Raw genomic sequence first — 57,671 nt, 5'->3', positions numbered from 1 at the left:
GGGCCGCGGTCGGCGCGGTGCCCGCGCGCGGCTTGACGTAGGAGACCAGCGCGGTGGCGCCCGCCTCGGTTCGGTGCCCGATGGTGAGCGAGTACTCGACCTCGCCCTGGCTCGCCAGCGCGGCGTCGATCTCGCCGAGCTCGATCCGGAAGCCGCGGATCTTGACCTGGTGGTCGGAGCGGCCGACGTACTCGATCTCCCTGGCCGAGCGGCGGCCGGGCAGCTCGGGGGCCCCGGTGTCGCGCCAGCGCACCAGGTCGCCGGTGCGGTACATGCGCTCGCCGGGCTTGCCGTACGGGTTGGCGACGAAGCGCTGCGCGGTGAGGCCGGGGCGGTTCAGGTAGCCGCGGGCCAGCGCGGTGCCCGCCAGCTGCAGCTCGCCGGTGACACCGACCGGGGCCGGGTGCAGCCGCGCGTCGAGGACGGTGGCCGCGACGCCGCGGATCGGGCCGCCGATGGTGATCGGCGCGCCCGGCGCCATCGGCGGCGAGATCACGGTGACGATGGTGGTCTCGGTCGGGCCGTAGACGTTGTAGAGGTTGCGCCCCGGCGCCCAGCGGTTCACCAGGTCCGGCGGCAGCGCCTCGCCGCCGACCAGGATGTGCGCCAGGTCGACCACCCCGCCGGGGTCGACGGTGCCGAGCGCGGCGGTGGTGATGAAGGCGTGCGTGATGCGCTCGCCGACGAACACCTCGCGCAGCCCGTCGCCGCCGACCACCTCCGGCGGCGATATGACGAGGGTGGCGCCGCCGCCGAGCGCGAAGAGCAGGTCGAGCATGGCGGCGTCGAAGCTCGGGGTGGCGAAGTGCAGCACCCGGGAGCCGGGCCGGACGTCGAAGCGCTCGGCCAGCTCGGCGGCGAAGTTGGAGAGTCCGCCGTGCGTGACCACGACGCCCTTCGGGGTGCCGGTGGAGCCCGAGGTGTAGATGACGTAGGCCGGGTTCTCCAGCCGCAGCGGCGCCGGCCGCTCGGCCTCGGCCAGCGGGCTGTCCTCCGAGGCCAGCACCCCGGCCCTGGTGTCCGGGTCGTCGAGCACCAGCCAGTCGACGGTGTTCGGCAGGGTGTCGCGGTGCGCGGCCAGGGTCAGGCCGAGCGCGACGCCGGAGTCGGCGAGCATGTGCGCGATCCGGGCGGCCGGGTAGCGCGGGTCCACCGGGACGAAGGCGGCGCCGGTCTTGACCACGGCGAGCACCGTCGCCACCGACTCCACCGAGCGCGCGATGCCGAGCGCGACCAGCGTCTCCGGGCCGACCCCGCGGCGGATGAGCAGCCGGGCCAGCCTGCTGCTCCAGCGGTCGAGCGCCTCGTAGGTGACGTCGGTGCCGTCCGCGCGCAGCGCGATGGCGTCCGGCTCGGCGGCGACCGCGGTGGCGAAGACCTCGGGGAAGGTGAGCGGGCGGTCGGGCTCGGCGCCGTGCACCGGGGCCAGCCCGGACCACTCCGCCGGGTGCAGCAGATCCAGGTCGCCGACGGCGCTCGCCGGGTTGGCGGCGACCGCGGTGAGCAGCCGGACCAGCCGCTCGCCGAGGCCGAGCGCGCTGTTGTGGTCGAACAGGTCGGCGGCGTAGTTGACGCCGACGGTGATGCCGTCGGGGTCGGCGCCGCCGTGCTCGGTGAGGGTGAACTGCAGGTCGAACTTGGCGATGCCCGCGTCCAGGTCGAGCGGCTCGATCTGCAGCCCGGGCAGCTCCAGCGGGCCGACCGGCTCGGTGCGCACCGAGAGCATGACCTGGAAGAGCGGGTGGTGCGAGCGCGAGCGGGCCGGGTTGAGCACCTCGACCAGCCGCTCGAACGGCAGGTCGGCGTGGTCGAAGGCGTCCAGGTCGGTCTCCCTGACCCGGGCGAGCAGGTCGTCGAAGCGCAGCCCTGGCTCGACCGCGGTGCGCAGCACGAGGGTGTTGACGAACATGCCGATCAGCCCGTCCAGCTCGCGGTCGCCGCGGCCGGCGTGCGGGGTGCCGACGGCGACGTCGCCGGTGCCGGACATCCGGTGCAGCAGCACCGCGAGCGCGGCGTGCAGCAGCATGAACATGCTGACGTTGCCGCGGTCGGCGATCCGCTTCAGCTCGCGGTGGGTGAAGGCGTCGACGGTGACCTCGGCGGTGCCGCCGCGGTGGCTCGGCACCGGCGGGCGCGGCCGGTCGGCCGGCAGCGCGAGCAGTTCGGGCAGCTCGGCCAGGGTCTCCCGCCAGTACCCGAGCTGGCGGTGCGCGGGCGCGGCCGGGTCGTCCTCGGCGCCGAGCGCGTCGCGCTGCCACAGCGTGTAGTCGGCGTACTGCAGCGGCAGCGGCTCCCACTCCGGCGCGATGTCGAGCCGGGCCGCCCGGTAGGCGATCGCGATGTCGGCGGCGAGCGGGCCGAGCGACCAGCCGTCCACCGCGATGTGGTGCACGACGACGGCGAGCGCGTAGTCGTCGATCGGCCCGCCGGAGGCGACGTGCAGCAGCGCGGCCCGCACCGGGACCTCGGTGGCGAGGTCGAAACCCGGTGCGGTGAACCGGGAGATCGACTCGACGACCTCGGACGGCCGCACCGAGTCGAAGGCGACCGGGACCGTGGTCGTGGCGGCGTCGAGGATGCGCTGCACCGGCTCGCCCTCGTGCTCGGGGAAGACCGTGCGCAGCGTCTCGTGCCGCTCCTGCACCGTGACCAGCGCGGAGGCGAGCGCCTCCAGGTCGAGGGTGCCGCGCAGCCGGAGCACCAGCGGGACGTTGTAGGCGCCGCGCGAGCCGCTCTCCTCGAACCGGTCGAGGAACCAGAGCCTGCGCTGGGCGGCGGAGAGCGGGATGTGCGCCGGGCGCCGCACCGCGACCGGGCGGGACACCCGGGTGGCGGGCTCGGCGCGGTCGATGCGGGCGGCGAGCGCGGCGACCGTCGGCTCGGCGAAGACCGCGCGCACCTCCAGCCGCACCCCGGTCTGCTCGGCCAGCCGGGCGACCAGCCTGGTGGCGAGCAGCGAGTTGCCGCCGATGTCGAAGAAGCCGTCGTCGGCCTGCACCGTCCGCACTCCGAGCAGCTCGGCCATGGTGGCGGCGACCACCCGCTCGGACGAGGTCTCGGCGGCACGGCCGCTGCCGGTGCCCGGCAGGGGCTGCGGCTCGGGCAGCCGCGCGATGTCGAGCTTGCCGACCGGGGTCAGCGGGATCTCGTCGAGCACGGTGAGCGCGGAGGGGACCATGTGCGTCGGCAGGATGCGGGCGACGTGGGCGCGCAGCGACTCCACGTCCACGCCCGCGGCCGGGTCGGCCGGGTGCACGAAGGCGGCGATCCGGTCGGCGCCCGCGATCCGGCGCACCTCGGTGTGCGCGAACCGCACCGATGGATGCGCGCTGAGCGCGCCGGTGATCTCGCCGAGCTCGATCCGGAAGCCGCGCATCTTGACCTGGTGGTCGCTGCGGCCCAGGTAGCGCAGCGCGCCGTCGGCGGTCCAGCGCACCACGTCGCCGGTGCGGTAGAGCCGCGCGCCCGGCTCGGTCGGGTCGGCGACGAAGCGCGCCGCGGTGAGGCCGTGCCGGTCGAGATAGCCGCGGGCGACGCCGTAGCCGCCCAGGTACAGCTCGCCGGGGACGCCGACCGGCACCGGGCGCAGCCGGTCGTCGAGGACCAGCGCGCGGGCTCCGCGGACCGGGGTGCCGATGTCGATCGGGCCGCCGACGGTGAGCGGCCGCGAGATGGTCGCCACCACGGTGGTCTCGGTCGGGCCGTACACGTCGAACATGCGCCTGCCCGGAGCCCAGCGGGCGACCAGCTCGGCGCCGACCGCCTCGCCGCCGACCAGGAGCGAGCGCAGCTCCGGCAGCGGCCAGCGCTCGTGGTCGACGGTGGCCAGCGCGGCCGGGGTGAGGAACAGGTGGGTGACCCGCTCCGCCGCGAGCAGCGCGCCGAGCTCGTCGCCACCGAAGACGTCGGTCGGGCAGAGCACCATGGCCGCGCCCGCGTTGATGGTGAGCAGCAGGTCGAGCATGGCGGCGTCGAAGCTGGGGGTGGAGAAGTGCAGCGTGCGCGAGTCCGGGGTGACCTCGGCGCGCGCGCCGAACTCCGCCGCCAGCCCGGCCAGGCCGGTGTGCGTGACCGCGACGCCCTTGGGGGTGCCGGTCGAGCCCGACGTGTAGATGACGTAGGCGAGGTCGTCCGGGCGGGCCGGGCGGGCCCGCTCGGCGGCGGCGAGCGGGCGGGCGGAGTGGGCGGCGAGCTCGGCCTCGAGCTCCGGGTCGTCGAGCAGCAGCCAGCTCGTGCCGCCGTCGTCCGCGGCGGCCAGTGCGGCCGCGTGCGCGGAGCGGGTGAGCCCGACCCGGCAGCCGGAGTCGGCGAGCATGTGCCGCAGCCGGTCCGCCGGGTAGGCGGGGTCGAGCGGCACGTAGGCCGCGCCCGCGGTGACGACGGCGAGCGCGGCCGCCACCGAGTCGATCGAGCGGGTGAGCCCGAGCGCGACCCGGTCGCCCGCGCCGATGCCGCGGGCGCGCAGCATGCGGGCCAGCCGGTTCACCCGCTCGGCGAGCTCGAAGTAGTCGAGGACGTTGCCCGCGGACCGCACCGCGATCCGGTGCGGGTGCTCGTACGCGGTGCGCTCGAAGTACTCGGCCAGGGTGACCGGGGCCGCGGCCGGGCCGCCGCGCGCGGGGCTCAGCGCGGCCCGCTCCCAGTCGGTGCGCAGGTCGATCCGGTGCACCGGGCGCTCCGGGTCGGCGGCGACCGCGGCGAGCACGGTGAGCAGCCGGTGCCCGACCGTCTCGACCGTGCCTGCGTCGAAGAGCTCGGCGGCGTAGACGAGTTCGAGCTCGTCGCCGAGCCCGGCCGGGGCGCGCAGCTCCAGGTCGAACTTGGCGCGGGCGATGTCGAGCGCCCGCGCGGTGACGGTGAGGCCGGGCAGCGCGAGGTCGGGGTGCGGCTCGTCCTGCACGGTCAGCGCGACCTGGAAGAGCGGGTGTCGCCCGGTGCCGCGCACCTCGGCGCCGAGCTCGGCGACCAGGAGGTCGAAGGGCAGGTCGGCGTGCTCCATCGCGGCCAGCTCGGAGTCGAGGTCGGCGGCGAGCAGCGCGGTGAAGGCGGCGTCCGGGTCGACGTCGGAGCGCAGCACGACGGTGTTCACGAACATGCCGACCAGGTCGTGCAGCTCCGGCGCGGAGCGGCCGGCGACCGGGGTGCCGATCACGACGTCGCGGCCGCCGGTGAGGCCGCGCAGCAGCACCGCCAGCGCCGAGCGCAGCACCATGAACGGGCTGACGCCGCGGTCCCGTGCCAGCCGCTCCAGCGCGGCGCGCAGCCCGGCGGGGAGCGGAATCCGCACCGTGCCCGCGCGCTGGGTCGGCTCGGCCGGGCGCGGCCGGTCGTAGGGCAGCGGCAGCTCGTCCGGCAGGTCGGCCAGCGCGGCGCGCCAGTGCGCGAGCTGGGCGGCGGCCGGGGACGCCGGGTCGCCGGTGGCGCCGAAGCGCGCGCGCTGCCACAGCCCGAAGTCGGCGTACTGCACCGGAAGCGGTGCCCGGTCCGGCGCGGTCCCGGCCGCGCGGGCCAGGTAGGCGGCGCCGAGATCGCGGGTGAGCGGGGCGAGCGAGGCGCCGTCGGCGGCGATGTGGTGCAGCACGACGGCGAGCACGTGCTCGTCCGGTGCGGTGCGGACCAGCGCGACCCGCAGCGGCGGCTCGGTGGCGAGGTCGAAGCCGCGCTGCGCGAGCGCGGTCAGCGCCTGGGTGGCGTGCTCGGCGTCGACCGCGTTCGCAGGCACCGGCAGCGCGGGGGTGGCCGCGACCGTCGGCAGGATGCGCTGCACCGGGCCGTGCTCGTCCTCCGGGAAGACGGTGCGCAGCACCTCGTGCCGCTCCACCAGGTCACCGAGCGCGGAGCGCAGCGCGGCGACGTCGAGCTCGCCGGTGATGCGCAGCTCCACCGCGATGTTGTAGGCGCTGTTCGCCGGGTCGAGCCGGTTCAGGAACCAGAGCCGCTGCTGCGGCAGGGCGAGCGGGATCCGCTCCGGGCGCGGGCCCGCGGTCACCCGGACCCGCTCGCTGCGCGGCGAGACCGCGAGCGCGGCGGCGATGTCGGCGACGGTCGGCGCCTCGAAGATCGCCCGCACCGGCAGCTCGACCCCGAACTCGTCGTGCAGCGCGGCGACCAGCCTGGTGGCGAGCAGCGAGGTGCCGCCGATCTCGAAGAAGCCGTCCTCGGCGCCGGTGACCGGCTGCCCGAGCACCTCGCCGAAGAGCGCGGCGACCCGGCGCTCGGTCTCGGTGCGCGGGGCGCGGGAGCCTGCGGCGGCGTCGAAGACCGGGTTCGGCAGCGCGCGCCGGTCGAGTTTGCCCGCGCCGGTGACCGGCATCCGGTCCAGGACGAGCAGCGAGGCGGGCACCATGTAGCCGGGCAGCCTGCCGCGCACGCCGGAGAGCACGTCGGCGGGGGTGAGGTGCGCGGCGCCGGTGACGTAGGCGGCGAGCCTGGTGTGCCCGGCGGAGTCGGTGTGCGGAACGGTGACCGCGGCGGTGACGCCGGGCTGGGCGCGCAGCGCGTGGTCGATCTCGCTGAGCTCGACCCGGAAGCCGCGGATCTTGATCTGGTCGTCGGCGCGGCCGAGGAAGCGCAGCGCGCCGGTGCGGTCGGCGACCACGAGGTCGCCGGTGCGGTACATCCGCTCGCCGCGGCGGCCGTACGGGTTGGCCGGGAAGCGGGCCGCGGTGAGGCCGTGCCTGCCCAGGTAGCCGCGGGCGACGCCGGGGCCGGTGAGGTAGAGCTCGCCGGGGGTGCCGGGCGGCACCGGGCGGAGCCTGCCGTCCAGCACGAAGAGCCGCATGCCGCGCACCGGCGCGCCGAGCGGCACCGGCGCGCCGGGCACCATCGGCGCCGAGGCGGTGGCGGCGACGGTGGCCTCGGACGGGCCATACATGTTGTGCATGCGGTAGCGCGCGCCCCAGGTGCGCACCAGGTCGGCGGAGACCGCCTCGCCGCCGACGATCACGGTGCCGAGCTCGGTGAAGGGCTCGGCGGCGGGCACGGTGGCGAGCGCGGCCGGGGTGACGAAGGCGTGCGTGACCCGCTCGTCGCGCAGCAGCCTGGCCAGCTCGGCGCCGCCGTAGACGTCGTCGGGGGCGATCGCGATGGTGGCGCCCGCGGCGAAGCCGAGCAGCAGCTCCAGCACCGAGGCGTCGAAGCTGGGCGAGGAGAAGTGCAGCGTGCGGGAGCGGTCGGTGACGCCGAAGAGGTAGCGCTGCTCGGCGGCGAGCGAGGCGATCCCGGCGTGCGTCACCACGACGGCCTTGGGCTTGCCGGTGGAGCCGGAGGTGTAGATGAGGTAGGCGGGGTGCGCGCCGCGCAGCGGGCGCTCCCGCTCGGCGTCGGTGAGCGGGAGCGGGGAGGAGGCGGCGCAGGCGCGGTCCAGCTCCGCGGAGTCGAGGACCAGCCATTCCATCTCGGCCCTGTGGTGCCTGCCCTGCACCGCGAGCATGCGGCGCGGCAGCCCGTCGACGCTGCGCGCGACGGTCAGCCCGAGCGCGGCCGCGGAGTCGGTGAGCATGTGCTCGATCCGGTCGCTCGGGTAGCGCGGGTCGACCGGGACGTAGGCGGCGCCGGTCTTGGCCACCGCCCAGATCGCGACGATCGCCTCCGGGCTGCGCGGGATCGCGACCGCGACCACCATCTCCGGGCCCGCGCCGTGGCCGGCCAGCACCCGGGCCAGCCGGTTGGCCCTCGCCTCCAGCTCGCCGTAGCTCAGGCCGGTGCCCCGGTAGCGCAGCGCGATCGATTCCGGGGCGCGCTCGGCGACCGCGCCGAACAGCCCGGCGAGGGTGACCGTCGGCTCGGCCGGGCCGCCGGCCAGCGGCAGGAAGCGGCCGGTCTCCCTGAGGTCGAGCAGGTCGATGTCGCCGACCGGGCGGGCCGGGTCGGCCACCGCCGCGGTCAGCACGGCGACGAAGCGGCGGGCCACCGCCGCGACCGTCGCGTGGTCGAAAACGTCGGCGGCGTAGCCGAATTCGCCGGTGAGCGGGGCGTTCTCGCCGCCGTCGTGCACCTCCAGCCTGAGGTCGAACTTGGCCACGTCGGCGTCGAGGTCGATGCGCTCGGTACGCACGCCGGGCAGCTGGACGGTGAGCTCGGGGCCGTTGTCGTAGGCCAGCATCACCTGGAACAGCGGGTGCCGCGCGGTGCTGCGCTCCGGGTTGACCAGCTCGACCAGCCGCTCGAACGGGACGTCGGCATTGGCGAAGGCGTTGAGGTCGGTGTCGCGGGCGTGGTCGAGCACCCGGTCGAAGCCTGCCGCCGGGTCGACCGCCGTGCGCAGGACAAGGGTGTTGACGAACATGCCGACCAGCTCGTCCAGCTGCGGGTCGGAGCGGCCCGCGATCGGGGTGCCGACGGCGATGTCGCGGGTGGCGCAGATCCGGGCGAGCAGGGTGGCGAGCGCCGCGTGCAGCACCATGAACATGCTGACGCCGCGCTCGGCCGCGAGTGCCGCCGCGGCGGCGCGGGTCTCGGTGCGGACGGTGAACGGCACCCGGCCGCCCTCGGTGCCGCGGCGCCGGGGGCGCGGGCGGTCGAGCGGGAGGTCGAGCTGGTCCGGCAGCCCGTCCAGCGCGCCGCGCCAGTGGGTGAGCTGCCTGCTCAGCGCGCTGCCGGAGTCGGATTCGTCGCCGAGCAGGGCGCGCTGCCAGAGCGCGAAGTCGGCGTACTGCACCGGCAGCGGGGTCCAGGCGGGCGCCCGGCCCGCGGCCCGCGCGGAGACCGCGACGGTGAGATCGCGGGTCAGCGGCGCCAGCGACCAGCCGTCGCCGCAGATGTGGTGCAGCACCGCGACGAAGATGTGCGTGTCCGGCCCGGTGCGCCACAGCGCGACCCGGATCGGGGCCTGCTCGCGCAGGTCGAAGCCGTAGCCGGTGAACTCCGCGACCAGCGCGGGCACCTGCGCGGCCGGGGCGGGCACCGGGTCGAGGGTCAGCGGGATGTCGGCGGCGGGGTGCACCCGCTGGGCCGGGCCCGCCGGGGTCTCCGGGAAGGTGGTGCGCAGGCTCTCGTGCCGTTCCAGCACGTCGCGCAGGCCGGCGCGCAGCGCGGTGACGTCGAGCGGGCCGTCGATCCGGAGCGCGAGCGGCATGTTGTAGGCGGCGGCCTGCTCGTCGATCCGGTTCAGGATCCACAGCCGCTGCTGGGCCGGGGAGAGCGGCACGTACTCCGGGCGCGGGCCGGCGGCGAGCACCGGCGCGGTCCGCTCGTCGGCGTGCTCGCCGCAGCGCTCGGCCAGCGCGGCGACGGTGTCGGCCTCGAACAGGTCGCGGATGGTGAGCACGGTGCCGAGCAGCGCGTTGATCCTGGCGATGGCGCGGGCGGCGACGAGCGAGTTGCCGCCGAGCGCGAAGAAGCTCTCGGTGACCGCGATGTCGTCCAGCTCGAGCAGCTCGGCGATGATCTTCGCCACCGCGCGCTCGACCTCGGTGCGCGGCCGGGTGCCGCCCGCGGGGCGCTCCGGGGCGGCGGGCGCCGGCAGTGCCTTGCGGTCGATCTTGCCGTTGGCGCTGAGCGGCAGCTCGTCCAGCTCGACCAGCTGCGCGGGCACCATGTAGCCGGGCAGCACGGCGCTCACCCCGGCCAGCACGGCATCCCGATCCAGTGGACGAGCCGCGCCCGGCGCGGCCACCACGTAGCCGACCAGCTCGGCGCCGACCCGCCCCGAGTGCGCCACGCAGACCGCGCGCGCCACCCGCTCGTCGGCCAGCAGCGCGGCCTCGATCTCGCCCAGCTCGATCCGCTGGCCGCGGATCTTCACCTGGAAGTCGCTGCGGCCCAGGTACTCCAGCGCGCCGTCGGCGCGCCAGCGGGCCAGGTCGCCGGTGCGGTAGAGCCGCTGCCCCGCGGTGAACGGGTCGGCCACGAAGCGGTCGGCGGTCAGCTGCGGGCGGCCGAGGTAGCCGCGGGCCAGCTGCACGCCGGCCAGGTACAGCTCCCCCGAGACACCGGGCGGCACCGGCCGCAGCCGCGCGTCGAGCACGTAGGTGCGGGTGTTCCAGACCGGCGAGCCGATCGGCACGCTCGCCGGGTTCGGCGGGCAGGTCCAGGCGGTGACGTCCACCGCGGCCTCGGTCGGGCCGTAGAGGTTGTGCAGCCGCACCCGCGGCAGCGCCGCCTGGAAGGCGCGCACGGTGGCGGCGGGCAGCGCCTCGCCGCTGCAGAACACCCGGCGCAGCCCGGCACAGCCGCGCACGTCGGTGTCGGTGACGAAGACCGAGAGCATGGACGGGACGAAGTGCGCCGTGGTGACCGACCGCTCGGCGATCGTCCTGGCCAGGTAGTCCGGGTCGCGGTGGCCGTCCGGCGCGGCGATCACCAGCCGCGCCCCCACCTGCAGCGGCCAGAAGAACTCCCAGACCGAGACATCGAAGGTGGCCGGGGTCTTCTGCAGCACCGCGTCGGTGTGGTCCATCGGGTACTCGTGCTGCATCCAGCGCAGCCGGTTGACGATGGCCGCGTGCGTCACCGTGACGCCCTTGGGGCGGCCGGTCGAGCCGGAGGTGAAGAGCAGGTACGCCGGGTTCTCCGGGCGCAGCGGCGACCGGCGGTCCCGGTCGGTGACCGGCGCGGGGGACTCGGCGGAGAGGTCGATGGTGTCCAGCGCGAGGCGGGCGACCCCGGCGGGCAGCGGCACCTCGTCGCGCTCGGTGGTGAGCACCGCGACCGGCTCGGCCTGCTCCAGGATGCCGGCCAGCCGCTCGGCCGGGTGGTCCGGGTCGAGCGGCAGGTACGCCGCGCCCGCCTTCATCGCCGCGTACATGCCGACGACCAGCTCCACGCTGCGCCGGATCGCCAGCGCGACGACGCGCTCCGGGCCTGCGCCGCGCGCGATCAGGAAGCGGGCCAGCCGGTTCGCCCTGCGATCCAGCTCGGCGTAGCTGAGCAGCTCGTCGCCGAACTCCAGCGCGGGCGCCGCGGGGCTGCCCGCCACGGCGCCGTCGAAGAGCTCGGCGAGCGTGCCGGGCCGCAGCGGCATCGCGGTGTCGTTCCAGCCGCACAGCACCCGGTGCCGTTCGTCGGCGGTGAGCGCGGAGAGCGCGTCCGCGCCGGTCTCCGGGCGCGCGGCGAGGAAGCGGCCCAGGAAGTCGCGGAAGCGCGTGTGCTGGGCGGTGACCTCGGCGGCCCGGTAGCGCGCCGGGTTCGCCTCGAAGTCCAGGTGGATCTCGCCGTCGATGCCGTTGTAGACATTGATCGACAGATCCTCGACCGGCCCGGTGGCCAGCACGTGCATGGAGCCGAGCATGTCGCCGAGGCGCAGCTCGTTCTTGAACAGCATGATGTTGACCATCGGCCCGAAGAAGCCGCGCGACGCCCGCGAGTAGCCGCCGTCCCTGCGGATGTCGTCGTGCCGGTACAGCTGGTGCCGCAGCGCCGCGGTGACCTGCAGCTCGGTCGCCCTCACGACGTCGGCGAGCGTGGTCAGCGGCGTGAACTCGATGCGCAGCGGCACCACGTTCGACACCACACCTGCGGAGCGGCGCAGCGCCATCGTGGTGCGGCCGGAGACCGGGAGGCTCAGCAGCACGTCGGCCCTGCCGGTGACGGCGTGCGCGTAGCAGGCGGCGGCCGCGACGAAGAGCACGGCGGTCTTGGCGTCGTGCGCGGTGCCCGCCGCGGCCAGCGCGGCGGCGGCGGCCTCGTCGAGCACGGCGGTGGTCAGGTGCCTGCCCGGTGCGTCCGGCACCTCGGTGAGCGGGCTGCCGTCCAGGCTCACCGGCTCGCCCGTGCCCGCCAGCTGCGCGCGCCAGTGCTCGCGGTCGGCGAGGAAGCGCGCGGAATCGCGGTAGCGGGACTGGTTCTCGTAGATCTCGGCCAGCGGCGCGGCGCGCGAGACGGTGGGCTCGGTGCCGTCGGTCGCGGCGGTGTAGATCTCGGCCGCCCTGGTCAGCACGTTCATCGCGCCGTAGCCGTCGACCAGGATGTGGTGCGCGCGGACGTACCAGAGGTGGTGGGCATCGCCGATCCGCAGCACGGCGTTGGTGGAGAGCGGATCCCGCTCGATATCCACCGGCGCGGCGGCGTGCTCGGTCATCCAGCGGAAGGCGGCGGCGCGCGGGTCGGGCTCGCCGCGCAGGTCGAGCCGGAGCCACTCCGGCCCCACCTCGGGGTCGACGACCTGGTACGGGACGCCGTCCTCCTCGATCAGCCGGACCCGGCCGACCTCGGCCTCCGCGCCGCACCGCTCGATGGCGTAGTGCAGCCTGCCGAGGTCGAGTTCCCCGCGGAGCTCGACGTACTGCGCGATGATCAGCGGCACGTCCGGGCGCAGTCGCTGCGCGTAGTAGAGCGCGCTCTGCGCGGGCGAGAGGGGGAACGGCTCGACGTCGTCCCGGGAATCACAGGGGGATGCACATTGGTCGACCCGCTCGGTGGCCAATGAACTCATCAATCACTCCGTTCTGCCGCACATATCGCATCTCCCCGAGCAGACCTTCAGCGGATGCATCGAGACGGTCCCCGAGGCCGCCTCGCCCGCCCTTTGATTCGGTGCATCACATCCGGCGGATTGCCGACCGGATGAATGCGTCGCACTACCGAGTCATCCGAACTGTCGTCGGAGTGCTCAGCAATGTTTCCGCAAACGCCGAATAGGTGCAGCTTTTTATCGTAAAAAGACCTGCGGTTCAGAATTCGGGGCACAAGACGGCCGTACTACCGCTAATAGCGGGTGAACCGGTTTGCTGGAAGTGTCCTGGCCCCCCGGAAAGCGCTGCGGCTCCCCAAGCTATACCTAAGGTGCCGCCTATGTGTGGCTCGTCACACCGGCTTGGAAACGGCGCTTCCCCGGCGGCGGAGCACCGCGGCGGCGGCCAGGCCGAGCCCGCACAGCGCGACGGCCAGGTACTCCGGGGCCGGGCCGAGCCGGGTGGCGAGGGTGCGGTCGGTGCGCAGCGGGAGCCGGGCGGTGAGCGCGGCGGGGACGAAGAGCTCGCTCTGCTCGGTCACCGCGCCGTCGGCGGCGACGATCGCGCTCACGCCGGAGGTCGCGGCCACCACGAGGGCGCGGCCGTGCTCCACCGCGCGCACCCGGGACATGGCCAGCTGCTGATAGGTCATCTCGCTGTCGCCGAAGGTGGCGTTGTTGGTCGGCACGGTCAGCAGCTGCGCGCCCGCGGCGATGGAATCGCGGAAAGCGCGGTCGAAGGCGACCTCGTAGCAGGTCGCGACGCCGATCGGGATGCCAGCCGCGTGCACGGTGCCGGTGCCGTCGCCGGGCACGAAGTAGCCGGCGCGGTCGGCGTAATCGGAGAAGAGGCGGAAGAAGCCGCGCAGCGGCAGGTACTCGCCGAACGGCTGGATGATCTTCTTGTCGTGCCGCTCCGCCGGGCCGGTGGCCGGATCCCAGACGATCACCGAGTTGGTGGTGGTCTTCCGGTCGGCGTTGATCAGCACCGCGCCGACCAGGATCGGGGCGCCGACCGCGCGGGCGGCCGCGGTGATCGCGGCGGCGGCGTCGGGGTTGCGCAGCGGGTCGATGTCGGAGGCGTTCTCCGGCCAGATCACCACGTCCGGTTTCGGGGCGCGGCCCGCGGCGATGTCGGCGGCGAGCTGTTCCGTGCGGCGCACGTGGTTGTCCAGGACGGCGCGACGCTGGGAGTTGAAGTCGAGGCCGAGGCGGGGGACGCTGCCCTGCACCGCGGCGACGGTGATCGTGCGGTCGCCCGCCTCCGGGGCGGGGAGGGTCGCGCGCAGGGCGAGGCCGGCGAGCGGGAGGAGTATCACCGCGGCAGCCGCTGCCACGAGCGCGGGTCGTCCCGCAGCGGCGCGGGGGCGGCGGGCGAGCGCTGTGGTGAGGTAGGCGAGGCAGGTCCCGGTGAGTGCTACGGCGAAGCCGATGAGGGGGGCGCCGCCGATGGCGGCCAGCGGCAGGTACCAGCCGTCGGCCTGGCCGAAGGCGAGCCGGCCCCAGGGGAAGCCGCCGAACGGGAAGCTGGAGCGGGCCCACTCGCAGGCCGTCCAGGCCAGCGCGATCCAGAGCGGGCGCACCGGGAGCGGCGCCGTCCAGTACGTCAGCGCGCCGAACAGCGCGAGGAAGGCGGCGCACGCGGTCGAGAGCGCGAGCCAGGGCACCGGGCCGACGTAGATGCCGGTCCACGGCAGCAGCGGGAGGAAGAAGCCGAACCCGGCCAGCAGCCCGTACCCCGCCGCCCCGCGCGCGGTCCGCGCCCGCACGAGCACCAGGGTCAGCAGTGCGATGCCGAGCGGGGCGAGGAACCACAGGGGGCGCGGGGGAAAGGAGCCGAACAGGAGGAGCCCGGCGAGCAGCGCCGCGGCGGCGCGCAGCCAGAAGGCGCCGCTGGAAAGACGGAGCCGGCGCCCGGCCGCGGCGGCACCGGGACCGGCACCGGCACCCGACTGTCCATTGCCTGGCTGCCCGCCCCGCGCCGAGCCGGCGGACACAGGCGTCTCCATCCCGGCCGGATCATCCCGCGGGGCAGTGGTTTCCTCAGGCTTCATGGATCGTCACGCCCCGGTGCACCGTGCGCAGGCAGCGCGGGAGGCGCGCGGCTGGGTCTAGCGGCGGCAACCCGGGGACCCGGGAGCGGGGATCGGTGGACCAGCGCTGCACCGAATCGGCGGCGGCCGCCACCACGAGCTCGTCGGCTTCCCAGACGGCGTAGGAGGCGGGCGCGCCGGGGACCAGCGTGCCCGCGACCCCGTCGCGCACCCCGCCCGCCCGCCAGGCCCCGCGGGTGGCGGCGGCGAAGGCGGCGCGCGGCGAGAGCCCGTGCCCCGGCGTCCGGTGGTGCACGGCGTCCCGCACCGCCGCCCACGGGTCGAGCGGCGTGACCGGCGCGTCCGAGCCGATGGCGAGCGCGACCCCGGCCGCGGCCATGGCGGCGAAGGGGTTCAGCGCCGCGGCGCGCTCGGCGCCGAGCCGGGTGGCGTACATGCCGTCCGGCCCGCCCCAGGCGGCGTCGAAGCCCGGCTGCACGCTGGCGATCACGCCCCAGCTCGCGAGCGCGGCGATCTGCTCCGGCGAGATCATCTCGGCGTGCTCGACGCGGTGCCCGCGGGCGGCGACGGCCGGCGCCCCGAGCTCGGCGGCGACCAGCCCGATGCCGTCGACCACCGCGTCCATCCCGGCATCGCCGATCACGTGGAACCCGGCCTGCACCCCGGCCAGCGTGCAGGCCCGCACGTGCGCGGTGACCCCGGCGGCGTCCAGGTACCCGACCCCGTGCCCGCCCGCGTCGGCGTACGGCGCGCGCAGCAGCGCGGTGCGCGACCCGAGCGAGCCGTCCACGAAGAGGTCGCCGCCGAGCGCGTGCACCCCGAGCTCGGCGACCAGCGCGCGCGCCTCGTCCTGGTCGTGCACCGCCTCGCCCCAATAGGCCCGCACCGAGACGCCGTGCGAGAAGGCGAGCAGCTCGGCGAGGTCGGTGCGGCCCGCGATCTCCGGCCCGCCGCACTCGTGCACCTCGGCGACCCCGTGCGCGGCGGCGGAGTCCAGCGCCGCGGTGCGGGCCCGGTCGCGCAGCGCGCGGTCGGCGCGCTCCAGCGCGGCGGTGCGGACCAGGTGGTGCGCCGCGGCCCGGAGCGGCTCGCCCCTGGTGAAGCCCGCGGCGTCGCGCACCCCCGGCACGCCGTCGAGCAGCGCGGTGGAGACGGCGGCGGAGTGCACGTCCACCCGGGAGAGGTAGACGAGCCTGCCCGGCCCGGCGGCGGCGTCGAGCTCGTCGGTGCTCGGCGGGCGCTGCTCCGGCCAGCCGGTGTCGTCCCAGCCGTCGCCTAGCAGCACCCCGGACGGGTGCGCGGCGGCGAAGGCGGTGAGCAGCTCCAGGCAGTGCGCCAGCGAGCGGGCCGCGGACAGGTCGAGCCCGATCAGCTTGAGCCCGAGCGCGGTGACGTGCACGTGCGGGTCGACGAAGGCGGGTGCGACGAAGGCGCCGTCCACATCGATGATCTCCGCGCCCGGGTGCAGCGCCCGCCCCGGCCGCTCCGCGCCGAGCCACACCACGGTGCCGTCGGTGACCGCCATCGCGGCGGCATCGGGCGAACTCGCGCTGTAGAACCGACCGCCGACGAGCAACTGCGTAGCCACGGAGCACAAGTCTGCCGTACCCGGTGGCGCCGGGCCGGGTCAGCCCTTGGTCAGCGAGCGGCCGCCGGAATCGCCCGCCGCCGGATCCCACACGGTACGTACCACCGAGCCGTCGACCACGGTGCCGTCGGCGTCGATGATCACCCGGTTCCCCTGCACGGTGTCCAGCACCCGCGCGGCCCGGCGCGCGGCGAAGGCGGTGAGCGCCGGGCGCAGCAGCGCGCGAGTCGGCGGTAGCAGCACCAGCAGCCCGAGCACCGAGGTGAGCAGCCCGGGGACGAGCACGAGCAGCGCGCCCGCGGCGACGAGGGCGCCGTCCGCGACGGCGGTGCCCGCCCGCAGCTCGCCGCGGCCGACCCGGCGGAACCCGTCCAGCACCTTCCTGCCCTGCCCGGCCACGAGCAGGACGCCGACGGCGGAGCAGGCGATGAGCAGCAGGATCGCGGCGCCGACCCCGGCGAAGTGCGCGACGGCGACGAAGGTGGCGATCTCGGCGACGAGGTAGACGGCGAGCAGTACGGCGGGCATGGCGTTCCTTCCGGGACGATCTAGGGGTACCAACGCGCGAGCGCCCGATTTTTCTCCCGGCGCTACCCGCCCGGACGTACCAATCCGGTCTCGTAGGCCAGCACGACGGCCTGCACCCGGTCGCGCAGCCCCAGCTTGGTGAGCACCCGGCCCACGTGCGTCTTGACCGTCGCCTCGGAGAGGAAGAGCTCGCGGGCGATCTCGGCGTTGGAGCGGCCCGCCGCGATCTGCTCCAGCACCTCGCGCTCGCGGGCGGTGAGCGCCGCCAGCACCTCGGGGTCGCGGGAGGGAACCGGATCCTCGGCGATCAGCCGGTCCAGCAGCCGCTTGGTGACCTTGGGCGAGACGACGGCGTCACCGGCGGCGACGCTGCGGATGGCGGAGACCAGGTCCTCCGGCGGGGTGTCCTTGAGCAGGAAGCCGCTCGCCCCGGCCCGCAGCGCGCCGAGCGCGTGCTCGTCCAGGTCGAAGGTGGTCATCACCAGCACCTTGCAGCCGTCGCCCGCCTCCAGGATGCGGGCGGTCGCGGTGACCCCGTCCACCACCGGCATCCGGACGTCCATCAGCACCACGTCGGGGCGCAGCTCCTTCGCTTTGCCGATGGCGGCGGCGCCGTTCTCCGCCTGCCCGACCACCTCGAGGTCGTCGTGTGCCCCCAGCACCATCTCCAGCCCCATGCGCATGAGCTCCTGGTCGTCCACGACGAGCACGGTGATCGGCACGTCCCCACTGTATCGGCGGTGTCACGGGGTTTCCCGGTGCACCGGAAGCTCCGCGGCCACCCGCCAGCGCCCGGACGGCTCGCGCCCGGCCGCCATGACCCCGCCGAGCACCGCGATCCGCTCCCGCATGCCGACCAGTCCGAGCCCGCTGCCGGTGATTGCGGTGTGCACCGGGACGCCGCCGGTATCGACCACCTCGATGTGCACCCGGTCGCCGGTGCGGCGCACGGTGACCCAGGCCTTGGGGTGCGCGCCCGCGTGCCGCAGCGTATTGGTCAGCGCCTCCTGCACCACCCGGTGCACGCCGAGGCTGACCTCGGGCGGGACGTCGTCGAGCTCACCGCTGAGCTCCAGGTCGACCGCGAGCCCGGTGTCCCGCATCATCGCCACCACCCGGGCGATCCCGGCGGTGCCGTGCTGCGGCAGGTCGTCGGGGGCGTGCTCGGTGCGCAGCAGCGCGACGGTGCGGCGCAGCTCGCGCAGGGCGTCCCGGCCGGTGCCCGCGATGGTGCCGAGCGCGCGCTCGGCGGCGTCGGGGTCGCGGCGCAGGGTGTAGCGGGCGCCGTCGGCCTGCACGATCATCACGCTCACCGTGTGCGCGACCACGTCGTGCAGCTCCCTGGCGATCCGGGTGCGCTCGGCGGCGACGGCGTCGTGCGCGCGGCGCTCCCGGTCGTAGTCGGCGACCGCGAGCCTGGCCTGCACCTCGGTGTCGTAGGCGTGCCTGGCGCCGGTGAACTCGGCCAGCGTCCAGCACAGCGCGTAGAAGGTGAGCGTGGAGGCGACCACCGTGGTCGGGTCCTGGTGCAGCACCAGCATGGTGCTCACGCCGTCGGCGAGCAGCAGTGCCAGATAGAACAGCCCCTGCCGCCTGCCCACGTACGCGACCAGGGTGTACAGCGCGATGCCGAGCCCGAGCGAGCTCGGGTGCAGGGTGTGGTCGCCGAGCGCGCCGGAGAGCCCGGTGCTCAGCTGGGCGAGCACGAACAGCGCCAGCGCGGCGGTGCGCGGGTAGACCCGGCGCACCACCACCGGCAGCGGCAGCAGCAGCGCGAAGACCAGGAAGACCGGCTTCTGGGTGCTGCTCTGCAGCGCGGCCAGGTCGAGCAGGAAGAGCCCGACGGCGAGCACCGAGTCGGCGACGACGGGGTTGTCTCGGACCCACAGGCTGAACCGGCGCACGCCGCCCACCCTAGGCCGGTGGCCGTCTGCTTGGCTGGGACCGTGCAGGTGACGGACTGGATGGTGCTGCTCACGGCGGCTGCGGCCGCGGGCTGGGTGGATGCGGTGGTCGGCGGCGGCGGGCTGATCATCCTGCCGACGCTGCTCCTGGTCGCGCCGGGCATCACGCCGCAGACCGCGCTCGCCACCAACAAGATGGCGGCGGTCGCGGGCACCTTCGCCTCGGTGCTGACCTTCGCCCGCCGGGTGCCGCTGCGCTGGCCGGTGCTGATCCCGGCGGCGCTGCTGGCCGCGGTGACGGCGGCGGCGGGGGCGGCGGCGGTCTCGCTGATCGACCGCGCGCTGTTCATCCCGATCGTGCTGGTGGTGCTGGTCGGGGTGGCGGTCTTCGTGACGCTGCGGCCCGCGATCGGGGTCACCATGGCGACCGACCCGCCGACCCGGCGGCGCACGCTGCTGGTGATCGGGCTCGCGGCCGGGCTGATCGGCTTCTACGACGGCATTCTCGGCCCGGGCACCGGCACCTTCCTGATCATCACCTTCGCCACCCTGCTCGGCACCGAGTTCGTGCGCGCCGCCGCGATGGCCAAGGTGATCAACTGCGGCTCCAATGTCGGCGCGCTGCTCTACTTCGCGCTCACCGGGCACATCCTGGTCGCGCTCGGCGCGGCCATGGCGGTGACGAACATCGCCGGCGCGGTGGTCGGGTCGCGGATGGCGCTCGCCCGCGGGGCCGGGTTCGTCCGGATCGTGCTGCTGGTCGTGGTGATCGGGATGGTGCTGCGGCTGGGCTGGCAGCAGTTCGGCTGACCCGGCCCGGCGGATTCGGATCGCGGGGTGCCGGGGCCACCGGCTAGCGTGGGCGGGTGAGCATTTCGCACTCCCCCGGCGCACCGCACGAGGTGGACGCCGAATTCCTCGCGCTGCCGCTGCGCCGGTTGGCCGACGCGGCACTCGGTGCCGCCCGCGACGCCGGGGCGTCGCACGCAGACCTGCGGGTGCACCGCCTGGTCACGCAGTCGATCCGGCTGCGCGACGGCCGGGTCGAGGCGATCACCGACGGCACCGAGCTCGGCTTCGCGGTGCGGGTGATCGTCGACGGCACCTGGGGCTTCGCCTCGCACGCGGTGCTGACCGCGGAGACCGCGGCCGAGGTCGCCCGCCGCGCGGTGCACGTGGCCACCACGCTGCGGGCGCTGAACCGCGAGCGTGTCGAGCTGGCCGACGAGCCGGTCCACACCGACGCGCGCTACGTCTCGGACTACGCGCTCGACCCCTTCGCGGTGCCGACCGGCGACAAGGTCACGCTGCTGCAGGAGTACTCCGAGCGGCTGGCCGCCGCCGACGGCGTCGATCACGTGTCGGCGTCGGTGCTGCAGGTCAAGGAGCAGACCTTCTACGCCGACACCGCGGGGTCGGCGATCACCCAGCAGCGGGTGCGGCTGCACCCGCAGCTGGAGGCGGTCACGGTGGACGCGGGCTCGGGCGTCTTCGAGTCCATGCGCACCCTGGCCGCCCCGGCCGGGCGCGGCTGGGAGTACGTCACCGGCGCGGACGGGGTCTGGGACTGGGCCGACGAGCTGGCCCGGATCCCCGGCTGGCTGGCCGAGAAGGTGAAGGCGCCCGGCGTCGTCGCGGGCCCGGCCGACCTGGTGATCGACCCGACCAACCTGTGGCTCACCATCCACGAGTCGATCGGCCACGCCACCGAGTACGACCGCGCCATCGGCTACGAGTCCGCCTACGCGGGCACCTCCTTCGCCACCCCCGACAAGCTGGGCACGCTGAAGTACGGCACCCCGATCATGCACGTCACCGGCGACCGCACCGAGCGCTTCGGGCTGGCCAGCACCGGCTGGGACGACGACGGCGTGGCCGGGCAGCGCTGGGACCTGGTGCGCGACGGCGTGCTCGTCGGCTACCAGCTGGACCGGGTCTTCGCGCCGCGGCTCGGGCTGGAGCGCTCGAACGGCTGCTCCTACGCCGACTCCCCGCACCACGTGCCGATCCAGCGGATGGCGAACGTCTCGCTGCAGCCCGACCCCGAGCGCGATACCGGCACCGCCGAGCTGATCTCCCGGGTCGAGGACGGCATCTACATCGTCGGCGACCGCTCCTGGTCGATCGACATGCAGCGGTACAACTTCCAGTTCACCGGGCAGCGCTTCTTCCGGATCCGGAACGGCGAGCTGGCCGGGCAGCTGCGCGACGTCGCCTACCAGGCCACCACCACCGACTTCTGGGGCGCGATGGAAGCCGTCGGCGGGCCGTCGACGGTGCGGCTCGGCGGCGCCTTCAACTGCGGCAAGGCGCAGCCGGGGCAGGTCGCCGCGGTGAGCCACGGCTGCCCGTCGATCCTGGTGCGCGGCATCAATGTTCTGAACACCAGAGCGGAGGCGGGGCAGTGACCGCGAACGAGACCGTCCCCGGCGGCGAACTGGTGGAGCGCGCGCTCGCGCACTCCACCGCGGACGAGACCATCGTGCTGGTCACCGATGCACACGAGGCGTCGCTGCGCTGGGCCGGGAACTCCATGACCACCAACGGCTCGTCGGTGGCGAGGCAGTGGTCGGTGGTGGCGATCGTGCGCGAGGGGCCGAACGCGGCCCGGGTCGGCGTGGTCGGCTCGACCAGCATGGACCCCGGCGAGATCGGCACCGTCGTGCGCGCCGCCGAGGCCGCCGCGCGCGGCGCCACCCCGGCCGGTGACGCGGTTCCGCTGCTCGAGGCCGCCGCCACCCGCGGTGCGGGCGACGACGACTGGGCGGCCGCACCCGCGGGCACCGACATCGAGGTCTTCACCGGGCTGGCAGGCGACCTGGCAGCCGGCTTCGACGGCGCCGACCGGCTCTACGGCTTCGCGCACCACCAGGTGCACACCACCTGGCTCGGCACCTCGACCGGCGTGCGGCGCCGCTTCACCCAGCCCACCGGCTCGGTCGAGATCAACGGCAAGCGCGGCAGCGGCGACGAGGTGGCCAGCGCCTGGGTCGGGGTCGGCACCACCGACTTCGCCGACGTGGACACCCAGGGGCTGCTCGCCGACCTGAGCCGCAGGCTGGACTGGGCGGGCCGCCGGGTCGAGCTGCCCGCCGGGCGCTACGAGACGCTGCTGCCGCCGTCCGCCGTCGCCGACCTGATGATCTACCTGACCTGGTCCATGGAGGGCAGGGCCGCGCACGAGGGGCACACCGCCTTCTCCCGCGCGGGCGGCACCAGGATCGGCGAGCAGCTGACCGAGCTCCCGCTCACGCTGTACTCCGACCCCGCCGCCGCCGGGCTGGAGTACCGGCCGTTCGTGGCGACACCGGCCTCATCGGAGCTGCTCTCGGTCTTCGACAACGGGCTGCCCGCCGAGCGGGTGGACTGGGTGCGCGACGGCGCCGTGCGCTCGCTGGTCTACCCGCGCGCCACCGCAGCCGAGTTCGGCACCGCGCCCACCGTGCCCGGCGACAACCTGCTGCTCACCGGCGGCTCGGCGGCCACGCTGGACGAGATGGTCGCGCGCACCGAGCGCGGCCTGCTGCTCACCACGCTCTGGTACATCCGCGAGGTGGACCCGGCCACGCTGCTGCTGACCGGGCTCACCAGGGACGGTGTCTACCTGGTTGAGGACGGCGCGGTCACCGCGGCGGTGAACAACTTCCGGTTCAACGAGAGCCCGCTGGACCTGCTGCGCCGCACCGCCGAGGCCGGGGCCACCGAGATCACGCTGCCGCGCGAGTGGAAGGACTGGTTCACCCGCACGGCCATGCCGCCGCTGCGGATCCCGGACTTCCACATGTCCTCGGTGAGCAAGGCGACCTGATCAGGCCGGGGCCGCCGCCGGGGTGATGGCGACCCCGATGGTGCCGTCCTTGCCGCGCCGGATATTGCTGCCGAGGATCAGCAGCGGCGCGGTGAGCCAGTACTTGCGGCGCAGCAGCGAGCGCACCTTCTCGGTGCCCGCGGCGTCCAGCACCCGGGCGCTGCCGTGCTCGATCACGTCGCCGGTCGGCTTGCCCCTGGCCGAGCAGGGCTGCAGGGTGACGGTGCCGTCCCGGCGGATCCGCTTGACCTTGCCCGCGTTGGTCTCGGTCCACACGTAGAGGGTGTCGCCCTCGGAGACCACCCAGACCGGCGTCGCCACCGGCGTGCCGTCCTTCCGGAATGTGGTCAGCAGAACGTAGTTCGCGGTGGCGACGGCGCCGAAGCTTGTGCTCATGCCCGGCAGCGTAGCCGGGAAAGTCAGCGATCGTCCGCCATGCGGTACTCCCCCGCCTCGAGTCGCGCGATCACGCCGTCGGTCCAGCCGGTCAGGTTGCCGAAGACGCTGCTCCAGAGTTCCAGCAGGTCGGTGGTGTGCGGGGTCTCGTAGCGGCCGGGGAAATCCGGCACCATGCCGAGCAGCTCGCGCTCCACCTCGGCGCTGCGTGTTCGCTGCTCGCGTAATCGCGCGAGCACGTGCGCGCGGGGCAGCGCGTCCATGAAGGCGATGGCGGCGCCGAGCTCCTCCATGTCGATGCTCACCAGCGCCTCGTCCATGAGCGTGCGGAACTCCCGCTCCCCCGCCGCCGTCAGCGCGTAGAGCGTCCGGCCGGGGCCGCGGTCGCCCGGCTCGGTGCCGAGCTCGCGCAGCTTGCCCTCGGCGGTGAGCTGCTTGAGCGCGTGGTGGATCGAGCCGGGGCGCACGTTGGTCCAGGTCTCGGCGCGCCAGTCGAGCAGCTCGCGGCGCACCGCGTACCCGTGCGCGGAGCCGCGCCCGCGGATCACCCCGAGCACGAGCAGGCGTACCGCGGCCATCCGCGCCCCTTCCTTGACGAGCGATGCGTGCCCACCCTAGCCTGGTAATCAAATTTGACTACCTAGGAGGGGTTGTGGCGGATACCGCCGTACCGGTCATGTGGGCGGGCGAGCTGAGCGCGACGCTGGATTTCTACAAGGTGCTCGGATACGAGGTGACGTACGAGCAGAACCGGCCGTACAGCTACGGCGCGATCCGGCGTCCGGGGTACGACCTGCACTTCTTCGCGCCGCCGAAGGGCGATCGCGGGCCCATCGAGAACGTCGGCTGCCTGGTCATGGTCGGCGAGGTGGAGGAGCTGCACGCCGGCTTCAGCGCCGCGCTGCGCGCGAAGTACGGGCGGGTGCCCGCGCGCGGCATCCCGCGGATCACCAGGATGCGGCCGGGCCAGACCCGGTTCACCGTGTACGACCCGGCGGGCAACGGCATCACCTACATCCGGCACGACGAACCGGAGATGGAGTACGGCGGCTCGACGAAGCTCACCGGCCTGGCGAAGGTCATCGACAATGCCCGCATCCTGCGCTTCTCCAAGCAGGACGACCCCGCCGCGCGCCGCGCGCTGGAGGCCGGGCTGCGCAGGCACGGCGGCACCGCGACCGCACTCGAGCGTGCGCACGCCCTCGCCGACCTGGTGGAAATCGCCGTGGCCGAGGAAGATTCGGCCCGCGCCGCCGAGCTGCGCGGAAAGATCGCCGAGCTGGAGCTGAGCGCGGAGGAGCGCACGACGATCGCCGAGCACCTGCGGATCGCCACCGATCTCGCGGAGTGGCTGGATACCGACTGAGGTTTGCGCGCGGCCGTCATCGCGGGAAGGATCGGCGACCATGTCCACGGATGTGCAGCTGATCGGCGATGCGCTGGAATTGCCCGGCGGGGTGCGGGTGACCTTCGTCCGCACCCTCCGGCTCCCCGAGGAGGGCACCTACCCGCTACCGCCCGGGCTCGGGTCGTTCCCGCTGCGCCGGGTGGCCGACTACCCGGAGACGGTGCCCGCCGAGTGGCGCGAGCGCGGCGGCGTGATGCTCCCGGTGTACCAGCGGGAGGCCATGTGGCTGCGGTTCGCCGCGGCCGCGCCCGCCGCGCTGCGGGTCGGGATCGGCAAGGTGTGCGCGGTCTCCGGGAAGCCGTGGAGCGGTGCGTTGGCGCGGGAACCGCAGAACTACCTCGCGCTGCCGCGGCAGCCGTGGCTGGACGGGATCAACTCCGGCACCGGAACGGTCCGGCAGTTCGTCGCGGTGCCGCTCGGGCTCGGCGCGACGGTCGAGGGGCAGCTCACCGGGAGCGAGGAGTGGGGCGGGGTGCAGCTCGCGGCGCATCCGCTCACCGACGCGGCCAGGGCCGCGTGGGAGGCCGAGCAGCGGGCCCGCCCGCCGCTCGCCCGCAGCGCCGGGCCCGCCTACGGAGCGGCCCCCGCGGCGCCCGCGGCCTACTCGGCACCCGCCGGGGCACCGCCGCGGCGGGCCATGGGGCTCGGGGCGGGCGGCACCATGCGGCAGGAGATCGTCGCCGACACCCGCCCGCTCACCGACTACCGGCCGGAGCCGGCCGGGCGGGTCTTCGTGCACCTCGCCTCGGCGGCGGAGTGGAGGGCGATCACCGGCGAACCGGCCCCGGCCACCCCGATCACCGCGCACGCCTACGCCGAGCACGGGCTGCCGTGGTTCGAGTACTACGACGCGGACGCCGACGACCTGCCCGCCGCCGACGAACTCGCCGGGGTGCGCCCCACCGGCGACTGGCTGGCCGACGAGGGCGAGAATCCGGCCGTCACGCAGCCGCTCCCGGTGATCACGATCGGCAAGAAGCCGGTGGCCGACGGCGAGTGGTGAGCCGTCCGGCCGAACCTGTCACCGGGTCGCGGTAGCGTCCCGGCGGACAGCGTCCCCGACCGGGAGGAACCCACCGTGCCACCACTCGTGCGGGTACAGAACTTCGGCGTCTCCGCCGACGGCTTCGGCGCAGGCGAGGGCCAGAGCCGCGAGCGCCCCTTCGGCCACGCCGACCCGGGAGCGCTGCTCGGCTGGGTGGGCCCGACCGCGCACTGGGTGAACCGGACCGACCCGGGCGGCAGCTACGGCCTCGACGACTACTTCACCCGCGACTACGACCGCAATATCGGCGCGGAGATCATGGGGCGCAACAAGTTCGGGCCGCAGCGCGGGCCGTGGGAGGACCACTCGTGGGAGGGCTGGTGGGGTGCGGAGCCGCCGTTCCGCACCCCGGTCTTCGTGCTCACCCACCACCCGCGCCCCGCCATCACGCTCGGGGAGACCACCTTCCACTTCCTGGACGCCACGCCGCGGGAGGCGCTCGATCGCGCGCTCGCGGCAGCGGACGGGCAGGATGTGCGGATCGGCGGCGGCGTGCACACCGTGCGGGAGTTCCTCGACGCCGACCTGATCGACACCCTGCACGTGTCGGTCGCCCCGATCGAACTCGGCGGCGGCGAGCGGCTGTGGAGCAGCCCGGACGAGCTCACGGATCGGTTCCACCTGGAGCGGGTGCCGAGCACGAGCGGCGTGGTGCACCACCTGTTCTGGCGGCGGTAGCGCTCAGGCGGCGGTGAGGATCAGCGGGCCGTCGGCCGTGACGGCGACGGTGTGCTCGGTGTGCGCGGTGCGCGAGCCGTCGGCGGAGCGGATGGTCCAGCCGTCCGGGTCGGTGACGATGCGATCGGTGGTGCGGGCGAACCAGGGCTCGATGGCGATGGTCAGGCCGGGGCGCAACCGGTAGCCGCGGCCGGGGCGCCCGGCGTTGGGGATGTGCAGGTCCTCGTGCATGGTGCGGCCGATGCCGTGGCCGCCGTACTCGGTGTTCACCGGGTAGCCCGCCGCCCGCGCGACCGCCTCGATGGCGGCGGAGACGTCGCCGATCCGGTTGCCGGGCCGCGCGGCGGCGACGGCGGCAGCCAGCGCCTCCTCGGTGGCGCGGATCAGCCGCAGGTCCTCGGCGTCCGGGGTGCCCGCCACCGTGGTGATCGCGGCGTCGGCGGCCCAGCCGTCGATGGTGACGGCGAGATCGGCGGTGAGCACGTCGCCGTCGCGCAGCACGTAGTCGAACGGGAGGCCGTGCAGCACGGCGTCGTTCACCGACAGGCAGACGGTGTTGCGGAACGGGCCGCGGCCGAAGGACGGGGCGTAGTCCCAGTAGCAGGAGACGGCGCCGCGCTCGGCGATCCGGTCGCGCACGTAGCGCTCCAGGTCCAGCAGGTTCGCGCCGACCACGGCGCGGTCACGGACCCCGGCCAGCACGTCGGCGACGAACGCGCCGGTGACCCGCATGCGCGCTATCTCCGCGGGGGACTTCAACTCGACCATGGGCACCTCCGGTATAGGAATACCGGAGCAACGGTAGCCGAGCCGGTATTTGAATACCAATTCTTGCGGTATATCAATACCGGCCGCTACGGTGTCCGCATGGTTCGCCTCCCCCTGACCCCGGCCCAGCTCGAAGCGGGGCGCAGGCTCGGCACGCGGCTGCGCGCCGCCAGGGGCGCGCGCGACCCGGGCGCGATCGCGCACGCCGCGGGGATCTCGCCCGAGACGCTGCGCAAGATCGAGACCGGGCGGCTGCCCTCCCCCGGCTTCGGCACCGTCGTCGCGCTCTGCCACGCGCTCGACCTGCCGGTTCAGGAACTGGCCGAGGTCTGGCGCTCGGCCGGGCTCGCCGAGACCGCCTGACCCCGCGCTACTCCAGCTCGCCCTCGGTCTCCAGGTAGACCTCGCGCAGGCGGTCCAGCGTCTCCGGCTCGGGCTGCGCCCACATGCCGCGCTCGGCGGCCTCCAGCAGCCGCTCGGCGATGCCGTGCAGCGCCCACGGGTTCGACTGCGTCATGAACTTGCGGTTCACGTCGTCGAAGACGTAGCTCTCGCTGAGCTTCTCGTACATCCAGTCGGCGACCACGTCGGTGGTGGCGTCGTAGCCGAAGAGGTAGTCGACGGTCGCGGCCATCTCGAAGGCGCCCTTGTAGCCGTGCCTGCGCATCGCCTCCAGCCAGCGCGGGTTCACCACGCGGGCGCGGAAGACCCGGGTGGTCTCCTCGGAGAGGGTGCGGGTGCGCACCGCGTCCGGGCGGGTGCTGTCGCCGATGTAGGCCTCCGGGTTCTTCCCGGTGAGCGCGCGCACGGTGGCGACCATGCCGCCGTGGTACTGGAAGTAGTCGTCGGAGTCGGCGATGTCGTGCTCGCGGGTGTCGGTGTTCTTCGCCGCGACCGCGATCCGCCGGTAGGCGGTGCGCATGTCGTCGGCGGCCGGGGCGCCGTCCAGGTCGCGGCCGTAGGCGAAGCCGCCCCACGCGGTGTAGACCTGCGCGAGGTCGTCGTCGGTGCGCCAGCTCTTGGAGTCGATGAGCTGTAGCAGGCCGGCGCCGTAGGTGCCCGGCTTGGAGCCGAAGATGCGGGTGGTGGCGCGGCGCTCGTCGCCGTGCTCGGCGAGGTCGGCGGCGGCGTGCGCGCGGACGTAGTTCTGCTCGGCGGGCTCGTCCAGCCCGGCGACCAGCCGTACCGCGTCGTCCAGCAGGGCGAGCACGTGCGGGAAGGCGTCGCGGAAGAAGCCGCTGATCCGGACGGTGACATCGATCCGGGGGCGGCCGAGCTCGGCGAGGTCGAGCACCTCGAGCGTGGTGACGCGGCGGCTGGCCTCGTCCCACACCGGGCGCACGCCGAGCAGCGCGAGCACCTCGGCGATGTCGTCGCCGGAGGTGCGCATGGCGGCGGTGCCCCAGACCGAGATCCCGACCGAGCGCGGGTACTCGCCGTGGTCGGCAAGGTACCGCTCCAGCAGCGAGTCGGCCATGGCCTGGCCGGTCTCCCAGGCCAGCCGGGACGGGACCGCCTTGGGGTCGACCGAGTAGAAGTTGCGGCCGGTGGGGAGGACGTTGATCAGGCCGCGCAGCGGGGAGCCGCTCGGGCCCGCCGGGACGAAGCCGCCGTTCAGGGCGTGCAGGACGCGATCCAGTTCGATGCCGGTGCCGCGCAGGCGGGGGACTACTTCGCGCGCCGCGAAGCGGAGCACCGCGCGCACGGGTTCGGTGTCGGTGACGCCCTCGAGCGCGGCGCGGATCGCCCCCGCGGCGGCGGCGGTGCCTTCCGGCGCGGCGGAGGCGGCGGCGTCGACGATGGCGTCGACCGCGTCGACGGACCAGTTCGCGGCTTGCAGCGCGGCGACGAGGGCGCGGGCGCGCTCCTCGACGGCGTCGACGCGGGTCCGCGATTCGCTTCCGGACTCGTCCAGGCCGAGCGCCTCGCGCAGCCCGGGCACCGAGTGCTCACCGCCCCAGAGCTGGCGGGCGCGCAGCATGGCGAGCACCAGGTCGAGCTCGGTCTCCCCGGCGGGCGCCTGGCCGAGGATGTGCAGCCCGTCTCGGATCTGCACGTCCTTGATCTCGCAGAGCCACCCGTCGACGTGCAGCAGCATGTCGTCGAAGACGTCCTCCTCCGGACGCTCGGCGAGCCCGAGGTCGTGGTCCATCTTGGCGGCGCGCATGAGCGTCCAGATCTGCTGCCGGATAGCGGGCAGCTTGGCCGGGTCCAGCGCGGAGATGTTGGCGTGCTCGTCGAGCAGCTGCTCCAGCCGGGAGATGTCGCCGTAGGTCTCGGCGCGCGCCATCGGCGGGATGAGGTGGTCGACCAGGGTGGCGTGCGCCCGGCGCTTGGCCTGCGTGCCCTCGCCCGGGTCGTTGACCAGGAACGGGTAGATCAGCGGCAGGTCGCCGAGCGCGGCGTCGGTGCCGCAGGAGGCGGACATGCCGAGCGTCTTGCCCGGCAGCCACTCCAGGTTGCCGTGCTTGCCCAGGTGCACGACGGCGTCCGCGCCGAACCCGTCCGCCAGCCAGCGGTACACCGCCAGGTAGTGGTGGCTCGGCGCGAGATCCGGGTCGTGGTAGATCGCGACCGGGTTCTCGCCGAACCCGCGCGGCGGCTGCACGATCAGCACCACGTTGCCGAACCGCAGGGCCGCGATGACGATCTCGCCCGCCGGGTCGGCCGAGCGGTCCACGTAGAGCTCACCGGGCGGCGGGCCCCAGGACGCGATCACCGCTTCGCGCAGCTCCTCCGGCAGCGTCTCGAACCAGGCGGTGTAGGCGGCGGCGCCGATCCGGACCGGGTTGCCCTCGAGCTGCTCGGCGGAGAGCCAGTCCGGGTCCTGCCCGCCCGCCGCGATGAGCGCGTGGATGAGCGCGTCGCCGTCCCGCTCCTCCAGCCCGGGCACCTCGCCGGGGGCGCCGATGTCGTACCCGGCGGCGCGCAGCTCGTGCAGCAGGCGGATGGTGCTGGCCGGGGTGTCGAGGCCGACGGCGTTGCCGATCCTGGCGTGCTTGGTCGGGTAGGCGGAGAGCATGAGCGCCAGCTTCTTCTCCGGGGCCGGGATGTGCCGGAGCCGAGCGTGCCTGGTCGCGATCCCGGCGACCCGGGCGGCGCGCTCCGGGTCGGGCACGTAGGTGGAGAGCCCGTCCGCGTCGAACTCCTTGAAGGAGAACGGGACCGTGATGATCCGGCCGTCGAACTCCGGCACCGCCACCTGCGTGGCGACGTCGAGCGGGGAGAGTCCGTCGTCGTTCGCCGCCCACTGCGCGCGGCCGGAGGTCAGGCAGAGCCCCTGCAGGATCGGGACGTCGAGCGCGGCCAGCGCGGCCACGTCCCAGGCCTCGTCGTCGCCGCCCGCGGCGGCGGTGGCCGGGGTGCTGCCGCCCGCCGCGAGCACGGTGACGATCAGGGCGTCCGCGGCGCGCAGGGTGTCGAGCAGCTCGGGCTCGGCGGTGCGCAGCGAGGCGCAGTACACCGGCAGCGGTCTGGCGCCCGCGGCCTCGAGCGCGTCGCAGAGCGCGGCGATGTAGCCGGTGTTCCCGGCGAGGTGCTGGGCGCGGTAGTAGACCACCGCGACGGTCGGGCCGTCGAGCGCGGCGGCCGCCCGCTCCAGCACGCCCCAGGCGGGCAGCTGCACCGGCGGGCGGAAGCCGATGCCGGTGAGCAGGACGGTGTCGGAGAGGAAGTGGTGCAGCTCGCGCAGGTTGTCCGGACCGCCCGCGGCGAGGTAGTTGTGCGCGTCGGCGGCGACGCCGCCCGGCACCGTGGAGAGCTCCATGAGCTCGGCGTCCGGGGCGTTCTCGCCGCCGAGCGCGACCAGCGGGACGCCTGCGGCGCCGAGCGCGGCCAGCCCCTCCTCCCAGGCGCGCTTGCCGCCGAGGATGCGGACGATCACCAGGTCGGCGCCGTCCAGCAGCGCGGGCAGGTCGTCGACAAGCAGCCGGGCGGGGTTGGCCCACCGGTAGCCCGCGCCGCTGGCGCGGGCGCTCAGCAGATCGGTGTCGGAGGTGGAGAGCAGCAGGATCACGAACGACCTTCCTCGGGAGACGCGCCCAGCGGGATGTGGTGCTCGCCGGAGAGGGTCTGGCTGTGAACAGTGGCGCGACCGCACCGGACTTGCACCGGTTTCCTCATGGCTTCCCGCGAGCATTCGGGATGCTACCGGGAACGGACGGGGGCGCTCGACGCGCGGTTCCGGGGGCGGCAGCGGCCGCGGCGGGTCCGTAGGCTGGAGCGGTCATGACGCGATCGAATGCTGATTCCTGCCCGGGGGTGCTTCGGCTGCACGAGGCCGCCGACGGGCCGCTCGCCCGGGTGCGGGTGCCCGGTGGGCAGCTGGGAGCCGCCGGGCTGCTGGCGCTGGCCGAGGCCGCGGAGGAGCTCGGGGACGGCGCGCTGGAGCTGACCTCGCGCGGGAACGTGCAGCTGCGCGGGATCCGGGACGCCACCGCGCTCACCGAGCGGCTCGGCGCGGCCGGGCTGCTGCCGAGCGCCACCCACGAGCGGGTGCGCAATATCGTCGCCTCGCCGCTCTCCGGGCTGACCGGCGGGGTGGCCGACGTGCGCGAGCTGGTCCCGGCGCTCGATGCCGGGCTGCGGGCCGCGCCGGAGCTGGCCGAGCTGCCGGGCCGGGTGCTCTTCACGCTGGACGACGGGCGCGGGGACGTGAGCGGGTTCGGCGGCGACATCGGCCTGCACGCGGTGGAGCACGGGGTGTTCGCGGTGCTGCTGGCCGGGGCGGACAGCGGGATCCGGGTCGCCGCCGGGGACGCGGTCGGGCTGGTGCTCGCCGCCGCCCGCGCCTTCGCGGAGGTCCGCGGGGACGGGTGGCGGTTGGCCGAGGTCGCGGACGGGGCCGCGCGGGTCCGCGAGCTGCTCGGCTTCGCGTCCACCGCGCCGGGGCCGGTGGTCCCCGACCCCGCCGACCATCCGCCGATCGGCTGGCTGCCGCAGGACGACGGGCTGGTCGCGCTCGGCGCCGGGGTCCGGCTCGGGGTGCTGCCCGCGCGCACCGCGCTCTTCGTCGCGGCCGTCGAGCAGCCGGTGCTGGTGACGCCGTGGCGCGGGCTGGTCGTCCCCGGCCTGGACGAGTGGACCGCCGAGCAGGTGGTCCGGGTGCTCGCCCCGATGGGGCTGATCTTCGACGCGGAGTCGCCGTGGGTGCGGGTCAGCAGCTGCGCCGGGGCGCCGGGTTGCGCGAAGTCGCATACGGACGTGCGCGCCGATGCCACCGCCGCGGTGGCGTCGGGGCGGGTGGCGAGCCCTGCCGACGGGACGGGTGCGGCGCTCGGCCCGATTCCCGCCGGGGACGTCCTGGCGTCCGGGCGCCAGCACTGGTCCGGGTGCGAGCGGCGGTGCGGGCACCCGCACGGCCCGGCGACCGATATCGTCGCCGGCCCGGACGGCTACCGGGTGACCGGGCCCTGACCGCCGACGTCCTACTGTTGTGCCCATGTCCGTAACCCGTGCCGGCTACCTCACCGATGGTGCCGAGATCTACCGGCGGTCCTTCGCCACCATCAGGGCGGAGGCGAACCTGGAGCGCTTCCCCGCCGACGTCGCGCAGGTGGCGGTGCGGATGATCCACGGCACCGGACAGGTCGACCTCGCCGACGACATCGCCTTCTCCCCCGGCGTCGTCACCGCCGCCCGCACCGCGCTCCGGGCGGGCGCCCCCATCCTCTGCGACGCGACCATGGTCGCCGCAGGCGTCACCCGCAAGCGCCTGCCCGCGGCGAACGAGGTGCTCTGCACCCTCGGCGACCCGCGCACCCCCGCGCTCGCGGCCGAGCTCGGCACCACCCGCTCCGCCGCCGCGCTCGAGCTGTGGCGGGACCGGCTGGCGGGTGCCGTCGTCGCCATCGGCAACGCGCCGACCGCGCTCTTCCACCTCTTCGACATGCTCGACGCCGGGGCCCCGCGCCCCGCCGCGATCCTCGGCATCCCGGTCGGCTTCATCGGCGCGGCCGAGTCCAAGGAGGCGCTGATCGGCTACGGCGGGGTCGAGTACCTGACGGTGCGCGGCAGGCGCGGCGGCAGCGCCGTCACCGCGTCGGCGCTGAACGCGATCGCGAGCGAGGCGGAGTGAGCGGCAAGCTGTGGGGCATCGGGCTCGGCCCCGGCGACCCGGAACTCGTCACCGTCAAAGCGGCGCGGATCATCGGCGCGGCGGATGTGGTCGCCTTCCACAGCGCCAGGCACGGGCGCAGCATCTCGCGGGCGATCGCGGCGCCCTACCTGCGGGCGGGGCAGCTCGAGGAGCACCTCGTCTACCCGGTGACCACCGAGACCACCGACCATCCCGGCGGGTACCAGGGCGCCATCGACGAGTTCTACGAGCAGGCCGCCGAGCGGCTCGCGGCGCACCTCGCGGCCGGGCGCTCGGTGGCGCTGCTCGCCGCGGGTGACCCGCTCTTCTACAGCTCGTACATGCACATGCACCGGCGGCTCGCCGATCGCTTCGAGGCCGAGGTCGTTCCCGGCGTGACCTCGGTGAGCGCGGCCTCGGCCGCGCTCGGCACCCCGCTGGTCGAGGGCGAGCAGGTGCTCACCGTGCTGCCGGGCACGCTGCCCGCCGCCGAGCTCGCCGAGCGGTTGCGCGCCACCGAGGCGGCGGCCGTCCTCAAGCTCGGCCGCACGTACCCCGCCGTGCGGCAGGCGCTCGCCGACTCCGGCCGGCTCGACGACGCCTTCTACATCGAGCGCGCCAGCACCGGTCGGCAGCGGATTCTGCGCGCCGCCGACGTGGACGAGCGCAGCGTCCCGTACTTCGCCATCGCCGTCGTGCCGGGGCCGAAGCCGGAGACGCGGATTCCGCTGACCGCGGAAGGGGCGCGAGCAGAGCCGCCGCGCTCGGCGAGCGACAACGGAGCCGAGCAGGGCGACGGCGGCGCGCTCGCGGGGAGCGCGGGCGAGGTGGTCGTCGTCGGCCTCGGGCCGGGCGACCCGAACTGGACAACGCCCGAGGTCACCGCGGCCCTGGCCGAGGCGACCGACCTCGTCGGGTACACCACCTACATCGATCGCGTCCCGGCCAGGCCGGGCCAGCGCAGGCACGCCAGCGACAACCGGGTGGAGTCCGAGCGCGCGGCCATGGCGCTCGACCTGGCCCGGCGCGGCGCTCGCGTCGCCGTCGTCTCCTCGGGCGACCCCGGCGTCTTCGCCATGGCCGCCGCCGTCCTGGAGGAGGCGGCGGACCCGCGCTGGGCGGGCGTCCAGGTCCGGGTGCTGCCCGGCGTCACCGCCGCGCACGCCGTCGCGTCCAGGGCGGGCGCCCCGCTCGGCCACGACTACGCGACGATCTCGCTCTCCGACCGCCTCAAACCGTGGGAGGTCGTGGCCGGGCGCCTCGCCGCGGTCGCCGCCGCCGACATGGCCATCGCCGTCTACAACCCGGCCTCGTCCCAGCGCACCTGGCAGGTCGCCGCCATGCGCGACCTGCTGCTCGAGCACCGCGCCCCGGACACCCCGGTGATCCTCGGCCGCGATGTCGGCGGCCCGGCCGAATCCGTCCGCGTCGTCGCCCTCGCCGAGCTCGACCCGGCCGAGGTCGACATGCGCACCCTGCTGATCATCGGCGCCTCCACCACCGCGGTGCACGGCAGGCGGGTCTTCACCTCGCGCCGCTACGCCGCCCTGCCGCGCTAATATTCCACAAAGGAAGGTGCGCAGCATGACCGAACCCAAGCCCAAACCGCTGAACGCGACCGCGGCCTCGCTGCTCGGTTTCCTGCACGAGGGCCCGCGCTCCGGCTGGGACCTGGTGACCGAGGCCCAGCAGCGGATCGGCGACTTCTGGACCGTCACCCAGAGCCAGGTCTACCGCGAACTCGCCGCCATGGACGCCGCGGGCCTGGTCGAGAAGGGCGAGGCGGGCGCCCGCGAGCGCACCCCGTACCGCATCACCGAGGCGGGCAAGGCCGCCTTCGGCGAGTGGATCGCCCGCGACCCAGGCACCGAGACCATCCGCGTCCCGCTGCTGCTCACCCTCTCCTTCGGCGAACACCTGGACCGCTCGCACGTGGACCGCATCGTCGCCGCGAACCGCACGGTGCACCAGCGACGCCTGGACGGCTACCTCGCCGAGGACTGCCCGCCGCAGGCCCGCTACCAGCGCGCGACGCTGGAGTTCGGCATCCGCTACGAGCGCGCGGTACTCGGCTGGTTCGACGATCTGACCGCGATCCTGGACGGCCGCCCGCCGGGGTGACATCACCGCCCCCGGAGCCACTCCATCGCCTCGTCCACGTCGGCGACGACCGGCGCGCCACCGGCGGGCAGCGGGGGCCGGTCGACCACGATCACCGGGACCCCCAGCTCGCGGGCGGCGATCAGCTTGGCCTCGGTATCCGGCCCGCCGCTGTCCTTGGTGACCAGCACATCGATCCGGTGCGCACGCAGCAGCTCGATCTCGTCGTCGACGGCGAACGGCCCACGCGCGAGCAGGATTTCGTGCGCGGCGGGCAGCGGCGGGTCAGGCGGGTCGATGGCGCGGATCAGGAACCACGCCTCCGCGACACCGGCGAAGGCGGAGACGCCCTGCCTGCCGATGGTCAGGAAGACCCGGCCGCGCAGCCCGGCGGCGGCGTCGGGCAGCGAGGGCACGCGGGTCCACGAATCACCCCGCGCGGCAACCCAGCCGGGGCGACGCAGGTGCAGCAGCGGGAGCCCCGCCGCGGCAGCCGCCGCGGCGGCGTTGGAGCTCATCACGGCGGCGAACGGGTGCGTGGCATCGACCAGTACGTCGATCGCGTTGTCGCGCAGGTACTCCCGCAACCCCGCGACCCCGCCGAACCCCCCGACCCGCACCTCCCCCTCGGGCAGGACGGGCGCACGAACGCGGCCGGCGAGCGAGGACACGATATCGAGTCCCTGCTCGCCGGCCGCGTTGGAGGCGAGGCTCCGCGCTTCGGCGGTTCCGCCCAGGATCAGAACCCGGGTCAGGGCTGGCCGCTGAAGTAGGCGGCGCCCGCGTTCAGCAGGGACGGGCCGCCGGCCACGAGCAGGCCGATGACGCCGCCGATCACGGCGCCCGGGATGACGGTGACGATGCCGACCAGGCCGAGCAGGGCGCCGATGACGGCGCCGACGGCGGCACCGAGCGAGGCGCGCTGCAGCTCGGCGAAGAACCAGTCCTGCGAGGAGATGTCCTTGATGCCGCCGACCGAACCGGCGACCGGGGTCAGCGTGAGGGCGGTGCCGTCCGCGGAGACCGCGGCGCCGATGGCCACGTCCTTGTCCTGCGCCTTGCCGCTCAGCGGGATCGTGGTGACGACCTCGCCCGCCGCGTTGGTCAGGGTGACCGAGCCCTTGTCGGCGTCCAGGCTGAACGCGCCGCCGGTGACCGTGGTGACGATCGACTTACCCGCGTCGGCGAGCGCGACGGCGTAGTCGACGCCCTTGTCCTGGCCCTGCACCGAGGGCGAGGTGGCCTGCTGCTGCTCGGCGGGTGCGGCGGGGACCGGGGCCGCGTAGCCGGTGCCGGAGGCGATGCCGGTGGCGGCGGCCGCGAGCAGCGCGGTGGCGGCGAACTTGCTGTACTTCATCTGTCTCCCCATCAGGAAATCCGGTTTCCGGGTGGCCGGAACTCGGGCCCGACCCTACCCCTTCGCACCGCCGTGTTTCAGGATCCCGCTGGTAATTCGCCGGTTTTCCGGACCGTCCAGTGCGTCACCGGCAGCTGTGGCGACCACGTGGTGAACCCGCCGAGCGGCGTGCCCCGATACACCTGGTAGCGGCGCAGGGTACCGCCGTACCGCTGCGAGTTCGCCAGGAGCAGGGCCTCGGACTCGGCGGTGACCGCGGCCGCGACCAGGCGGCCACCGGTCGGCAGCGCGGCCCAGCACGCCTCCAGCAACCCGGGTTGGGTGATTCCGCCACCGACGAAAACGGCGTCCGGTGTCCCGTCCCACGGCTGGAAATCCGGGGCGGCGCCGCGCACGGCGATGCCGGGGACGCCGAGCGCGCGGGCATTGGCGGTGATCCGCTCGCGGCGGTCGGCGCGCTGCTCGAAGGTGACCGCGCGGCAGCTCGGGTGGGTGCGGCACCACTCGATGGCGATGGTGCCGGAGCCGCCGCCGACATCCCAGAGCAGCTCGCCGGGGGCCGGGGCCAGCGCGGCCAGGGTGAGCGCGCGGATCTCGGCCTTGGTGAACTGGCCGTCGCCGCCGTAGACGGCGTCCGGGAGGCCGGGGGTGCGGGTCAGCCGGAGTGCGTCGGCGTCGGCCACGGCTTCGACGGCGACGATATTGAGCGGGTCGCACGCGGGGTGCGGCCAGTCGGCGGCGGTGCCGGTGCGCAGGTGTTCGGCGGGGCCGCCGAGCTGCTCGAGCACGGTCAGCCTCGACCCGCCGAAGTGGTTGTCGCGCAGCAGCTCCGCGAGGATTCCCGGGGTGGTGCCGTCGGCGCTGAGCACCAGGATCCGGCGGCCGTCGGTGAGCTCGGGCAGCACCGTCTCGACCGGCCGCCCGACCGCGCTCAGCACCGGGACCTCCTGCGCCGCCCAGCCGAGCCGGGCACAGGCCAGCGCCACCGACGAGGGCTGCGGCCGCACCCGCAGCGCCGCGGGCCCGAACAGCCCGGCGAGCGTGCTGCCGATCCCGAAGAACATGGGGTCACCGCTCGCCAGCACCGCGACCCGCTCCCCCGCGTACTCCGCGAGCAGCCCCGGCAGCGCCGGAACCAGCGGCGACGGCCACGCGATCCGCCGCGCGGACACCTCGTCGGCGGGCACCAGATCGAGCTGCCTGGCGGAACCGAACAGCACCGCGCACTCCGCGAGTTCGGCGCGCACACCGGGCACGATCCCCGCCCAGCCGTCCGCACCGATCCCGGCGACGAGAATGGGCGCGCCGCGCCACGCCGGTTCGCGCATGCCGTGCCCATCCGCGACGAGCGGCTCGGCTCTCACCGCGGCATCCGCCGCCACACCGCCTGCGGCAGCAGCCGCGTCCCGGCGATGATCGGCCGCAGTGCGAACGGCACCCAGACCCGCGCCTTCCCCCGGTGCAGCGCGCGCACGACGGCCGCCGCGACCTGGGCGGGCGTGCTGGAGAACGGCGCCGGACTCATCCCCTCGGTCATCCGCCCGATCACGAATCCGGGCCGCACCAGCAGCAGCCGCACCCCGGTCCCGTGCAGCGCGTCCCCGAGCCCGGAGGCGAAACCGTCCAGCCCGGCCTTGGCCGAGCCGTAGACGTAGTTCGCCCGGCGCACCCGCGCCCCGGCGATCGAGGAGAAGACGACGAGCTGCCCCGACCCCTGCGCCCGCAGGAGATTCGCCAGCGTGGTGAGCACCGAGACCTGCGCGACGAAGTCGGTGTGCACGACGGCGACCGCGTGCGCCGGATCCCGCTCCGCGCGGGCCTGATCGCCGAGGACGCCGAAGGCGAGCACCGCGACCCCGATCGGCCCGTGCTCGGCGGCGGCCTTCTCCAGCAGCGCCGGGTGGCTCGCGATGTCGTCGGCGTCGAACTCGATCGCATGCACGGCGACGGCACCGGCCGCGGTCACCCGCGCGGCCTCGGCGGCCAGCTCGGCGCTGCGCCGCGCGGCGAGCAGCACGGTGCGGCCGGGCGCGAGCCGCTCCGCCACCTCGAGCCCGATCTCGCTGCGTCCCCCGAGCACCAGCACGGTTCCTTCTCCCATGCGCCCATCCTGTCAGGCACCGGGCGCGGCGCCGGAGCGCGCCCCGGCTACGGTCGTGCCATGACGACCGGCATCACGCAGCTCTCCCCCGCCGCCAGCGAATTCGTCACCGAGCGGCACCTGGCCACGCTCACCACGCTCCGTGCCGACGGCACCCCGCAGGTGACCGCGGTCGGCTTCACCTGGGATCCGGCGGCCGGGCTGGCCCGGGTGATCACCGACAACGGCTCGGTGAAGGTGCGCAACGCGCGCCGCTCCGGCTACGCCGCGGTGAGCCAGGTCGACGGCCCGCGCTGGCTCACCCTGGAGGGTCCGGCCGAGGTGCTGGACGACCCGGCGAGCGTCGCCGACGCCGAGCAGCGCTACGCCGCCCGCTACCGGGTCCCCCGGGAGAACCCGACCCGCGTGGTCCTCGTCATCCGGGTGGCGAAAGTTCTTTCCAGCCGCACCCTGCGCGACCGATAGGGGCTCAGAGCACGGTCAGACCGTGCGGCTGCTGGTTCACCGACTCGCACCCGTCCTCGGTCACCACGACGATGTCCTCGATCCGGGCGCCCCACTCCCCGGGGAAGTAGATCCCCGGCTCCACGCTGAACGCCATCCCCGCACGCAGCTCGAGGTCGTTGCCCGCCACGATGTAGGGCTCCTCGTGCACCGAGAGCCCGATCCCGTGCCCGGTGCGGTGCACGAAGGCGTCGCCGTACCCGGCGTCGGTGAGCGGGGCCCGCGCGGCGGCGTCCACCGCTTCGGCGCGCACCCCCGGCCGCACCGCGGCGACCGCGGCCGCCTGCGCCCGCTCCAGCTCCGCGATCCGCTTCGCGACCCCGGCCCGCGGCTCGCCGAGCACGTAGGTGCGGGTGCTGTCGGAGTAGTAGCCGGGCTCCACCGGCCCGCCGATATCGATGACCACCACGTCGCCGCGCTGGATCACCCGGTTGGAGACCTCGTGGTGCGGGTCGGCGCCGTGCGGGCCGCTGCCGACGATGATGAAGGCGGCCTCGGTGTGCCCCTCCTCCTGGATGGCGCGATCGATGTCCGCGGCGACCTGCGCCTCGGTGCGCCCCGCCATCAGGAAGTCGCCCATCCGGGCGTGCACCCGGTCGATGGCGGCGCCCGCCCGGCGCAGCGCCTCGATCTCCGCCTCGTCCTTGATCATCCGCAGTTCGCGCAGCACCGGGGTGGCCGAGACCGGCAGCCCGGAGAACGACTCGGCCAGCGGGATCAGGTGCAGCGCGGGCATGGCGTCGGCCACCGCGACCCGCGACCCGGCGTGCAGCGCGGAGCGGACCAGCTTGTACGGGTCGGTGCCGTCCACCCAGTCGAGCACGCGCAGTCCGAGATCGGAGACCGCGGATCCGTGCAGCGAGGCCAGCTCCAGCTTGGGCACGACCACCGCGGGGGTGGCGCCGTCGGCATTGATCACCAGGCAGGTGAGCCGCTCGAACGACTGCGCCGCCGACCCGAGCAGGTACCGCAGGTCGGGGCCGGGGGTGACCAGCAGGGCGTCCAGGTGCGCGGCGCGCATGGCCGCGACCGCCCGCTCGAGCCGGTCGCCGTAGACATCCGCCGCGAACCGCGTCTCCTCGCTCATGGAACGACCGTACCCGGCACCCGGCCGCCCCGCGTGCAACGCCCGCCGTGCAAGCGCCGAATGGAGCCGCGCGGCCGTACTCGATCCTCGCCCCGGTGCGGGCGGCCCGCGCGGCGTCACCTCCCGGTGTCGGGGATGCCGGGTACCCTTCGGCCCGTGAGCGATCCCGAACGGCCCCTGCTGCTGCTCGACGGCGCGAGCCTGTGGTTCCGCGCGTTCCACGCCATCCCGGACAAGCTGACCGCGCCCGACGGCCGCTCGGTGAACGCGGTGCGCGGCTTCACCGACATGGTGGCCTCGCTGGTCACCAAGCACACCCCGAGCCGGCTGGTGGTCGCGCTCGACCTGGACTGGCGCCCGGCCTACCGGGTCGAGCTGGTGCCGAGCTACAAGGCGCACCGGCTGGACACCGCCGCGCCGCCCGGCACCGAGGCGGTGCCGGACAAGCTGACCCCGCAGGTGGAGATGATCCTGGAGGTGCTGGCTGCGGCCGGGATCGCGACCGGCGGCGCCGATGGGCTGGAGGCCGACGACGTGCTCGGCACGCTCGCCGACCGGGAGCGCACCGACCCGGTGGTGGTGGTGAGCGGCGACCGCGACCTGCTGCAGCTGGTGCGCGACGAGCCGGAGCCGCGGGTCCGGGTGCTCTACGCCGGGCGCGGGCTGGCCAAGGCGGAGCTGTTCGGGCCTGCCGAGGTGGCGGCGAGGTACGGGGTGCCGGTGCCGAACGCGGGCCCGGCCTACGCGGACATGGCGACGCTGCGCGGCGACGCCTCGGACGGGCTGCCCGGCGTCGCCGGAATCGGCGACAAGTCGGCGGCCACGCTCATCCAGCGCTTCGGCTCGCTGGAGGCGCTGCGCGCCGCGGTCGAGGATCCGGCGGCCGACCTGGCTGCGGGGGTCCGCGCGAAACTCCGCGCCGCCGCCGACTACCTGACCGCCGCGGCCCCGGTGGTGCGGGTGGTCCGGGACGCCGACGTCGCGCTCTCCAAGGACGACGCCCTCCCCGCCGAGCCGGCGGACCCGGAGCGGCTGCGCGAACTCGCCGCGAAGTACAACGCGGAGAGCCCGATCGAGCGACTGATCAAAGCCCTGGCCGCAGCACACGCGGGCTGACCCGCGGCGCCCACCGGCGCGCCCGCTCCGGCGCGACTGCGCACCCCGGACACGACGAACCGGGCGACGCCCCTCGTCGGCGCCGCCCGGAACCACCCGGCGGAACCCGCCGGGACCGATCTCAGCTGGGGCGGCCGACCTCGTAGGTCCCGTCGTCCCTGGTGATCTTCACCTGGACCGTCTTCTGCTCACCGCTGACGTCGACGGTGCACTGGAAGACCGCGTCCACCTCGACCTTCTGCCCGGAGGGGCAGGAGACCGAGCCGACATCCTGGATGCCGTAGGAATCGCCGAGCACCTTCTCGACGCCGTCCTGCACGGCGGCCTGGTCCAGCTTGTCGGTCGCGGTGACGGCGAGGACGAGCGCGACGATCAGCCCGACGACGACGAGCCCGCCGACGACGAGCCCGATCAGCAGCCCCTTGCCCTTGCCACCCTGCTGCGGCTGCTGGGGCTGCCCCCATTGCTGCTGCGGCTGCTGCCCCCACGGCTGCTGGGGCTGCCCCGGCTGCGGCTGCTGCCACTGCGGCTGGGACTGCTGCGGCTGCTGCTGGCCCCACGGCTGGGACTGCTGCGGCTGCTGCCCCCACTGCGGCTGCGACTGCCCCCACTGCTGCTGCGGTTGCTGCGACTGGTCACCCCCGCCCCACTGCTGGGTCGGCTGGGCCTGCGAGGGAGGCTGACCGGTCCACTGCTGCGTCGGCTGCGCGCCGCTCACCGGTTGCTGTCCACCCCACTGCTGGGTGGGATCGTTGCGTCCCTGGTCGGGGCCGCTCGGTCCGTACGGGCCGCTCATCCAGTTGCCTCCACTCGCATCGTTGTACACACGGTAGCCCCCCGTGCGCGACCCGTCGCATGGCGACGGCTGCGTACACGGTCGGTACGCGAGGAAATCAAATCACACACGGTTCGGTCACGCGGCGTCCACGGCGACGACACCCCGCCGGATGGCCCGCACGGCCTTGGCCGCGGTCGCCGCCAGCTCGACGTCGTCGGCGGTGCCGTGGATCTGGTCGAGCAGATCGATCACCTGCCTGCACCAGCGCACGAAATCACCGGCGGAGAGCGGCGAGCTCTGCTCGCCACCGGCCAGCAACGCGTCGGCCAGCCCGTCGCCGCGCGCCCAGAGGTAGACGGTGCCGACGAAACCGGGGTCCGGCTCGCGGGTGGGGGCGAGCCGGTGCGCGGCCTCGTCGGCGCGCAGCTCGGTCCAGACGGCGAGCGTGGCGTTCAGCGCCCGCCGGATCGGCTGGGTGGGCCCGGCCGCCCCGATCAGCCCGACCTCCTGCCGCGATTCGTACACCAGCGCGGAGACCACCGCGGCCAGCTCGGCCGGGCCGAGCCCGCGCCAGCTGCCCTGCCGCAGGCACTCCGAGACCAGCAGGTCGCTCTCGGTGTAGATCCGGGCCAGCCGCCTGCCGTCCGCGGTCACCTCGCCGTCGGCGACGTATCCGCGTTCCGCCAGCAAACCGACGATCCGGTCGAAGGTGCGGGCCAGCGAGTTGGTGGTGGCGGCGACCTGCTGCCGCATGGACTCGGTCTCCCGCTCCAGCCGGCTGTACCGCTCCCCCACCCGGCACAGCTGCTCGCGGTCCGGGCGGTGGTGCGCCGGGTGCGCGCGCAGCGTGCGGCGCAGGGTGGCGAGCTCGCGGTCGTCGGCGGCGTCGGCCCGGTTGCCGTTGCGCCTGCCCCGGCCCGGCGTGGCGATGCCGGTGCTGCGCAGCGCCGACGCCAGGTCCCGGCGGGCCCGCGCGGTGCGGTGGTCGACCCGGCGCGGCAGCCGCATCCGGCCGAGCGCCTCGGCGGGGGTCGGGAAGTCGGCGACCGAGACCCGCCCCGCCCACTTGTCCTCGGTGAGCACCAGCGGGCGCGGGTCGCCCGGGGTGGCGTCCGGCTCCAGGATCACCGCGAGCCCGGCCCTGCGCCCGGCGGGAATGGCGACCACGTCACCCCGCTGCAGCGCGACGAGCGCGTCCGCGGCGGCGCCGCGGCGGTCGGCCCTGCGCTGCTGGTTGAGCTGCCGCTCGCGCTGCGTGATCCGCTCGCGCAGCTGGATGTACTCGAGCATGCCGCCGCCCGCGCCGCCGAGCTGGTCGCGCAGCTTGGCGAGCTGCCCCTGGTTGCGCTCGATGCCGCGGACCAGCCCGACCACCGAGCGGTCGGCCTGGAACTGCGCGAACGACCGCTCCAGCAGCTCGCGCGATTCCGCCGCGCCCATCCGGTCGATCAGGTTGATCGACATGTTGTAGCCCGGCCGGAACGAGCTGCGCAGCGGGTAGGTGCGGGTGGAGGCGAGCCCGGCCACCGCGCTGGCGTCGACCTGCGGCTGCCAGAGCACCACCGCGTGCCCCTCGACGTCGATGCCGCGCCGCCCGGCCCGGCCGGTGAGCTGGGTGTACTCGCCGGGGGTGAGCTCGGCGTGGCTCTCGCCGTTGAACTTGACCAGCCGCTCCAGCACCACGGTGCGGGCGGGCATGTTGATGCCGAGCGCCAGCGTCTCGGTGGCGAACACCGCGCGCACCAGGCCGCGCACGAACAGCTCCTCGACGGTGTGCCGGAAGGCGGGCAGCATGCCGGCGTGGTGCGCGGCGAGCCCGCGGTGCAGCGCCTCGCGCCACTCCCAGTACCCGAGCACCTCCAGGTCGCCGCGCGGCAGGTCGCCGGTGTGCCGCTCGATGATCCGGTCGACCTCCTCGAGCTCGTCCTGGCGGCCGAGGTCGAGCCGGGAGCGCACGCACTGCGTCAGCGCGCCGTCGCAGCCTGCCCGGCTGAAGATGAAGGTGATCGCCGGGAGCAGCCCCTCCTCGTCCAGCTGGGCCAGCACCTCGGGGCGCGGCAGCGGGCGGAAGTCGCGGCGCTGCCCGCCGCCGCGGCCGCGCGGGGCGCCCCAGTTGTTCATCCGGTCCGTGCTCTCCCGCTGCCGGATGTAGCGCACCAGATCCTCGTCCACGATGATCTTCTGCTCGCTGGACGAGGTGTCGAACAGGTCGAAGAGCCTGCGCCCGACCATCACGTGCTGCCAGAGCGGGACCGGCCGGTTCTCGTCGACGACGACGGCGGTGTCGCCGCGCACCGTCTCCATCCAGGCGCCGAACTCCTCGGCGTTGCTCACCGTCGCGGAGAGGCTGACCAGCCTGACCTCCTGGGGCAGGTGCAGGATGACCTCCTCCCAGACCGCGCCGCGGAACCGGTCGGCCAGGTAGTGCACCTCGTCCATCACGACGTAGGAGAGCCCGCGCAACGCGTCGGAGGAGGCGTAGAGCATGTTGCGCAGCACCTCGGTGGTCATCACCAGCACCGGGGCGGTCGGGTTCACCGACTGGTCGCCGGTGAGCAGCCCGACGCTCTCGCGGCCGTGCCGCTGCACCAGGTCGGCGAACTTCTGGTTGGAGAGCGCCTTGATCGGCGTGGTGTAGAAGCACTTGCCGCCGGAGGCGAGCGCGAGGTGGACGGCGAACTCGCCGACCACGGTCTTGCCCGCGCCGGTCGGCGCGCAGACGAGCACGCCGTGCCCCGCCTCCAGGGCGGCGCAGGCATCCCGCTGGAAGGGGTCGAGCGCGAAGGAGAGGTGAGCGGCGAAGCGTGCCAATTCGCCTGTCAGCGACCGATCGTGTGTCACTCCTCAGAGCGTATCGGAGTAGTCCGACACCGAGCGCGGAGTTTTTCCGGCCTTCGTGACCGGGGCCGCGGCGTCGACGCCGGACGGCCCGTCGATGGACGAGGCCTCCTCGTCGTCGAGCGCGCCGAGCCCCTCCGCGCTGTCGCGGCGGGCCCTGCGGCCGTCGTTGAACCGGGAGATCTGCACCGCGACCTCGAAGAGCACCGTCAGCGCCAGCGCCAGCGCGAGCATGGAGAACGGGTCCTGCGGGGTGACGATGGCGGCGAAGACGAAGAGCCCGAAGACGATGCCGCGCCGCCAGGCCTTGAGCTTGACGTAGCTGAGCACGCCGACCAGGTTCAGCCCGATGATCAGCAGCGGGAACTCGAAGCTGACACCGAAGATCACCAGCAGCTGGATGATGAAGCCGAAGTACTGCGAGCCGCTCAGCGCGGTGATCTGCACATTGTCGCCGATGGTGAGCAGGAAGCTCAGGGCGTGCGCGACGACCACATAGGCCAGCACCGCGCCGGTCACGAAGAGCAGGGTGCCGGTGACGACGAAGCTCACCGCGTAGCGCCGCTCCTTGGCGTACAGCCCCGGGGTGATGAAGGCCCAGATCTGGTACAGCCAGATCGGCGCGGAGAGCACGATGCCCGCCGTCATGCCGACCTTGAGCCGCAGCATGAACTGCTCGAACGGCGCGGTGGCGAGGAGCCGGCAGGCGCCGTCCTGGGTCAGCGCGGCGCGCGCCTCCGGCGGCAGCGAGCAGTAGGGGCCGCGCAGCAGCTCGCCCAGGCTCTCCAGCCCGAAGAAGGAGTGCGAGTACCAGAGGAAGCCGATGACGGTGCCGAGTGCGACGGCCGCGATCGCCTTGAGCATGCGGCTGCGCAGTTCGTGGAGGTGCTCGACCAACGACATGGTGCCGTCGGGGTTCGTCCGGCGCCGGCTGCGCCGCGGATCGAACGGGATTCGCATGATCGGTGAGGCCCCTGGCCGGTCGCGCGGCGCGGCACCTGCCGGCTGCGTCGTGGATGCGGAGTGGTGCGGGCGCGCCTTCGCCCGGTCAGAGCGACTTGGACTGCGTCGTCGGCTCGGTGACCGGCGCAGGCTGCGGCGCGGCGGCGGGCAGCTGCTGCGTCGGCTCGGCGGCCTGCTGCTGCGGCGCCGCCTGCTGGTTCCCGCTCTCGTTCTGCATCTGGCTGACCTCGCTCTTGAAGATGCGCAGCGAGCGGCCGAGGCCGCGGGCGGCATCGGGCAGCCGCTTCGCACCGAAGAACATCACGAAGAGCGCGGCGATGATCAGCCAGTGCCAAATGCTCAGACTGCCCATTGTTCTACCTCCCGAAGCTGTGGTAGGTCCGATGCTACCGGACCCGGATACTCGAGACCGCGTGTTGCGGTCAGCATTTGCAGGCGACCGCCATCAGATCGGCGATTCGGTCAGCCCCGCCTCGGCGTACGCGGCGAGCGCGGCGGTCGAGCGCTCGCGCACCGCGGCGACCAGTTCGGGCGGCCCGAGCGCGGTCACCCCGGAGCCGAAGCCGAGCAGCAGCCGCGCCATCCAGTCCAGGGTGGCGAAGCGCATGGTGGCCTCCAGCCCGCCGTCCGGGTTCGTGCGCACCCGGTGCATCGGGTACTGGTCGAGCACCCACGCGTGCTCGGCGCGGATCAGCAGCCGGGCCAGCGGCACCGACGGGTCGTCCTGGAAGAGGTCGAGCCCCGCGGCCCGGTCGGTCGCGTCGCGCGGCGGCGCGGCGGGTTCGTCGAGCTCGACGGCGGCCTCGATCCGGTCGAACCGGAACAGCCGCACCCCCTCGGCCTGCCTGCACCAGGCCTGCAGGTAGCTGTTGTCGTCCACCAGCACGATCCGGATCGGGTCGACCACCCGCTCGGCGACCTCGTCCCGGCTGGCCGAGTAGTAGACCAGCCGCAGCGCGCGCCCGTCGGCCAGCGCGGCGCGCACGGTGGCGACCTCGGGCGGCTCCACCGGCGGCTCGGCGCCGGGCAGCACCGAGGGCGCGGGCGCGGCGCCGGTGATCGCCGCCTCCAGCTTGGCGATGGCGGCGTAGGCGGCGCTCGGGTCGACCATGCCGGGCATGTCCACGATCGAACGCAGCGCCACCAGCAGCGCGGTCGCCTCGGTGGAGGTCAGCCGCAGCGGGCGGTCCATGCCGGCGGAGAAGGTGACCTCGATGCTCTCCTCGGAGAAGGAGAGGTCGATCAGGTCGCCGGGGCCGTAGCCGGGCAGCCCGCACATCCAGAGCTGGTTCAGGTCGCTCATCAGCTGCTTGGTGGTGACGCCGAGGTCGGCGGCGGCCTCGGCCGCGCTGATCCCGGGGTTGGCGATCAGGTACGGCACCATGTTCAGCAGCCGGGCGAGCCGCACGGAGAGCCTGCTGGTCACAGCGCCACCTCGGTGCGGTCGAGGACCGAGCGGAGCCGGGCGACCACATCGGCGCGCAGCTCCTCCGGCCCGATGACCAGCGCGTCCGCGCCGAGCCCGGTGATCAGCCTGGCCAGCCAGCCCAGGGAGCGCACCGGCAGCTCCACCACCTCGCCGGAGCGGCCGGCGAATTCCTTCGTCCCGGTCACCGTGCCGCGCCTGCGCAGCTCGCGGCCGCGGCCGTCGGCCACCCACACGGTGGCGGTGCCGACCACCGGGGAATCCTCGGTGACCCGGCCGACCACCTCGCGCAGGTCGACGCCGTCCGGCTTGCGCACCGTGTTCTCCGGGCCGTACGCGGTGATGTCGTCGCCGATCCGGGAGAGCCGGAAGGTGCGGACGGCGTCCCGGTCGAGGTCGTGCCCGACCAGGTACCAGCGGCCCCGATGGGTGACGACGCCCCACGGCTCGACGTCGCGCATGAGAAAGGGGGCGTTGAACCGGGCCCGGTGCTCGAAGCGCACCGCGCGCCCGGCGTCCACCGCGGCGAGCAGCTTGTTCAGCACCGGCTCCGAGCCGCGGGTGCGGGCGGGGACGGCGGGCACCGAGGCGATGGCGGCGTCGGTCTCGACGTGCACGCCCGCGGCGCGCAGCTTGAGCAGCGCGCCCTCCGCCGCGGCGGCCAGCTCCGGCGACTCCCACATCTGTACGGCGACCGCGACGGCCGCCGCCTCCTCACTGGTGAGGTCGATCTCCGGCAGCTCGTAGGCGTCCCGGTTGATCCGGTACCCCTCCACCGAGGTGAACCGGCCGACCGGCCCGACCTCCAGCGGGATGCCGAGATCGCGCAGCTCGTTCTTGTCCCGCTCGAACATCCGGCTGAACGCTTCGTCGCTGGCCGAGTCCTCGTACCCGGCGACGCTCGTCCTGATCCGCTCGGCGGTGAGGAACTGCCTGGTCGACAGCAGCGCGATGACCAGATTCATCAGCCGTTCGACCTTGGATATCGCCACCCGATAGAGGGTAATGGACGGCCGTCACATGGATGCGATGAGCCGATCCACGCGCTCGTCCACCGAGCGGAACGGATCCTTGCACAGCACGGTGCGCTGGGCCTGGTCGTTCAGCTTGAGGTGCACCCAGTCGACGGTGAAGTCGCGCCCGGCCTCCTGGGCGGCGGTGATGAAATCGCCGCGCAGCTTGGCCCGGGTGGTCTGCGGCGGGGTCTCCACCGCGGCGTCCACCGCCTCGTCCTCGGTGACCCGCTTGGCCAGCCCCTTGCGCTGCAGCAGGTCGAAGACGCCGCGGCCGCGCTTGATGTCGTGGTAGGCGAGGTCCAGCTGGGCGATCTTGGGGTCGGAGAGCTCCATGCTGTAGCGGTCCTGGTAGCGCTGGAAGAGCTTGCGCTTGATCACCCAGTCGATCTCGGTGTCGACCTTGGCGAAATCCTGCGCCTCCACCGCGTCCAGGGTGCGGCCCCAGAGGTCGACCACCTGGTCGACCTGCGGGTCGCGGTCGCGGTTGCGCAGGTGCTCGACGGCGCGGGCGTAGTACTCGCGCTGGATCTCGAGCGCGCTGGCCTGCCTGCCGCCGGCCAGCCGCACCGGGCGGCGGCCGGTCAGGTCGTGGCTGACCTCGCGGATGGCGCGAATCGGATTGTCCAGCGCGAAGTCACGGAAGGAGACGCCCGCCTCGATCATCTCGAGGACCAGCGAGGCGGTGCCGACCTTCAGCATCGTCGAGGTCTCGGCCATGTTCGAGTCGCCGACGATGACATGCAGCCGCCGGTACTTCTCCGCGTCGGCGTGCGGCTCGTCGCGGGTGTTGATGATCGGGCGCGAGCGGGTGGTCGCCGAGGAGACGCCCTCCCAGATGTGCTCGGCGCGCTGCGACAGGCAGAAGGTGGCCGCCTTCGGCGTCTGCAGCACCTTGCCCGCCCCGCAGATCAGCTGCCTGGTGACCAGGAACGGGAGCAGCACGTCGGAGATCCGGGAGAACTCGCCCGCGCGTACGACGAGGAAGTTCTCGTGGCAGCCGTAGGAGTTGCCCGCGGAGTCGGTGTTGTTCTTGAACAGGTAGATGTCACCGCCGATGCCCTCCTCGGCGAGCCGCTGCTCGGCGTCGATGAGCAGGTCCTCCAGCACCCGCTCGCCGGCCCGGTCGTGCGTCACCAGCTGGGCGAGGCTGTCGCACTCGGCGGTGGCGTACTCCGGGTGCGACCCGACGTCGAGATACAGCCGGGCGCCGTTGCGGAGGAACACGTTGGAACTCCGGCCCCAGGAAACCACCCGGCGGAACAGGTACCGGGCTACCTCGTCGGGGGACAGCCGACGGTGACCGTGGAAGGTGCACGTGACACCGAACTCGGTCTCGATCCCCATGATTCGTCGCTGCACTCCATCGACATTACAGCTCTTTACGCCGGTGGCGGGGCTGTCGGCGGAAGCCCGTTGCCTACGTTCTCGCAACGATGCCCGGCTCGGGCCGGGTAAAGAACGCCGGGAGCCCCCCGGGACACGAAAAATTTCCGGTGCGGAAGGGGTTCGCGACGGACGCCAGGGAACGCGCCGCGAGCCGTCGGCCCGTGGCGCGTTCCCTGTGCGTCAGGAGGGGGAGCCGTTGCCCTCGGTGGGCTTCGGATCTCCCTCGGGGGCGGATTCCGCGGTGGCGGAGAGCAGTTCCTGCAGCGCGGCGTCGGCGATCCGGCGGAAGGTGCGGCGCGGCCGCGCCTGCTCGAGGCTGGCGACCTCGAGCGAGCTGACGCCGAGCACCCGCTTCTCCTTGTCGGCGCTCTCCGGCTGCCCGGCCTGCAGCGCGTTCACCGCGACCCGGACCGCGGCGGCCAGGTCGAGCCCGGCCCGGTAGGACTCCTTGAGCGCGCTGACGATCGGCTCCGTGGTACCGCCCATGACGACGAACTCGCGCTCGTCGACGATCGAGCCGTCGAAGGTGACCCGGTAGAGCACCGACTGCGGGTGCTGCTCCGGGTAGCCGACCTCGGCAACGCAGAGCTCGACCTCGTACGGCTTGAGCTGGTCGGTGAAGATGGTGCCGAGCGCCTGGGCGTAGGCGTTGGCCAGCGCCCGGCCGGTGACGTCGCGCCGGTCGTACTGGTACCCGCGGACGTCGGCCTGCAGGATGCCCGCCCGCCGCAGGTTCTCGAACTCGTTGTACCGCCCGACGGCCGCGAAGCCGATCCGGTCGTACAGCTCGCTGACCTTGTGCAGCGTGGCGGAGGGGTTCTCCGCGACGAACAGCACGCCCTTGTCGTAGACCAGCACGATCACGCTGCGCCCGCGGGCGATGCCCTTGCGCGCCAGCTCGGTCTTGTCCCGGACGATCTGCTCGGCGGAGGCGTAGTACGGCAGGGTCATGCCCCGGAGCTCCCTTCCCCGGCATTGCGGCCGGCCCCGTCCTCGATCGCGGCCCGGCCGGCGACCGTCTCGGCGGCCTCCCGGTCGGCCACGATCGCCCGGGTGATCTCGACCAGACGGTCCTCGGTCACCTCGGCGGCGCCTTCGGCGTCGATCACGACCGCGGTCGGGAAGATCCCGCGGATGAGATCGGGCCCACCGGTGGCGGTGTCGTCGTCGGCGGCGTCGAAGAGCGACTCCACCGCGATGCGCAGCGCCCGCGTCTGGTCGATGCCCTTGGCGTACAGCTTCTTCAGCGACGACTTGGCGAAGGTGGAGCCGGAGCCGACGGCGGCGTACCCGAAGCGCTCCTCGCTGCGCCCGCCGACCACGTCGTAGGAGACGATGCGGCCCGCGCGGTCGGCGTTGGTGGCGTGCTCGTCGAAGCCGACCAGCATCGGCACCACCGCGAGCCCCTGCATGGCGGCGGGCAGATTCTCCCGCACCATCTTGGAGAGTTTGTTGGCCTTGCCGTCGAAGGTGAGCGAGACGCCCTCGAGCTTCTCGTAGTGCTCCAGCTCGACGGCGAAGATGCGCACCATCTCGACCGCGAGCCCCGCGGTGCCCGCGATGCCCGCCGCCGAGAACGAGTCGGTGATGTGCACCTTCTCGATGTCCCGGCTGGCCAGCAGGTTGCCCATGGTGGCCCGGCGGTCGCCCGCGATGAGCACGCCGCCGCGGAAGCTGACCGCGACGATGGTGGTGCCGTGCGGGGCGAGCTCCGACGCGCCGGTGCCACCGGCAATGCCGGTGGCACCGATGGACGCGGTGAAGCCGTTGCCGGGCAGCAGCTCCGGTGCGTTCGCGCGCAGATGGTCGGTGAACGACGAAGTCACGTACCCCAGGGTGAGGCGCGACGGGTCACCTGCTGTCACTGGCCGCCCTTCTGCACGTACGCGCGGACGAAGTCCTCGGCGTTCTCCTCGAGCACGTCGTCGATCTCGTCCAGCAGGTCGTCGGTCTCCTCCGCGAGCTTTTCGCGGCGCTCCTGGCCTGCGGCCTCGGCGCCGTCCTGGCCGTCGTCGTCGCCACCGCCCCCGGTGCGCTTGGTCTGCTCTTGTGCCATGGCAGCCGACCTCCCTCTTCCTCGTCACGGCCGTAGCCGCCTCCGCACTGTGCGTGCGCGTGTCTCAACACTACCCAGCCCCGCCGACAGCAGGGACCTTTTACCTACGTGGTGAGCTGCTCCACCAGGTCGGCGGCGGTCTCGACGCCGTCGAGCAGCTTCCCGACGTGCGCTTTCGTGCCGCGGCGCGGCTCCAGCGTCGGGATTCGGACCAGCGAGTCGCCGCCCAGGTCGAAGATCACCGAATCCCAGCTCGCGGCGGCGATATCCGCGCCGAACCGGCGCAGGCACTCGCCGCGGAAGTAGGCGCGGGTGTCGGTGGGCGGCTCGGTCATCGCCGCCAGCACCTGCTGCTCGGTGACCAGGCGCTTCATCGAACCGCGGGCCACCAGCCGGTTGTACAGCCCCTTGTCCAGCCGGACGTCGGAGTACTGCAGGTCCATCAGGTGCAGCTTGGGCGCGGCCCAGCCGAGCCCCTCGCGGCTGCGCATGCCCTCCAGCAGCCGCAGCTTGGCCGGCCAGTCCAGCAGGTTGGCGCATTCCATCGGGTCGCGCTCCAGCAGGTCGAGCACCATGGCCCAGTTCTCGATGATGTCGCGCACCCGCGGGTCGTCGTCGCCGGTGTGCTCCACGAAGGCCGAGACCCGGTCCAGGTAGATCCGCTGCAGCGCGAGGCCGGTGAGCTCGCGGCCGTCCTGCAGCGCGACGGTGGCGCGCAGCGTCGGGTCGTGGCTGATGGTGTGCACGGCGGTGACCGGGCGGGCCAGCTGCAGGTCGGAGAGGTCGGCGCCGCTCTCGATCAGGTCCAGGACCAGTGCGGTGGTGCCGACCTTGAGGTAGGTGGACATCTCGGCCAGGTTGGCGTCGCCGATGATGACGTGCAGCCTGCGGTACTTGTCGGCGTCCGCGTGCGGCTCGTCGCGGGTGTTGATGATGCCGCGCTTGAGCGTGGTCTCCAGCCCGACCTCGACCTCGATGTAGTCGGAGCGCTGGGACAGCTGGAAGCCGGCGTGGTCACCGGACTGGCCGATGCCGACCCGCCCGGAGCCGGTGATCACCTGCCTGGAGACGAAGAACGGGGTGAGCCCGACGATGATCTGGTTGAACGGGGTGGCCCGGCTCATCAGGTAGTTCTCGTGGGTGCCGTAGGAGGCCCCCTTGCCGTCCACGTTGTTCTTGTACAGCTGCAGCCGCGGCGCGCCGGGAACGCTGGAGGCGTGCCGCGCGGCGGCCTCCATCACCCGCTCCCCCGCCTTGTCCCAGATCACCGCGTCCAGCGGGTCGACGACCTCGGGTGCGGAGAACTCCGGGTGCGCGTGGTCGACGTAGAGCCGGGCGCCGTTGGTCAGGATCATGTTCGCCGCGCCGACCTCGTCGGCGTCGATGACCGGCGCCGGGCCGCTCATCCGGCTCAGGTCGAAACCGCGCGCGTCCCGCAGTGGCGACTCCACCTCGTAGTCCCAGCGCGTGCGCTTGGCGCGGGGCACACCCGCCGCCGCCGCGTAGGCCAGCACGGCCTGGGTGGAGGTGAGGATCGGGTTGGCCGACGGCTCGGTGGGGGTCGAAATGCCGTACTCGACCTCGATTCCGATAATGCGCTGCATCCTTCGAGCGTAGGCGACCGAGACCGATGTCATCCCGAGGGTCGTTCTTCCGGCGGATGGGGGGAGGCGCGCCGCGCGCGATGGTAGAACCATGACGGAGACGGATTCCCCGCGCCACGCGGCCGCGAACCCGGCGCACCGCCTGGTGGCGCTGGACGTGCTGCGCGGCATCGCGATCCTGGGGACGCTCGGCACCAATATCTGGATCTTCACCGATCCGGACGGGCTGCTCGGCTACCTGCACGGCCTCGGCGACGCCGGTTGGGCCGAGCGGGTGCTCCAGCAGCTCACCCAGGGCAAATTCCTCGGGCTGCTGACCGTCATGTTCGGCATCGGGCTCGCCATCCAGCAGCGCTCCGCGCGGCGCGGCGGGCGGCGCTGGCCGGGCCGGTATCCGGTGCGGGCCGGGCTGCTCTTCCTGGACGGCCTGGTGAATTTCGTCTTCCTGGCCGAGTTCGACGTGCTCACGGGGTACGCGCTGACCGGGCTGATCGTGGCGTACCTGCTGGCCACGAGCGAGCGGGCGCGGCGCCGGTGGCTGCTCGGGGCCGTGGCGGCGCACCTCGCGCTGCTCACGCTGATCGCGGTCGCGCTGGTCGCCGCGGGGCCGGGCAGCCGGGGCACCGTCGCGGCGAACCCGTACGCCGACGGCTCGTTCCTCGAGCTGGCGGCGTTCCGGCTGCAGAACGCGGCGGCCTTCCGCACCGAGACGCTCGTCATACTCCCGCTCTCGATCGCGCTCTTCCTGCTCGGCGCGCGGCTCTTCCGGGCGGGGGTGTTCGAGCCGGAGGGCGCGCCGCTGCGCCGCCGGTTGCTGCTGCTCGGGTTCGGGATCGCGGCGCCGATCGACCTGATCGCCGGGATCGGGATCGGCGGGAACGCGGTGCTCCTCACCCGCTACGGCACCGCGCCGCTGGTGGCGCTCGGCATCCTGGCGCTGGTCGCCGAGCTGTACCTGCGCCGTCCCGAACCGGGGTTCGCGGGCAGGCGGCTGGCCGAGGTGGGCCGCACCGCGCTGAGCTGCTACCTGCTGCAGAACCTGCTGGCCTCGGTGCTCTGCTACGGCTGGGGGCTCGGGCTGGCGGCCCGGGTCGAGCCCGCGGCGCGGGTGCCGTTCACCGTCGGGGTCTACCTGGCCGTCGCGCTCGCGGTGCTCGGCTGCGCGCACCTGTGGCTGCGGCGCTTCCCGCGCGGTCCGGTGGAGTGGTTGTGGCACAGCGGATACCGCGCGCTCACCGGCGAACGCTGAGCCGCCGTACACTGTGCGCATGCTCTCCGACCACCGTGCGCTGCCCGCGATTCTCGCGGCGCTCTCCGCGGTGGTCGTACTCGTCCTGCCCGCCGGGCTGAACTCGCCCGCTCCGCAGGCCGCGGTACAGGTCGCGGCGGTGCTGGCGGCCGCGCTGGTGGTGGCGCTGCTGGTCACCCGCGGTGACCGGACCCTGCTGCTGCCGATTCCGCGCACCGGCCCCCCGCCCGCCGCGCAGCAGCGCAGGCGCGGCGACTTCCTGCGCCAGAGCAACCCCGGCACCCCCGGTCGTCCGCGGCCACGGGCACCCGGCGCCGCGCGCGCCTGAGCGGTCTTCCCGGCCCCTCGGCGCTCGCTGTCGTCCGAAATCCGCCCGTGCGCCCAGCGCACGTGTTCGTGAGGGGTGTCCCCATGCTCGACTTCGTCTATTTCCCCGTGTCCGCCCTGCTCCTGGCCGGCCACACCGCCACCGCCGCCCTGCTCGGCAGCTCACTCGCCTGGATCGCCGCGGTGGTACTGCTGGTGATCGCGGTGCGCGCGGCGCTCTACCCGGTGGTCCGCAAGCAGGCCATGCGCTCGGTCACCATGGACCGGCTCCGACCAGCGGTGGAGAAGATCCGGCGCACGCACACCGACCCGCAGCGGCAATCCGTCGAGCTGCGCAACCTGTACGCCGAGCACGACGTCCGGCTGTTCGGCGGCTTCCTGCCGATGCTCGGGCAGGCGCTGCTCTTCCTCGGCCTCTTCCACGTGCTGCGCTCGTTCGACCGCACCGCGGCGGCGGCGCTGCCCTTCGGCAGTACCGCGCACCCGCTGAGCCCCGAGGTGAACGCCGCCACCGCGAACTACCTGCTCGACCCGGGCCACGTACGCGCGTTCCTTGAAGCCGACCTGTTCGGCGCCCCGCTCTCGGCGGCGCTCGCAGGCGCGGCCACCCCGCTGACGATCGCGCTCGTCGCCGTCCCGCTGGCGCTGCTCGCGGCGGTCGCGGCGCACGTCACCGCGCGGATGACCCTGCGCCGCGGGGCGGGGCGGCCGAGCCTGCCCGGGCTGCGGCCGCTCACCCTGTGGGTGCTGCCCGGCACCGCGCTCGCCGGTGCGGCGCTGCTTCCGGTGATCGTGCTGGTGTATCTGGCGACCAACGCCGCCTGCACCCTGGCGCTGCAGTTCCTCGCGTACCGCGGGCTACCCTCGATCGGTGGCTGATGGAGCGGGAGCCGAGCTGATCGCGGTGTACGACGCCGAGGGCCGGGCCACCGGCAGCGCCGAGCGGGCCACCGTCTACCGGGAGGGGCTGTGGCACGCCAGCGCGGGCGTGCTGGTGCGCTCGGGCGACGGCCGCCGGGTCTACGTGCACCGCAGGACCGACAGCAAGCTGGTCTTCGCGGGGATGCACGACTGCCTGGCGGGCGGCGTGGTCGGGCCGGGCGAGGCCCCGGCCCGCACCGCCGAGCGGGAGCTGGCCGAGGAGCTCGGCATCGTGCTCGCGGGCGGCGTCGGGGCGCGCCCCGCGGCCAGGGTCTCCTGGGACGGGCGGTGGCGGGGCGCGCCGATGCGCTGCCACCTGTTCGCCTACCTGGTGCACTGGGACGGCCCGATCCGGCACCAGCCGGAGGAGGTCGCCGACGGCTGGTGGTGGACCGACGCCGAACTCCGCGCACACCTCGCCGATCCGGCCTGGCCCTTCGTCCCGGACACCAGGCTGCTGGTGGACGACCTGCTCAGGTCGCCGAGCTGACCGACCCGGCCCAGGCCGCGAAGGCGCCCGGGTTGCGGGTCTGCAGCAGCACCCGGCCGGGCCCGACGAAGTCGAAGACGAAGCCCTCGCCGGACTTCAGCGACTGGATCGAGCGCCCGGAGACCGCGCGCCGGATGGTGAAGCTCATCGCCAGGTCGTAGGCGACGACGTGCCCGGTGTCGATGGTGATCGGCTCGCCCGGCTGCAGGTCGATGATGTCGATGGCGCCGAAGACGCCGACCACCACCTCGCCGTCGCCGTGCGCGCGCAGCCCGAAGCCGCCCTCGCCGCCGAAGAGGTTGGCGAAGCCGCCCCACTTGCTCTCCACCTGCACCGCGTGCGAGTTCGCGATCCAGCCGCCGCGGCTGATGAAGTACGGCCGGTCCTGGGTGATCTGCAGGTTCAGCACGTCACCGGGGAGCGCGGGCGCCACGTCGACCCAGCCGCCCTGCTGCGGCGCGGTGAAGGTGGAGACGAAGAACGACTCGCCGGCCAGCACCGACCGCTTCAGCCCGGCCAGGATGCCGCCCTCGGCCTTGGCCTGCAGCGCGACCCCCGCCGAGTGCGCGACCATGGCGCCGCTCTCCACCCGCATGGGCTCGCCGCCGGCGAGGAAGCACCGCGCGACGGCGGAGGCTGGACTGTGGCGCAGTTGTACCTTCATGGTCGGCGACCCTACCGCCCGGCGGCAGCACCGAGGCGGGCCAGCGCCTCCGGTGTCCCCGGATCCCGGATGCGGCGGGCACGGCGGCAGCGTACCGCTGCGATCGGGCACCGGTCCCGGCGAAGCACGGCGCCGCGACCGGGTGGGATGGCAAGATGCGGGCCGCATCGATCGACCCCGCGACACCCCGAAAGCGAGCACGCCCGGTGAGCTGCGTTCCGCCGCCCGTTTCCCCCGCGTCCCCCCGGCCCGCGCCGGGCCGACCCCGACTCCGCGCCGCCCTGCTGGCCGCGCCGCTGCTGGCCGCGCTGATCAGCGCCGCGCCCGCCACCGCGATTCCCGTCCCCGCGCTCTGCGTCCTGCCCGGCCCCGCGACCCCGACCGGCCAGCAGTGGCAGGCCGAGCCGCCGCTCACCGTCGAGCGGGCCGCCTACGTCGCGACGCTGAACACCACCTGCGGCCCGCTCACCCTCGAGCTGGACGCCGCCGCCGCGCCGCGCACGGTGAACTCGTTCGCCTTCCTCGCCGCGCAGAAGTACTTCGACCACACCGCCTGCCACCGGCTCACCACCGATGGCATCTTCGTGCTGCAGTGCGGTGACCCGACCGCCTCCGGCACCGGCGGCCCCGGCTACAAGTTCCCGGACGAGAACCTGGCAGGCGCCGTCTACCCGGCGGGCACCGTGGCCATGGCGAATGCCGGGCCCGGCACCAACGGGAGCCAGTTCTTCCTGGTCTACCGCGACTCCCAGCTGCCGCCGAGCTACACCCCGTTCGGCCGCGTCACCGCCGGGCTCGACCTGCTGAACGGCATCGCCGCGGCGGGCGTCATCGGCGGTGGTGGCGACGGCGCCCCCGCCGTCCCGGTGGTGCTGGACAGCGTCACGGTCGCCAAGGCCTGATCGGCGCTGCCCGTGCCCGGCGGCGGTTCCGGCCGCGCATTCGGCCCGGGCGGCGGCCTCCCCCGCTTCCGGCCGTCGACGACAGTGGGCCGCGAACCCCCGGGGGGGCGGGCCCCCGGGGTGGAGGGCCACAGGCCCAACC

General features: G+C 74.0%; 45 protein-coding genes (1 of these 45 running past the window's edge). 18 read left to right on the top strand and 27 right to left on the bottom strand.

The annotated features are described in order from the left end of the window. The 6 genes from ACFUJ1_RS31735 to ACFUJ1_RS31710 all read right to left on the bottom strand — a co-directional run. Window positions 1-12,373, bottom strand: partial view of an amino acid adenylation domain-containing protein gene (locus ACFUJ1_RS31735; protein ID WP_378650997.1) — the 5' portion only. Its footprint begins 1,211 nt before the window's first position; 12,373 of the gene's 13,584 nt are visible here — the first part of the coding sequence; the start codon lies at window positions 12,371-12,373; the stop codon falls past the left edge of the window. Window positions 12,374-12,744: 371 nt separating this feature from the next. After that, on the bottom strand, window positions 12,745-14,271 hold the full coding sequence (lnt, locus tag ACFUJ1_RS31730; protein WP_378651008.1) for an apolipoprotein N-acyltransferase: 1,527 nt from the start codon (window positions 14,269-14,271) through the stop codon (window positions 12,745-12,747). Between the two features lie 163 nt (window positions 14,272-14,434). Beyond that, window positions 14,435-16,033, bottom strand: a complete 1,599-nt coding sequence (locus ACFUJ1_RS31725) for an amidohydrolase (RefSeq protein ID WP_378650996.1) — start codon at window positions 16,031-16,033, stop codon at window positions 14,435-14,437. Between the two features lie 39 nt (window positions 16,034-16,072). Continuing rightward, a complete protein-coding gene (locus tag ACFUJ1_RS31720) occupies window positions 16,073-16,561 on the bottom strand; it encodes an FxsA family protein (protein ID WP_378650995.1) in 489 nt (162 codons plus the stop codon). Between the two features lie 62 nt (window positions 16,562-16,623). After that, window positions 16,624-17,283, bottom strand: a complete 660-nt coding sequence (locus ACFUJ1_RS31715) for a response regulator (RefSeq protein ID WP_378650994.1) — start codon at window positions 17,281-17,283, stop codon at window positions 16,624-16,626. A gap of 21 nt (window positions 17,284-17,304) precedes the next feature. Further along, a complete protein-coding gene (locus ACFUJ1_RS31710) occupies window positions 17,305-18,465 on the bottom strand; it encodes a sensor histidine kinase (protein WP_378650993.1) in 1,161 nt (386 codons plus the stop codon). Between the two features lie 42 nt (window positions 18,466-18,507). On the opposite strand from ACFUJ1_RS31710, the gene ACFUJ1_RS31705 reads away from it, so the two are divergent. From ACFUJ1_RS31705 to ACFUJ1_RS31695, 3 genes are read left to right on the top strand one after another with little or no spacing between them, the layout of a single operon-like run. Continuing rightward, a complete protein-coding gene (locus tag ACFUJ1_RS31705; protein ID WP_378651007.1) occupies window positions 18,508-19,275 on the top strand; it encodes a TSUP family transporter in 768 nt (255 codons plus the stop codon). A gap of 56 nt (window positions 19,276-19,331) precedes the next feature. Continuing rightward, complete coding sequence (locus ACFUJ1_RS31700; protein WP_378650992.1) at window positions 19,332-20,873, top strand: TldD/PmbA family protein; 1,542 nt, start codon at window positions 19,332-19,334, stop codon at window positions 20,871-20,873. Continuing rightward, on the top strand, window positions 20,870-22,273 hold the full coding sequence (locus ACFUJ1_RS31695; RefSeq protein WP_378650991.1) for a metallopeptidase TldD-related protein: 1,404 nt from the start codon (window positions 20,870-20,872) through the stop codon (window positions 22,271-22,273). The genes ACFUJ1_RS31700 and ACFUJ1_RS31695 overlap by 4 nt, the downstream gene beginning before the upstream one ends. Here ACFUJ1_RS31695 and ACFUJ1_RS31690 read toward each other — a convergent pair whose 3' ends face one another. Together ACFUJ1_RS31690 and ACFUJ1_RS31685 are read right to left on the bottom strand one after the other, a co-directional pair. Beyond that, window positions 22,274-22,669, bottom strand: a complete 396-nt coding sequence (locus ACFUJ1_RS31690; protein ID WP_378650990.1) for a PPOX class F420-dependent oxidoreductase — start codon at window positions 22,667-22,669, stop codon at window positions 22,274-22,276. 23 nt (window positions 22,670-22,692) lie between these two features. Beyond that, complete coding sequence (locus ACFUJ1_RS31685; protein WP_378650989.1) at window positions 22,693-23,247, bottom strand: PadR family transcriptional regulator; 555 nt, start codon at window positions 23,245-23,247, stop codon at window positions 22,693-22,695. Window positions 23,248-23,321: 74 nt separating this feature from the next. On the opposite strand from ACFUJ1_RS31685, the gene ACFUJ1_RS31680 reads away from it, so the two are divergent. The 3 genes from ACFUJ1_RS31680 to ACFUJ1_RS31670 all read left to right on the top strand — a co-directional run bounded on the left by ACFUJ1_RS31680 (window position 23,322) and on the right by ACFUJ1_RS31670 (window position 25,800). After that, on the top strand, window positions 23,322-24,035 hold the full coding sequence (locus ACFUJ1_RS31680) for a glyoxalase (protein ID WP_378650988.1): 714 nt from the start codon (window positions 23,322-23,324) through the stop codon (window positions 24,033-24,035). A gap of 40 nt (window positions 24,036-24,075) precedes the next feature. After that, window positions 24,076-25,080, top strand: a complete 1,005-nt coding sequence (locus ACFUJ1_RS31675) for a hypothetical protein (RefSeq protein ID WP_378650987.1) — start codon at window positions 24,076-24,078, stop codon at window positions 25,078-25,080. A gap of 75 nt (window positions 25,081-25,155) precedes the next feature. Then, window positions 25,156-25,800 carry a dihydrofolate reductase family protein gene (locus ACFUJ1_RS31670; protein ID WP_378650986.1) on the top strand — a complete coding sequence of 215 codons (645 nt, stop codon included), beginning with the start codon at window positions 25,156-25,158 and terminating at the stop codon, window positions 25,798-25,800. A gap of 3 nt (window positions 25,801-25,803) precedes the next feature. Here ACFUJ1_RS31670 and map read toward each other — a convergent pair whose 3' ends face one another. Beyond that, a complete protein-coding gene (gene map, locus ACFUJ1_RS31665) occupies window positions 25,804-26,568 on the bottom strand; it encodes a type I methionyl aminopeptidase (protein WP_378650985.1) in 765 nt (254 codons plus the stop codon). A 99-nt stretch (window positions 26,569-26,667) separates the two neighbouring features. Here map and ACFUJ1_RS31660 point away from each other — a divergent pair, with 99 nt between their 5' ends. After that, the gene (locus tag ACFUJ1_RS31660; protein WP_378650984.1) at window positions 26,668-26,931 is read left to right on the top strand and encodes a helix-turn-helix transcriptional regulator; all 264 of its coding nucleotides are present in this window, start codon (window positions 26,668-26,670) and stop codon (window positions 26,929-26,931) included. A 7-nt stretch (window positions 26,932-26,938) separates the two neighbouring features. On the opposite strand, the gene cobN is transcribed toward ACFUJ1_RS31660, so the two are convergent. Further along, window positions 26,939-30,583, bottom strand: a complete 3,645-nt coding sequence (cobN, locus tag ACFUJ1_RS31655; RefSeq protein WP_378650983.1) for a cobaltochelatase subunit CobN — start codon at window positions 30,581-30,583, stop codon at window positions 26,939-26,941. A gap of 212 nt (window positions 30,584-30,795) precedes the next feature. On the opposite strand from cobN, the gene cobG reads away from it, so the two are divergent. Genes cobG through ACFUJ1_RS31635 form a run of 4 tightly spaced genes read left to right on the top strand, consistent with a single transcriptional unit; the run spans window position 30,796 to window position 34,765 of the window. Continuing rightward, window positions 30,796-31,983, top strand: a complete 1,188-nt coding sequence (gene cobG / locus ACFUJ1_RS31650; protein ID WP_378650982.1) for a precorrin-3B synthase — start codon at window positions 30,796-30,798, stop codon at window positions 31,981-31,983. 25 nt (window positions 31,984-32,008) lie between these two features. After that, window positions 32,009-32,644 carry a precorrin-8X methylmutase gene (locus ACFUJ1_RS31645; protein WP_378650981.1) on the top strand — a complete coding sequence of 212 codons (636 nt, stop codon included), beginning with the start codon at window positions 32,009-32,011 and terminating at the stop codon, window positions 32,642-32,644. Continuing rightward, complete coding sequence (locus ACFUJ1_RS31640; RefSeq protein WP_378650980.1) at window positions 32,641-34,203, top strand: precorrin-2 C(20)-methyltransferase; 1,563 nt, start codon at window positions 32,641-32,643, stop codon at window positions 34,201-34,203. Before ACFUJ1_RS31645 ends, ACFUJ1_RS31640 begins: the two co-directional genes overlap by 4 nt. 25 nt (window positions 34,204-34,228) lie before the next feature. Then, the gene (locus tag ACFUJ1_RS31635) at window positions 34,229-34,765 is read left to right on the top strand and encodes a PadR family transcriptional regulator (protein ID WP_378650979.1); all 537 of its coding nucleotides are present in this window, start codon (window positions 34,229-34,231) and stop codon (window positions 34,763-34,765) included. 2 nt (window positions 34,766-34,767) lie between these two features. Here the strand turns inward: ACFUJ1_RS31635 and ACFUJ1_RS31630 are convergent, their stop codons facing one another. The 4 genes from ACFUJ1_RS31630 to ACFUJ1_RS31615 all read right to left on the bottom strand — a co-directional run bounded on the left by ACFUJ1_RS31630 (window position 34,768) and on the right by ACFUJ1_RS31615 (window position 38,202). Beyond that, entirely contained in the window at window positions 34,768-35,499 is a 732-nt protein-coding gene (locus ACFUJ1_RS31630) for a cobalt-precorrin-6A reductase (protein ID WP_378651006.1), read from the bottom strand. After that, window positions 35,496-36,101 (bottom strand): hypothetical protein, encoded by a 606-nt coding sequence (locus tag ACFUJ1_RS31625; RefSeq protein ID WP_378650978.1) that lies wholly within the window; start codon window positions 36,099-36,101, stop codon window positions 35,496-35,498. The genes ACFUJ1_RS31630 and ACFUJ1_RS31625 overlap by 4 nt, the downstream gene beginning before the upstream one ends. Before the next feature lie 77 nt (window positions 36,102-36,178). After that, window positions 36,179-37,429, bottom strand: coding sequence for a precorrin-6y C5,15-methyltransferase (decarboxylating) subunit CbiE (cbiE, locus tag ACFUJ1_RS31620; protein WP_378651005.1), 1,251 nt, complete (start codon window positions 37,427-37,429; stop codon window positions 36,179-36,181). Window positions 37,430-37,461: 32 nt separating this feature from the next. After that, a complete protein-coding gene (locus ACFUJ1_RS31615) occupies window positions 37,462-38,202 on the bottom strand; it encodes an SDR family NAD(P)-dependent oxidoreductase (RefSeq protein WP_378650977.1) in 741 nt (246 codons plus the stop codon). Window positions 38,203-38,262: 60 nt separating this feature from the next. Between ACFUJ1_RS31615 and ACFUJ1_RS31610 the strand changes: the two genes are divergently transcribed. After that, window positions 38,263-38,667, top strand: coding sequence for a PPOX class F420-dependent oxidoreductase (locus tag ACFUJ1_RS31610; protein ID WP_378650976.1), 405 nt, complete (start codon window positions 38,263-38,265; stop codon window positions 38,665-38,667). 4 nt (window positions 38,668-38,671) lie between these two features. On the opposite strand, the gene ACFUJ1_RS31605 is transcribed toward ACFUJ1_RS31610, so the two are convergent. Next, a complete protein-coding gene (locus ACFUJ1_RS31605; protein WP_378650975.1) occupies window positions 38,672-39,793 on the bottom strand; it encodes a M24 family metallopeptidase in 1,122 nt (373 codons plus the stop codon). Window positions 39,794-39,949: 156 nt separating this feature from the next. Between ACFUJ1_RS31605 and ACFUJ1_RS31600 the strand changes: the two genes are divergently transcribed. Further along, complete coding sequence (locus tag ACFUJ1_RS31600; protein ID WP_378650974.1) at window positions 39,950-40,909, top strand: 5'-3' exonuclease H3TH domain-containing protein; 960 nt, start codon at window positions 39,950-39,952, stop codon at window positions 40,907-40,909. A 121-nt stretch (window positions 40,910-41,030) separates the two neighbouring features. On the opposite strand, the gene ACFUJ1_RS31595 is transcribed toward ACFUJ1_RS31600, so the two are convergent. From ACFUJ1_RS31595 to dop, 11 genes are all read right to left on the bottom strand, one after another. Then, entirely contained in the window at window positions 41,031-41,705 is a 675-nt protein-coding gene (locus ACFUJ1_RS31595; RefSeq protein WP_378650973.1) for a DUF4333 domain-containing protein, read from the bottom strand. 117 nt (window positions 41,706-41,822) lie between these two features. Beyond that, window positions 41,823-44,528 carry a DEAD/DEAH box helicase gene (locus ACFUJ1_RS31590; protein ID WP_378650972.1) on the bottom strand — a complete coding sequence of 902 codons (2,706 nt, stop codon included), beginning with the start codon at window positions 44,526-44,528 and terminating at the stop codon, window positions 41,823-41,825. A 3-nt stretch (window positions 44,529-44,531) separates the two neighbouring features. Continuing rightward, a complete protein-coding gene (gene tatC, locus ACFUJ1_RS31585; RefSeq protein WP_378650971.1) occupies window positions 44,532-45,485 on the bottom strand; it encodes a twin-arginine translocase subunit TatC in 954 nt (317 codons plus the stop codon). 88 nt (window positions 45,486-45,573) lie between these two features. Beyond that, entirely contained in the window at window positions 45,574-45,840 is a 267-nt protein-coding gene (tatA, locus tag ACFUJ1_RS31580; protein ID WP_378650970.1) for a Sec-independent protein translocase subunit TatA, read from the bottom strand. A 93-nt stretch (window positions 45,841-45,933) separates the two neighbouring features. Further along, window positions 45,934-46,914, bottom strand: a complete 981-nt coding sequence (locus ACFUJ1_RS31575) for a helix-turn-helix transcriptional regulator (protein WP_378650969.1) — start codon at window positions 46,912-46,914, stop codon at window positions 45,934-45,936. Next, entirely contained in the window at window positions 46,911-47,906 is a 996-nt protein-coding gene (locus tag ACFUJ1_RS31570; RefSeq protein ID WP_378650968.1) for a helix-turn-helix transcriptional regulator, read from the bottom strand. Before ACFUJ1_RS31570 ends, ACFUJ1_RS31575 begins: the two co-directional genes overlap by 4 nt. A gap of 24 nt (window positions 47,907-47,930) precedes the next feature. After that, entirely contained in the window at window positions 47,931-49,289 is a 1,359-nt protein-coding gene (pafA, locus tag ACFUJ1_RS31565; protein ID WP_233018996.1) for a Pup--protein ligase, read from the bottom strand. Between the two features lie 207 nt (window positions 49,290-49,496). Next, complete coding sequence (gene prcA, locus ACFUJ1_RS31560) at window positions 49,497-50,267, bottom strand: proteasome subunit alpha (RefSeq protein WP_378650967.1); 771 nt, start codon at window positions 50,265-50,267, stop codon at window positions 49,497-49,499. Next, entirely contained in the window at window positions 50,264-51,181 is a 918-nt protein-coding gene (prcB, locus tag ACFUJ1_RS31555; RefSeq protein WP_378650966.1) for a proteasome subunit beta, read from the bottom strand. The genes prcA and prcB overlap by 4 nt, the downstream gene beginning before the upstream one ends. Continuing rightward, window positions 51,178-51,372 carry a ubiquitin-like protein Pup gene (locus ACFUJ1_RS31550; protein ID WP_378612451.1) on the bottom strand — a complete coding sequence of 65 codons (195 nt, stop codon included), beginning with the start codon at window positions 51,370-51,372 and terminating at the stop codon, window positions 51,178-51,180. The genes prcB and ACFUJ1_RS31550 overlap by 4 nt, the downstream gene beginning before the upstream one ends. A 104-nt stretch (window positions 51,373-51,476) precedes the next feature. Continuing rightward, entirely contained in the window at window positions 51,477-52,976 is a 1,500-nt protein-coding gene (gene dop / locus ACFUJ1_RS31545) for a depupylase/deamidase Dop (protein WP_378650965.1), read from the bottom strand. A gap of 91 nt (window positions 52,977-53,067) precedes the next feature. Here dop and ACFUJ1_RS31540 point away from each other — a divergent pair, with 91 nt between their 5' ends. From ACFUJ1_RS31540 to ACFUJ1_RS31525, 4 genes are all read left to right on the top strand, one after another. Continuing rightward, a complete protein-coding gene (locus ACFUJ1_RS31540) occupies window positions 53,068-54,225 on the top strand; it encodes a DUF418 domain-containing protein (protein WP_378650964.1) in 1,158 nt (385 codons plus the stop codon). A 19-nt stretch (window positions 54,226-54,244) separates the two neighbouring features. After that, on the top strand, window positions 54,245-54,553 hold the full coding sequence (locus tag ACFUJ1_RS31535; protein ID WP_378650963.1) for a DUF6412 domain-containing protein: 309 nt from the start codon (window positions 54,245-54,247) through the stop codon (window positions 54,551-54,553). 107 nt (window positions 54,554-54,660) lie between these two features. Next, on the top strand, window positions 54,661-55,431 hold the full coding sequence (gene yidC, locus ACFUJ1_RS31530) for a membrane protein insertase YidC (RefSeq protein ID WP_378650962.1): 771 nt from the start codon (window positions 54,661-54,663) through the stop codon (window positions 55,429-55,431). Further along, window positions 55,424-55,963 carry an NUDIX domain-containing protein gene (locus ACFUJ1_RS31525; RefSeq protein ID WP_378650961.1) on the top strand — a complete coding sequence of 180 codons (540 nt, stop codon included), beginning with the start codon at window positions 55,424-55,426 and terminating at the stop codon, window positions 55,961-55,963. Before yidC ends, ACFUJ1_RS31525 begins: the two co-directional genes overlap by 8 nt. Here ACFUJ1_RS31525 and ACFUJ1_RS31520 read toward each other — a convergent pair. Continuing rightward, on the bottom strand, window positions 55,947-56,627 hold the full coding sequence (locus tag ACFUJ1_RS31520) for a TIGR00266 family protein (protein ID WP_378650960.1): 681 nt from the start codon (window positions 56,625-56,627) through the stop codon (window positions 55,947-55,949). The two genes, ACFUJ1_RS31525 and ACFUJ1_RS31520, sit on opposite strands and share 17 nt — an antisense overlap. 206 nt (window positions 56,628-56,833) lie before the next feature. Here ACFUJ1_RS31520 and ACFUJ1_RS31515 point away from each other — a divergent pair, with 206 nt between their 5' ends. Continuing rightward, the gene (locus tag ACFUJ1_RS31515; protein ID WP_378650959.1) at window positions 56,834-57,529 is read left to right on the top strand and encodes a peptidylprolyl isomerase; all 696 of its coding nucleotides are present in this window, start codon (window positions 56,834-56,836) and stop codon (window positions 57,527-57,529) included. The last annotated feature ends 142 nt before the right edge of the window (window positions 57,530-57,671 follow it).

This window comes from Nocardia sp. NPDC057227 (assembly GCF_042669725.1).
Classification (GTDB): domain Bacteria; phylum Actinomycetota; class Actinomycetes; order Mycobacteriales; family Mycobacteriaceae; genus Nocardia; species Nocardia asteroides_A.
Note: the sequence above shows the minus strand (reverse complement) of the source record. Positions and strands in the feature narration are given on the sequence as shown.

Coding starts and splice junctions, on each gene's coding strand:
- cbiE (WP_378651005.1), bottom strand. CDS start 37,429: ATGCGCGAACCGGCGTGGCGCGGCGCGCCCATTCTCGTCGCCGGGATC.
- ACFUJ1_RS31520 (WP_378650960.1), bottom strand. CDS start 56,627: ATGAAGGTACAACTGCGCCACAGTCCAGCCTCCGCCGTCGCGCGGTGC.
- ACFUJ1_RS31660 (WP_378650984.1), top strand. CDS start 26,668: ATGGTTCGCCTCCCCCTGACCCCGGCCCAGCTCGAAGCGGGGCGCAGG.
- ACFUJ1_RS31685 (WP_378650989.1), bottom strand. CDS start 23,247: ATGGCCGCGGTACGCCTGCTCGTGCTCGGGGTGATCCGCGGGCGCGGC.
- ACFUJ1_RS31675 (WP_378650987.1), top strand. CDS start 24,076: ATGTCCACGGATGTGCAGCTGATCGGCGATGCGCTGGAATTGCCCGGC.
- ACFUJ1_RS31610 (WP_378650976.1), top strand. CDS start 38,263: ATGACGACCGGCATCACGCAGCTCTCCCCCGCCGCCAGCGAATTCGTC.
- prcA (WP_378650967.1), bottom strand. CDS start 50,267: ATGACCCTGCCGTACTACGCCTCCGCCGAGCAGATCGTCCGGGACAAG.
- ACFUJ1_RS31690 (WP_378650990.1), bottom strand. CDS start 22,669: ATGAGCACAAGCTTCGGCGCCGTCGCCACCGCGAACTACGTTCTGCTG.
- cobG (WP_378650982.1), top strand. CDS start 30,796: ATGACGCGATCGAATGCTGATTCCTGCCCGGGGGTGCTTCGGCTGCAC.
- tatA (WP_378650970.1), bottom strand. CDS start 45,840: ATGGGCAGTCTGAGCATTTGGCACTGGCTGATCATCGCCGCGCTCTTC.
- ACFUJ1_RS31720 (WP_378650995.1), bottom strand. CDS start 16,561: ATGCCCGCCGTACTGCTCGCCGTCTACCTCGTCGCCGAGATCGCCACC.
- ACFUJ1_RS31550 (WP_378612451.1), bottom strand. CDS start 51,372: ATGGCACAAGAGCAGACCAAGCGCACCGGGGGCGGTGGCGACGACGAC.
- ACFUJ1_RS31615 (WP_378650977.1), bottom strand. CDS start 38,202: ATGGGAGAAGGAACCGTGCTGGTGCTCGGGGGACGCAGCGAGATCGGG.
- ACFUJ1_RS31595 (WP_378650973.1), bottom strand. CDS start 41,705: ATGAGCGGCCCGTACGGACCGAGCGGCCCCGACCAGGGACGCAACGAT.
- map (WP_378650985.1), bottom strand. CDS start 26,568: ATGGTCGAGTTGAAGTCCCCCGCGGAGATAGCGCGCATGCGGGTCACC.
- ACFUJ1_RS31535 (WP_378650963.1), top strand. CDS start 54,245: ATGCTCTCCGACCACCGTGCGCTGCCCGCGATTCTCGCGGCGCTCTCC.
- ACFUJ1_RS31605 (WP_378650975.1), bottom strand. CDS start 39,793: ATGAGCGAGGAGACGCGGTTCGCGGCGGATGTCTACGGCGACCGGCTC.
- ACFUJ1_RS31645 (WP_378650981.1), top strand. CDS start 32,009: ATGTCCGTAACCCGTGCCGGCTACCTCACCGATGGTGCCGAGATCTAC.
- dop (WP_378650965.1), bottom strand. CDS start 52,976: ATGCAGCGCATTATCGGAATCGAGGTCGAGTACGGCATTTCGACCCCC.
- ACFUJ1_RS31625 (WP_378650978.1), bottom strand. CDS start 36,101: ATGAAGTACAGCAAGTTCGCCGCCACCGCGCTGCTCGCGGCCGCCGCC.
- ACFUJ1_RS31635 (WP_378650979.1), top strand. CDS start 34,229: ATGACCGAACCCAAGCCCAAACCGCTGAACGCGACCGCGGCCTCGCTG.
- ACFUJ1_RS31540 (WP_378650964.1), top strand. CDS start 53,068: ATGACGGAGACGGATTCCCCGCGCCACGCGGCCGCGAACCCGGCGCAC.
- tatC (WP_378650971.1), bottom strand. CDS start 45,485: ATGCGAATCCCGTTCGATCCGCGGCGCAGCCGGCGCCGGACGAACCCC.